The following is a 55,632-nucleotide window of genomic DNA, read 5'->3' as shown; positions in this document are numbered from 1 at the left end:
CTGCACCCGCAGCACCCGAACGTGGACTACGCCTACTACATGAAGGGCCTGACCTCGTTCGACCAGGACGTGGGCCTGCTGGCGCGCTTCCTGCCGCTGGACATGACCAAGCGTGACCCCGGCGCTGCCCGCGACTCGTACAACGAGTTTGCCCAGCTGACCAGCCGCTACCCAAACAGCCGCTACGCGCCGGATGCCAAGCAGCGCATGATCTACCTGCGCAACCTGCTGGCGTCCTACGAGATTCACGTGGCTGACTACTACCTGACCCGTCAGGCATACGTGGCTGCCGCCAACCGCGGTCGCTATGTAGTAGAAAACTTCCAGGAAACCCCTTCCGTGGGTGATGGCCTGGCGGTGATGACCGAGGCTTACCAGGCATTGCACCTGGATGCATTGGCAGCCACCAGCCTGGAAACCCTGAAGCTCAACTACCCAGACTCGCCAAGCTTGAAAGACGGCCAGTTTGTGCCGCGGGTTGCCGAAACGGACAACCGCTCGTGGCTGAGCAAGTACACCCTGGGCCTGATCAGCTCCCGTCCACCCTTGCCGCCGGGCGAAACCCGCGCCAACCAGGACGTGATCAAGCAGTTCCAGGACGCCAAGGAAGCGATTCCTTCGGAGCTCAAGCCGCATGACGAGAATGGCGATGTGATCGAAGAGCAAGAGCCGCAGGCCCTTGGCAACAACGAAGATCGTTCGTGGTTCAGCTACATGACGTTCGGCGTATTCGACTGATTACACTCAGCGTCATCAAGAAGGAGCCTTTCGAGGCTCCTTTTTTATTACCCGGCGTTATTGCGCTGTGCGCCTGCCACGACCTTGGCTAAACTGGCGCATTCCTTGTCGAGAAACTGCCCATCATGCTTCGTCTACTGTTCTGGATTGCCGTCATTGCTGCCGCGGTATGGTTCTGGCGCAAATTCAAAAGCCCGGCCGCCAGGCAGCAACGTGCCAGCGAGCCGGACGCAGCCCTGATGGTGCGCTGCGCCCACTGCGGCGTGCACTTGCCGCAGGATCGCGCGCTGAGTTCACGCCAGGAGTGGTATTGCAGTCAGCCACACCTGGAACAAGGGCCGAAGTCTATCCAGCGTTGATTCGACCTGCGGGCGCATAAGGGGCCGGGTCAATGATCGGCGTACGCCCCAGCAACAAGTCGGCAAACAACTGGCAGGATGCCGGGGCAAGCACCAAGCCATTGCGGTAGTGCCCGCAATTGAGCCACAACCCTTTGAAGCCAGGGACTTCACCGATATAAGGGATACCTTCCGGTGAGCCGGGCCGCAAACCGGCCCAATGCCCCACGACCTCGGCGTCCGCCAGGGCTGGAATCAACTCCACCGCCGAAGCCTTGAGGCTTTCCAGCGCCGAGTCGGTCGGGGTCTTGTCGAATCCTTCGTGTTCAAGCGTGCTCCCGATCAGAATGTGCCCATCACGCCGTGGGATCGCATAACGCCCTTTGGCCAGAACCATGCTCGAGAGGAAATTCGAGGCGCATTTGTACAAAATCATTTGGCCTTTGACCGGTTCTACCGGCAGCGCCAAGCCCAATTTGCCGAGCAACTCGCCGCTCCAGGCACCCGCAGCCAACACTATCTGGTCGCCAAGGATCGGTCCCGCAGCGGTATTCACGCCCACTACGGCTTCGCCTTCAAGTACAAAACCCTGTACTTCGCACTGCTCATGAAGGGTCACACCGGGTAGCGCCAACAGCGCCGCCTTGAGGGATTTGACCAGGCGCGGGTTGCGAACATTGGCCACGTCCGCCATATAGATTGCCTGGGAATACCCGCCGCCCAGTACCGGCACCGCATCGTGCGCAGCCGACACATCCACTTTGCTCAGCGGCCGCCCCTCGCGGGCAGCCCAGGCCAACGCCTGGGCCTCGTCTTCCAGGTCCAGCCAGTACAGGCCCGTGGTGTGAACCTCTGGATCAACACCCGTGGCCGCAAACAGACGTTCGGCCAATTGCGGATAAAAATCCTGGGACCAATGCGCCAGTGCAGTGACCGCAGGGCTATAGCGCCACGGGTACAACGGCGACACGATCCCGCCGCCCGCCCAGGAGGACTCCTGGCCAAGCCCGGAGCGCTCCAGCAGTATGACGGACTGCCCTTGGGTGGCCAGGTTGAACGCCGTCAACAACCCGATTACTCCGCCACCGACAATCACCACTTGCTGTTGCTTAGCCATCATTTGATCCAGCCGATAAAAAGGGAAAAGCGCACCCGGCGCCCACTCATCCAGCACTCTCATCATTGCCCCCAGCATGCCTTGCGCGACATTCCAGGTGCCGCGCCCGGGTTGCTGCGCACGCCGGAGCTGGTCAGGCTGAATTCAGCACAAGGGTCACCTGCCATGACTGAGCCAACGGCAGGCGTGGCCACCAGGGTGAAGTCCTGAGGGTTCAATGCAGCGCCGATTCTATAGCGATCATTGCCCGCACTGACGCCGTTTGCATCAATAAAAGTACCGTTGCGCGTGTAAAAGCGTTCCAGGTAATGGACTTGCTCGGATAACAACGCAACGATTTCTGCGCGATAGGCTTTTTTTACATGGCCGGTATACGCCGGATAAGCGATCCCGGCCAGAGATGCGATGATCGCTACAGCGATCAACAACTCGATCAGGGTAAAACCGTGGCAATCCTTGCCCATTGATACGCTCCTTATTGAAGTTGCCGCCATAAAATCCGACGAAATCTCGACCCTGCTTCTTCGTTGACCTGCGCATATACCGTCTCCAGAACGGTGCGCGATTGGCCACTGACGCCCACCGCCGTCACCCGGTATAACCTGGCAGATGTGTACGGAGGTAAACCCGCCAGCCCTGTGCCCTGCCCCAACGCTTGAATGCCATACACGCCGCCCTTCAAGGCAACCCAAGTGACCGCTGAAACAGAACGCTGCCCGGCGCCAACCACAGCAAAAGACGCCTGTGGCGGTGCGCAGGCGCTGATCGACTGACATAACGGCAACGCCGAACCCGCACGCCGGACCATGGATTCCCCCAACCTCAGACCGCTTTCGGCACTTTGAAAGGATTGATTGCGATGCCAGACGCCGGCGGCAATCCTTTGCTGGGACACAGCCCCTTGCATCGAGGCCAAGCCAATCAGTGACAACACCAGCAAAAACACCAGACTGATCAAGAGGACCATGCCCGTCTGCCGTGGATGGAAGCCGTGACAACTGCGCATGATCGCTCTACTCCAACCTGTTGCGCAGCGCTGCCACGACGCTGTAGGCCTGATCCTGAACGCGCCCCGACGGGTCTCTCAGCGTCATCCGGATACGCACGCTGCGTATCAGCGATTCGTCGGCCGGGGTGGGGTCATAGCGCACAACGCGAGCCGAGCCGGGCTTGGCTGCCACACCGAAACTGAGGTCGAACGCCTCTACGTTATCCACCAGAACCGCCTTGGCCGGCGCAGCCGGTGTACTGACCTTCAGTTGGCCCGCTTCAAAGGTGTAGGTGAGCTGGCGTATCGCAAACCGGGTCTGGCCTGGCGCGGGCGTCGGCGAGTTGCCCGCATAAGCCTGGGCCGTGGTCATGCAGTCGGAAAGTACCGTCCAGTCTGGCCTGCCACCCTCTCCACTTGCATCCGCGGTGACTAACGTCAGTGACTTCGCGCTGCCCGAGGTGCTCCAGCCGATCGGTCGATCAAAGGCCGCCGGCGCATTATCGATAGCGGCCGTCGCCAGGCAGCCAAACACACCCGCCTGGCGAATATCCTGAGTCATCTTGCCCAGCACAAACCGCGCATCATCCTGCAGCAACATGGCTGCCTGCTGGCTGGCGTGGGTGGTTCGAACACTGATGACGACTTGGCTGACCCCGAGTATCAGCACCAACCCGACGGACAGCGCCAGCAACAACTCCACCAGGCTGAATCCTCGTGCAAAGCGATTCATTGCGCGACCCCAGACTCGCCGGCAATGCGACTGGTAAGGGTAAAGGTTTCCCGAGCGCCGCTGCGGTTCGCGCCCCTGGCGTCGTCCCAACTGATACTGACGGTCACCTCGCTGCCACTGACCACGACGGAGCCTTTTGCACTCGCTCCGGCAAACCCGACGATATTCGCTTCGAAGTCATGCAGGTCCAGGTCACGCACGCTGGCGCTGGCCGTACCGAGCGGTGCGCCTTCGGTTCGGCTCCATGAATAGTCGGCGCCCGAGTTGGCGCGAACCCGGTCCAGCATGTCGTAGGCAATGAAACTGGCCTGGCTGATCATCCTTGAGCTGTCGGTGTATTTAAGTGCGTTGAGCTGGATGACCGCCGCGCCCAGCAACCCGACCGCAAGAATCAGCACGGCCACCAGCACCTCGATCAGCGTCATACCGGATTGGTGGCGAGGTAAGACGCAGGCAAATTTAATGTGCGGACAAACAAGCATCACCGTCGTCATCCCTGTCGAAGGCCGGAGAAAAGCAGGAAAAACCTGCTGTGCGGCCCAAGACTAGCGTCGGTTTTCGGCTGGCGCTGCCGCCGGAACAAAGGGAAATACTTTGGACATAAAGGCCACCACTCCACGCCAGGAACGGGCGGCTATACCTATGCCTGTCACCTGAAACAGTGAACCCGTCCATGGAGGGACAACACATGACGCAACGCGGATTCACCCTGGTCGAGCTTCTGCTGAGCCTGTTGCTGAGCGGTATCCTGGCAAATCTCGCAGTACCCGGTTTCAAAGGCTTGCTTGAGTCGCAGCAACGACAAACAGCTGCGCAGGCCTTGGCCAGCGGCATGCGTTATGCGCGCACCGAGGCCATTACACGCAATCGTGCGGTGATCATTCACGCGCGGGATGAAAACTGGAGCCAGGGATGGCGAGTAATACTGGACGCAAGCGGACGCGGCCACCTGGACGAGAACAATCCGGTGCTGCTGGAACGACAGGACAGCGGGCACGTAGCGATTGTTGGCAATGGGCCCGTGAAAAGCGAGGTCCGCTTCAGCGGATTGGGCGAGCCGATTTTTTCAGCAGGAGGGTTCCGTGCAGGCACGGTGCACGTGTGCGACGCGGATCAGGCGCAAAGCCTGTTTCAGGTGGTCCTTGCCCCCAGCGGGCGCATCAGCCTGCGCAGTGACACCACTGAGCAGGCGTTATGCCGGAAAGACTCCGGCACCTTGGCACTCACAGCAGCGAGCGAACCCGCAGCTCCTTGGGCATGGAGAACGTGATGTTCTCTTCACGACCAGCCAATTCATCGGCACCGGTGGCACCCCATGCCTGCAATTGCTGGATCACACCGCGCACCAGTACTTCCGGAGCCGACGCGCCCGCGGTAATGCCGATACGCTCGACACCGTCGAACCAGCTGCGCTGCATGTCTTCAGCGCCGTCGATCAGGTAGGCCGGCGTGGCCATGCGCTCGGCCAGTTCGCGCAAGCGGTTGGAGTTGGAACTGTTGGGGCTGCCGACCACCAGCACGACGTCGCACTCATCGGCCAGTTGCTTGACCGCATCTTGACGGTTTTGTGTGGCATAGCAGATATCGTCTTTGCGCGGACCACCGATGGCCGGGAATCGCGTGCGCAAGGCATCGATTACACGGCTGGTATCGTCCATCGACAAGGTGGTCTGCGTGACAAAGGCCAGCCGTTCAGGGTTTTGCACCTGCAAGTTGGCAACGTCCTTTTCGTCTTCGACCAGGTAAATGGCGCCGCCATTGCTGGCGTCGTACTGGCCCATGGTGCCTTCGACTTCCGGGTGGCCGGCATGGCCGATCAGGATGCATTCACGGCCGTCACGGCTGTAGCGCGCGACTTCGATGTGCACCTTGGTCACCAGGGGGCAGGTGGCGTCGAATACCTTAAGGCCGCGGCCGGCAGCCTCAGTACGCACGGCCTGGGAAACACCGTGCGCGCTGAAGATGACGATAACGTCGTCCGGCACCTGCTCGAGCTCTTCGACAAAGATGGCACCGCGTGCGCGCAGGTCTTCAACCACAAATTTGTTGTGGACGACTTCATGACGCACGTAAATCGGCGGCCCGAAGACTTCCAGAGCGCGATTGACGATTTCGATCGCGCGGTCCACACCGGCGCAAAAGCCACGGGGGTTGGCGAGTTTGATTTGCATGCTGTGCCTCGTGTCTTGCAGGGCAAGAAATAGGATCAACTCAACTCTACGAGAGTGAGCCCCTGTGGCAGCCGGGCTTGCCCGCGATGCAGACGACCGGGTGTATCACGTACACCGAGGTGATGCTATCGCAGGCAAGCCAGCTCCCACATAAGCCAGCCCCCGAGGAGCCAGCGTCGTTGATCAGAGCGCTTTAACGTCGATGATTTCAACGTCAAACGTCAAGGTTTTACCGGCCAACGGGTGGTTAAAGTCGATGGTCACTTGCGCGTCATCGAAGGTTTTCACCACTCCAGGCAGCTCGGTATTGGCCGCATCATTGAAGATCACCAACAGGCCTTCCGACAGGTCCATGTCCTGGAACTGCGAACGCGGGATGATCTGCACGTTTTGCGGGTTGGGCTGGCCAAAGGCGTTTTCCGGCAGGATCTGCAGGGTACGCTTGTCGCCGGCCTTGAAACCGAACAGCGCCGCTTCAAAGCCCGGCAGCAGGTTGCCGTCGCCGACCTTGAAGGTCGCCGGGGCTTTGTCGAACGTGCTGTCGACCGTGTCGCCATTCTCCAGGCGCAGTGCAAAGTGCAAAGTGACTTCCGTGTTCTGGCCGATGCGTTGCTCAGCCAATACCTGATCAGTCATTGACGGTCTCTCCGGTTTTCTTGCTTTTGAACATGTCCAACGCCAGCATGATCGCACCGACGGTGATGGCGCTGTCGGCAAAGTTGAACGCCGGGAAATACCAGCGGTTCTGCCAATGCACCAGGATAAAGTCGATCACATGGCCCAGGGCAATGCGGTCGTACAGGTTGCCCAGCGCGCCGCCCAGCACCAGGGCCAGGGCGATGGCGAGCCAGGTGTCATCGCGACCCAGGCGCTTAAGCCAGACCACCAAGACTGCACTGACCACTACTGCGATCAACGCGAACAGCCAGCGCTGCCAGCCGGAGCTGTCAGCGAGGAAGCTGAAGGCAGCGCCGGTGTTGTAGGCCAGGGTCCAGCTGAAGTAGTCAGGGATGACCACGATTTGCTGGTACATCTGCAAGGCGCCTTCGAAGTGAGCCTTGCTGAGCTGGTCAATGACCAGCACCAGCACGCTCAGTACGAGCCAGCCCAGACGTCCGAAACGGCTGGTGTTAGGCATAGTGGCGAACCTCGCCAGCACCGCTGATGTTGTCGACGCAACGACCGCAGATTTCCGGATGCTCAGGGTTCACGCCAACGTCTTCACGGCAGTGCCAGCAACGGGCGCACTTAGGGAAGGCCGACTTGACCACTTTGAGCTTGAGGCCCGGTACTTCGGTGGCCACAGCGTCTGCAGGTGCCTGAGCAAACGGTGCCAGGCTGGCAGTCGAGGTGATCAGCACAAAGCGCAGTTCGTTGCTCAGCTTGGCCAGGTCGGCGCTCAGGCCTTCCTCGGCAAACAGGGTGACTTCGGCTTGCAGGTTGCCACCGACGGCCTTGGCCGCACGCTGAACTTCCAGCTCCTTGTTCACTGCCACTTTGACGGCCATCACGCCTTCCCAGTACTCGCGGCCGAGTTCGAAGTCGGCCGGCAGTTCGGTCAAGCCTTCGTACCAGGTGTTGAGCATTACCGATTCGTTACGCTCACCCGGCAGGTATTCCCACAGCTCGTCGGCGGTGAAGGCCAGGATCGGCGCGATCCAGCGCACCAGCGCTTCAGAGATGTGGTACAGCGCGGTCTGCGCCGAACGGCGTGCCTTGCTGTTGGCGCCGGTGGTGTACTGGCGGTCCTTGATGATGTCGAGGTAGAAACCACCCAGCTCCTGCACGCAGAAGTTGTGGATCTTGGAGTACACGTTCCAGAAGCGGTATTCGCCGTAGTTTTCCTGCAGCTCACGCTGCAGCAACAGGGTACGGTCCACGGCCCAACGGTCCAGGGCGAGCATGTCCTCGGCCGGCAGGATGTCGGTAGCCGGGTTGAAACCGGTCAGGTTCGACAGCAGGAAGCGTGCGGTATTACGGATACGGCGGTAGGCATCGGCGCTACGGGCCAGGATCTGATCCGACACGGCGATTTCGCCCGAATAATCGGTCGACGCTACCCACAGACGCATGATGTCGGCGCCCAAGGTTTCATTGATCTTTTTCGGCTCGATCACGTTTTTCAGCGACTTGGACATCTTGCGGCCCGTCTCGTCGACGGTGAAGCCGTGGGTCAACAGTTCGCGGTATGGCGCGTGGTTGTCGATGGCGCAGCCGGTCAACAAGGAGGAGTGAAACCAGCCGCGGTGTTGGTCCGAACCTTCCAGGTACAGGTCGGCACGCGGGCCGGTCTCGTGGCCCATCGGGTGCGAGCCGCGCAGTACGTGCCAGTGGGTGGTGCCGGAGTCAAACCACACGTCGAGGGTGTCGCTGATCTTGTCGTACTGTGGCGCTTCATCGCCCAGCAGCTCGGCGGCGTCCAGCTTGAACCAGGCCTCGATGCCTTCCTGCTCAACACGCAGGGCGACTTCTTCCATCAGTTCGACGGTACGTGGGTGCAGCTCGCCGCTTTCCTTGTTGAGGAAGAACGGAATCGGCACGCCCCAGTTACGCTGGCGGGAGATGCACCAGTCCGGGCGGTTGGCGATCATCGAGTGCAGGCGCGCCTGGCCCCAGGCCGGGACGAACTTGGTGTCTTCGATGGCTTTGAGCGAGCGCACACGCAGGGTGTCGCCGCTGACCGGCTCTTTGTCCATGCCGATGAACCACTGCGCGGTGGCGCGGTAGATCAGCGGGCTCTTGTGACGCCAGCAATGCATGTAGCTGTGCTTGATGGTCTCGGTTTGCATCAGCGCACCGACTTCACGCAGCTTGTCGATGATCGGCTGGTCGGCCTTGAAGATGAACTGGCCGCCGAAGAACTCCAGCGACGACGCGTACACGCCATTGCTCTGCACCGGGTTGATGATGTCATCGTTGACCATGCCGTACTTCTTGCAGATAACGAAGTCGTCCACGCCATAAGCGGGCGAGCAGTGAACCACGCCCGTACCCGAACCCAGCTCAACGTAGTCAGCCAGGTACACCGGCGACAGGCGGTCGTAGAACGGGTGACGGAAGTTGATCAATTCCAGCGATGTGCCAGTGGTGGTGGCGATCACCGCACCTTGCAGCTCGTAACGCGCCAGGCAGGCTTCGACCATTTCTTCAGCGAGCACCAGCAGGCGATCACCGACGTCCACCAGGGCGTAGGTGAATTCCGGGTGCACGTTGAGCGCCTGGTTGGCCGGGATGGTCCACGGGGTGGTGGTCCAGATTACGATGGCAGCCGGCTTGCTCAGACTCGCCAGGCCAAAGGCCTCGGCCAGCTTGGCGTCGTCGGCAATCGGGAAGGCCACGTCGATGGTCGACGACTTCTTCTCTTCGTACTCGACTTCCGCTTCGGCCAGGGCCGAACCGCAGTCGAAGCACCAGTTCACGGGCTTAAGGCCCTTGAACACGAAACCGCCCTTGACGATTTCGGCCAAGGCGCGGATTTCCCCGGCCTCGTTCTTGAAGTTCATGGTTTTGTAGGGGTTGTCCCACTCGCCCAATACGCCCAGGCGGATGAATTCGGACTTCTGCCCTTCGATCTGCTCGGTGGCGTAGGCACGGCACAGTTCGCGGGTTTTATCCGCGCCCAGGTTCTTGCCGTAGGTCACTTCGACTTTGTGCTCGATCGGCAGGCCGTGGCAGTCCCAGCCCGGAACATAAGGTGCGTCGAAACCCGACAGGGTTTTGGAGCGCAGGATCATGTCCTTGAGAATTTTGTTCAGCGCATGACCGATATGAATCGTGCCGTTGGCATAAGGAGGGCCGTCGTGCAGGACGAATTTCGGACGATCCTTGCCAATTTCGCGCAACTTTCCGTACAGGCCAATACTGTCCCAGCGCTGCAGGATCTGCGGTTCGCGCTGTGGCAGGCCGGCCTTCATTGGGAAGGCGGTGTCCGGAAGGTTTAGCGTGGCTTTATAGTCGGTCATTTAAGGCTCTTCGGTTAGCGATGGGCGCTAGGTGCGGCTAGTGCACGGGCGGCGGCGACATCCGCATTGATCGCCGTTTTCAACGCCTCAAGCGAGGCGAAACGCTGCTCTTCACGCAGCTTCTGGTGGAAAACCACCGTCAAACGCCGGTCATACAAATCACCGGCAAAATCCAAAAGGTGAACTTCCAGGTGGGCCTTGCCATCACCTGCAACCGTGGGCCTGACGCCTATGTTGGCGACTCCCGGCCACGATTGGCCGTCGATGTCGACGCTCACCAGGTAAACCCCGGTCAGTGGCACACGACGGCGCTTGAGTTGCACGTTGGCGGTTGGCGTACCGAGTTGGCGCGCCAGCTTCTGACCGTGCAATACCCGCCCGGCAATGCGGAACGGGCGGCCGAGCAAACGCTCGGCCAAGGCGAAGTCGGCAGCGGCCAGCGCATTACGCACCTGGGTACTGCTCACGCGCAGGCCGTCCAGTTCGACGGTTTGCGCGGCTTCGACGGTAAAACCTTGATTCACACCGGCGTGCTGCAGGAAGTCGAAATCCCCGACGCGGTCGCAACCGAAACGGAAGTCATCGCCGACCTCCAGATGCTGTACGCCCAGGCCATCCACCAGGATACGGTCGACGAACTCGGCGGCGCTGAGGCTTTGCAGACGCTGGTTGAAGGCCAGACAAAGGACGCGGTCCACGCCCTCTTCGGCCAGCAGCTGCAGCTTGTCGCGCAAACGCGCCAGGCGTGCCGGTGCCGTTTCCGGGGTAAAGAATTCCCGTGGCTGCGGCTCAAAAATCACCACGCAGCTGGGCACGCCCAACTCGACAGCGCGTTCACGCAGCCGGCCCAGGATAGCCTGGTGGCCACGGTGAACACCGTCAAAGTTGCCAATAGTGGCGACGCAGCCCCGATGCTCGGGGCGCAGGTTGTGGAGACCTCGAACCAGCTGCATAACGCGCTTCTTGCTCATAAAGTGGTCGATTATAACCACACCCGGCCCCGGACGACAGGCAACAGCGCAGGCCAAATGGATCGAATCGATAAAACAATCGTTTTATCGCGGCAAAGTCTCTATCCCAGGGACTTGCGATTGAAATCACGCAGACGAAAGCCTTGCAGCAGCAACATCCCGAAGTACACCACCACGCCGGCAACCACCAAAATGCCCAGGCGCATGAAGCGCTCCAGCATATGGCCTTGGTCCCAGGCGGGCATAAAGTGCATCAGGCCCAGCAACACGGCCGACATGGTCGCCACCGCCACGAGCAGCTTGAGGGCGAACATCCCCCAGCCTGGTTGAGGCTGATACATCTGTTGTTTGCGCAGTTGGTAAAACAACAGGCCGGCATTGATGCAAGCACCAGCGCTGATGGCCAGGGCCAGGCCGGCGTGAGCCAGCGGGCCGATGAATACCAGGTTAAGCAGTTGAGTGACGATCAGGGTGAAGATTGCGATCTTGACCGGTGTGCGGATGTTTTGCTGGGCGTAGAACCCCGGCGCCAGCACCTTGATCACAATAATGCCGAGCAACCCAACGGAGTAGGCGACCAGCGCACGCTGGGTCATCGAGGCATCAAACGCGCTGAATTGGCCGTATTGAAACAGCGACACGGTCAGCGGTTCGGCCAGGATGCCCAAGGCCAGAGAGCACGGCAGTACCAGCATAAAACACAGGCGCAGGCCCCAATCGAGGATCCGCGAATACTCCTGGCGGTCCTTGCTCGCATAGGTGCGCGACAAGGTTGGCAGCAAAATGGTGCCCAGGGCCACGCCGAGCACGCCGGACGGCAGCTCCATCAGACGGTCGGCGTAGTACATCCAGGACACTGAGCCTGAAACCAGCAGCGAGGCAAACGCGGTATTGATGATCAGCGAAATCTGGCTGACAGAGACCCCGAGGATCGCCGGCAACATATTGCGCATCACGCGCCAGACGCCAGTGTCCTTGAGGTTCAGGCGCGGCAGCACGAGCATGCCGATCTTTTTCAGGTGCGGCAGCTGGTACAGCAATTGCGCCAGGCCACCCGCCAGCACGGCCCAGCCCAGGGCCATCACCGGCGGGTCGAAGTACGGCGTCAGGAACAGCGCGAAAATAATCATGCTGACGTTCAGCAGCGTTGGCACGAAGGCTGGCACCGAGAAACGGTTCCAAGTGTTGAGGATCGCCCCGGCCAGGGACGACAGGGAAATCAGCAATATATAAGGAAAGGTCACTCGCAGCAGATCAGTGGTCAGCGCGAATTTTTCCGGGGTATTGGCAAAACCCGGCGCCGTGGCCCAGATCACCCAGGGCGCGGCAAGCATGCCGGCGATGGTGACCAGCATCAGCACCAGGGTCAGCAGGCCCGAAACGTACGCGATAAAGGTGCGGGTGGCTTCTCCGCCCTGCTGGGTTTTGTACTCGGCCAGGATTGGCACGAACGCCTGGGAAAATGCTCCCTCGGCGAAGATCCGTCGCAGCAGGTTGGGCAATTTAAAGGCAATAAAGAACGCATCCGTGGCCATGCTGGCGCCAAAAATGCGCGCCAGCAGGGTGTCACGCACGAACCCCAAAACCCGGGAGATCATCGTGATAGAGCTGACGGCAGCCAACGATTTGAGCAGATTCATTGAAAGAGTTTGCGCCTATAGATAAAGAGCAGGCGAACAAAGCGCCCACTTATGCGATACTGCGCGCCTGCAACAGCACAGAGCCAAAGCTCGCGAGTTTACAGGTCAAGCGCCGGAAATAAATCACCCGCCTCTTCAGATCGACCACTCAGCAGTTCGCATCAGCCGCCCTTGACAACCCATCAAGTCATCGGCATGATTCGCGGCCTATTTTGTTTGCTATTTCCTAAAAAGTCTTTCGAGGAGCTCGACGGTGGCCAACACACCTTCCGCCAAAAAACGTGCAAAACAGGCTGAGAAGCGTCGCAGCCACAACGCCAGCCTGCGTTCCATGGTTCGTACCTACATCAAGAATGTAGTTAAAGCCATCGACACCAAAGACGCTGAAAAAGCCCAAGCTGCTTACGTTCTGGCCGTGCCAGTTATCGACCGTATGGCCGATAAAGGCATCATCCACAAGAACAAGGCCGCTCGTCATAAGAGCCGCCTGAATGGCCACATCAAGGCTCTGAACGTCGCTGCAGCAGCCTAAGTGGTAAAAACTGCCACGTAGCCCAGGTTGCGTAACAGTTAAGAAATGCCCCGTACCGAAAGGTGCGGGGCATTTTTGTTTGCTTGCAGAATCACCACAGTTCTCCTTGTGGGAGCGGGCAAGCCCGCTCCCACATTTGGACTGGGGTACATTTTCAAGGCAAAAAAAACGCCCCGAACCAGTCGGGGCGTTTTTGCTACCTATTGATCAAACCGCAATCAATGGTGATGACCGCCTTCACCGTGAACGTGGCCGTGGGCCACTTCTTCTTGGGAAGCGTCGCGGATGGCAACGATCTTCACTTGGAAGTTCAGGCGCTGGCCAGCCAGAGGGTGGTTACCGTCAACAGTCACGTCATCGCCGTCCAGATCGCGGATGGTGACGATCTGCATTTGGCCGTCCGGTGCGGAAGCGTGGAACTGCATGCCCACTTCCAGCTCGTCAACGCCTTCGAACATGCTGCGGCTCAAAGTGCTGACCAGTTCGGCGGAGTATTCGCCGTAGGCATCTTCAGGTTCTACGGCGACGGTCAGTTCGTCACCGACGTTCTTGCCTTCCAGAGCCTTTTCCAGGCCCGGGATGATGTTACCTGCGCCTTGCAGGTAGACCAGCGGCGCGCCGCCGGCGGAGCTGTCGATGACCTCACCAGCGTCGTTGGTCAGGGTATAGTCGATGGAGACAGCCTTGTTAGCGGCGATCGTCATGGGGCGAGACCTTTTGCATAAGAATGAAGAACGGACAAGTCTAAACAAGGATTTGCCCGAAAGCGAACACAACCCGGACAGACGGGGCCGATCAACGGCATCCTTCATCCTCGGATTCCACCAGGATGACGACCGGCACTGGGTCGCCGAGCTGTCCTGCGGCCACACCCAGCACCTGCGCCACCAACCGCCATGGCAGTCGCGCGCCTGGGTCCTGGATCCTGCGCAACGCCTTGAAAAAATAGGCCAACCCTTTGCGTGTGGCTGGTGTGCGCAAGCGCTCGAATAACGATAACCTTGGCGTCTGATTCCCGGTAGGTGCTCAACCATAGAGCGCCACCGAAGCCATGCACCTCCAGAGAATTCGCATGCAGACTTTTTTTATCGCGCCCACCGATTTTGGTGTGGGTCTGACCTCCATCAGCCTTGGGCTGGTGCGTACCCTTGAACGGGCCGGGCTGAAAGTCGGCTTCTTCAAACCCATTGCCCAACCTCACCCGGGCGACACCGGCCCCGAGCGCTCCACCGAGCTGGTGGCCCGCACCCACGGCCTGAAACCGCCACAACCGCTGGGCCTGGCCCACGTAGAACGGATGCTCGGCGACGGCCAGCTGGACGAGCTGCTGGAAGAAATCATCACCCTTTACCAGCAAGCCGCCGTGGGCAAGGACGTGTTGATCGTCGAAGGCATGGTGCCAACCCGCAGCGCCAGCTATGCGGCGCGGGTCAATCTGCACCTGGCCAAGAGCCTGGATGCGGAAGTAATCCTGGTCTCGGCGCCGGAAAACGAAGTACTCACCGAACTCTCTGGCCGGGTGGAGCTGCAGGCGCAACTGTTCGGCGGCCCAAAAGACCCGAAAGTGCTGGGCGTGATTCTCAACAAAGTACGCACCGACGAAAGCATGGAAGCGTTCTCGGCGCGCCTCAAAGAGCATTCGCCACTGTTGCGCAGCGGCGATTTCCGCCTGCTCGGCTGCATCCCGTACCAGCCCGAACTCAACGCGCCGCGCACCCGCGACGTGGCCGACCTGATGGGCGCCCAAATCCTCAACGCCGGCGACTACGAAACCCGGCGCATGACCAAAATCATCATCTGCGCGCGCACCATGCGTAACACCGTGGAGCTGCTCAAGCCCGGCGTGCTGGTGGTGACCCCAGGCGACCGCGACGACATCATCCTCGCCGTCAGCCTGGCCGCGATCAACGGCGTGCCGCTGGCCGGCCTGCTGCTGACCAGCGACACCCTGCCCGACCCTCGCATCATGGACCTGTGCCGGGGCGCGTTCCAGGCCGGGCTGCCGGTGTTGTCGGTGAGCACCGGTTCCTATGACACCGCCAACCAACTCAACAGCCTCAACAAAGAAATCCCGATTGATGACCGCGAGCGCGCAGAAATCATCACCGATTTCGTCGCCAGCCACCTCGATGCACGCTGGCTGCACCAGCGTTGCGGCACGCCACGGGAGATGCGCCTGTCGCCGGCCGTGTTCCGCTATCAGCTGATCCAGCGCGCCCAGGCCGCTAACAAACGCATCGTGTTGCCCGAAGGCAGCGAGCCGTTGACCGTGCAAGCTGCCGCCATCTGCCAGGCCCGCGGCATTGCCCGTTGCGTGCTGCTGGCCAAACCGGCGGATGTGGAAGCGGTGGCCCGCGCCCACGGCATCGAGCTGCCCGAAGGCCTGGAGATTCTCGACCCGGACCTGATTCGCCAGCGTTATGTCGAACCGATGGTCGCGCTGCGCAAGAGCAAGAGCCTCAACGCGCCGATGGCCGAGCAGCAACTGGAAGACACAGTGGTGATTGCCACCATGATGCTCGCGCTGGACGAAGTGGATGGCCTGGTCTCCGGCGTCATCCACTCCACCGCCAACACCATCCGCCCTGCCCTGCAGCTGATTAAAACGGCGCCTGGCTGCACCCTGGTGTCGTCGGTGTTCTTCATGCTGTTCCCCGAGCAGGTGCTGGTCTACGGCGACTGTGTGATGAACCCACACCCGAGCGCGGAGGAATTGGCGGAAATCGCCTTGCAAAGCGCCGACTCGGCCGCCGCGTTCGGCATTACGCCGCGCGTGGCGATGATCAGCTATTCCAGCGGCGATTCGGCCAGTGGCGAAGAAGTGGAGAAAGTCCGCGAAGCCACCCTGCTCGCCCACGAACAACAAAGCTCGCTGCTGATCGACGGGCCGTTGCAGTACGACGCCGCCGCCAACGAAACTGTGGCCCGGCAGTTGGCGCCCAACAGCCTGGTCGCTGGCAAGGCCACGGTGTTTGTGTTCCCGGACCTGAACACCGGCAACACCACGCACAAGGCCGTGCAACGCAGCGCCGATTGCGTAAGCCTGGGGCCGATGCTGCAAGGCCTGCGCAAACCGGTGAACGACCTGCCGCGCGGCGCTCAGGTCGACGACATCGTGTACACCATCGCCCTGACTGCGATTCAAGCCGCCAACCGACCTATGGATATTTAAATGCTGGATTTTCTACCTGCCGCCGTGCGCGGGGTGATCGCGTCCTTGTTGTTGGCGCTGAACACGATCTTGCTGTGCTCGTTTCTGTTTATCGTCGCGCTGTTCAAGGCGCTGCCATTTGCCAAGCGCTTCAGCGAATGGCTGATGAACCACACCCACGAAGCCTGGGTCACCAATAACAAAGGCTGGATGAACCTGGTACGGCGCACGCGCTGGCACCTGACCGGCCTTGAGGGGCTGGACTACGAGCACTCGTACCTGGTGACCAGTAACCACCAGAGCTGGGTGGACATCATGGTGTTGCAGTACGTGCTCAATCGGCGGATTCGCCCGCTGAAGTTCTTCCTCAAGCAGGAACTGATCTGGGTGCCGGTGATAGGCCTGGCGTGGTGGGCGCTGGGCTTTCCGTTCATGAAGCGCTACACCAAGGCTTACCTCGAGAAACACCCGGAAAAGAAAGGCAAAGACCTGGAAACCACGCGCAAAACCTGTGCGAAATTTCGCGACAACCCGGTGGGCATTTTCAACTTTGCCGAAGGCACACGTTTTACGCCGGGCAAGCATGCCCAGCAGAAATCTCCATTTCGCTACCTGCTCAAGCCTAAAGCCGGCGGGATTGCGTTTGTGCTGGACGCCATGGGCGAGCAATTGAAGTCACTGGTGAACGTGACTATTCACTACCCTGCCGGGCGCCCAGGCTATTGGGATTTGCTCTGCGGGAATGTGAAGGACGTGGTGGTGCACTTTGAAGAAGTGCAGATTCCGGCCGGGTTTATCGGCAAGAATTATGAGCAGGATGGGGAGTACCGGTTGGCATTTCAGGGCTGGATCAACCAGCTGTGGGAAGACAAGGATGCGCTGCTGGACAAACTGCACACAGACTTCCCAGAGCGCCACTGATCAAAATGAGGGAGCGGGCTTGCTCGCGAATACGGTGGGTCAGCCCCACATGTATTGACTGACACTGCGCGTTCGCGAGCAAGCCCGCTCCCACAGTTGACCGAGTTGTTTTCAAGACTCCATGAAAAAGCCCGCCACCGAGTCATCGGTGGCGGGCTTTTTTGTGGCGGCGAGGGTTTAGATCGCGCCGCGTTGACGCAACAGTTCCAGCACTTGCTTGACGCTGTCTTCCAACGACAAAGCCTGAGTGTCGATGACCAGGTCGGCATTCAATGGCACATCGTACGGGAAGGACTCGCCAGGGATGTTATCCCCACCCGCTGCGTACAGGCCTTGTGGATCACGCTCGGCGCACACCAGCGGCGACGCTTGCACGTACACGGTGAGCAGGCGGTCGGCACCGATCAGCGCCTTGGCCTGTTCGCGGCCCTCGGCATCCGGGGCAACGAACGCGGCCAGGGTCAGCAGACCGGCTTCGTTGAACTGGCGCGCCACGTGAGCGGCGCGACGCCAGTTTTCAGTACGGCCGATTCGATCCTGCGGCAACCCTTTGTTCAGGTCGTGACGCAGGTTCTGGCCATCCAGTACAAACACCGCACGGCCCATGTCGAACAGCTTGCGCTCAACCGCGTAGGCCAAGGTGCTCTTGCCCGCGCCCGACAGGCCGCTGAACAACACGGTGGCCGGCTGCTGGCCGAAACGCAGAGCGCGCTCTTCAGTGGCGACATGAGCAAGGCTGCCGTGTTGCGCCGAACCGCCATGGTTGACCGGCGGCGCGATAATCATGCCTGCGGCCACAGTGCCGTTGGTCAAACGGTCAATGACGATAAACGCACCCGTGGTGCGGTTGCTGTCGTAACCGTCCAGCGCAATGGCGGCGTCGAGGCTGACCTTGACCCGGCCAATTTCGTTCAGTTGCAGCGAACTCGCCGGGCCTTCGGCCAGGGTGTTCACGTCCACACGGTGCACAATGCTGGTGATGGAACCCGGCACGTAGCTGGTCGCGCGTTTGATGTCGTATTTCTTACCCGGCAGCATTGGCTCTTCGGCCATCCACACCAGCATGGCGTCGAAGGCGTCGGTCACTTGCGGCACGTTGTCGGCATGCACCAGCAGGTCGCCACGGGAGATGTCGATCTCGTCTTCCATGGTCAGGGTCACGGCCTGGCCCGGGCCTGCGTGCTCCAGCTCACCCTCGAAGGTGACGATGGATTTGACGCGGCTGCTCTTGCCCGACGGCAGCACCACGACTTCGTCGCCCTTGTGCACAATGCCGCTGGCCAGGGTGCCGGCGAAACCACGGAAGTTCAGGTTCGGACGGTTGACGTACTGCACCGGGAAACGCAGGTCGGTGTAGTTGCGGTCGTTGGCGATCTCGACGGTTTCGAGAATCTCCATCAGCGACTGGCCGGTGTACCAGGGCGAACGCTCGCTCTTGTTCACCACGTTGTCGCCCTTGAGCGCCGACATCGGCACGAAGGCCAGGGTGCTTGGCTTGAACGCGATACCGTCGGCAAACTTCAGGTAATCGGCCTTGATCTGCTCGAAGATGCTCTGGTCAAAGCCGTTGATGTCCATCTTGTTGATGGCCACTACGATATGTTTGATGCCCAGCAACGAGGCGATGAAGCTGTGGCGACGGGTCTGAGTCTGCACGCCATAACGCGCGTCGATCAGAATGATCGCCAGGTCACAGGTGGAGGCGCCGGTGGCCATGTTGCGGGTGTACTGCTCATGGCCGGGAGTGTCGGCGATGATGAATTTGCGCTTGGCGGTAGAAAAATAGCGGTAGGCCACGTCGATGGTGATGCCCTGCTCGCGCTCGGCCTGCAGGCCGTCGACCAGTAAGGCCAGGTCGATGTCATCGCCGGTGGTACCGGATTTCTTCGAATCGCGGGTGATGGCTTCCAGGTGATCTTCGTAGATCATCTTGGAGTCGTGCAGCAGGCGCCCGATCAGGGTGCTCTTGCCGTCGTCGACGTTGCCACAGGTCAGGAAGCGCAACATTTCCTTGCGCTCGTGCTGGCCCAGGTAGGCGAGGATGTCCTCGCTGATCAAATCAGATTGATGCGACATTGGTGACAGCCCCTTAGAAATAACCCTGACGTTTTTTATCTTCCATCGAGCCTGCGCCATCGTGGTCGATGACACGGCCCTGGCGCTCGGAAGTTCGCGTCAGGAGCATTTCCTGAATGATGTCCGTCAGCGTCTCGGCTTCGGACTCCACCGCGCCCGTCAACGGGTAGCAGCCAAGGGTACGGAAACGTACTTTCTTTTTGACGATTCGGGCTTTGTCTTCGTCGGACAGGTGCTCGAGGATGCGGTCGTCGTCGATCATGATCAACGTGCCGTTCTTTTCGATCACGTCGCGCTCGGCGGCGAAGTACAGCGGCACAATCGGAATGCCTTCCAGGTAGATGTACTGCCAGATGTCCAGCTCGGTCCAGTTGGACAGCGGGAACACACGGATCGACTCCCCCTTGTTGACGTTGCCGTTGTAGACGTTCCACAGCTCCGGGCGCTGGTTTTTCGGGTCCCAGCGGTGCTTGCTGTCGCGGAACGAGTACACGCGCTCTTTGGCGCGGGATTTCTCTTCATCGCGACGGGCACCGCCGAAGGCTGCGTCGAAACCATGCTTGTCCAGGGCCTGCTTGAGGCCTTCGGTTTTCATGATGTCGGTGTGCTTGGCGCTGCCGTGGGTGAACGGGTTGATGCCCTGCGCCACGCCGTCCGGGTTGACGTGGGTGATCAGGTCCAGGCCAAGCTCTTCGACCATTTTGTCGCGAAACTTGTACATCTCCTGGAATTTCCAGCGGGTGTCGACGTGCATCACCGGGAACGGCAGCTTGCCCGGAAAGAAGGCCTTGCGCGCCAGGTGCAGCATCACGGCGGAGTCTTTACCGATCGAGTAGAGCATCACCGGGTTGTCGAACTCGGCGGCGACCTCGCGGATGATGTGGATGCTTTCCGCCTCCAGCTGTTTCAGATGCGTCAGTTTGTCGACCATGGCTACTCACGGAAAAACGATCTTATGGACGGCCAGCGGGCCGTGTTCGAGCGGGGCATGCTAGCACAGCACCTTCTTCTATTCAGGGAGCCGGCTAGATCGAAACGGTATATGAATATGCCGCTGGGTTTGGCCCAACTCGGTCGAATGTGGGAGCGGACTTTTTGTGGGAGCTGGCTTGCCTGCGATACAGGCACCTCGGTCAGTCAGGCAAATGGCGGTGATGCTATCGCAGGCAAGCCAGCTCCCACAGGGGCCTGCTGTGAGGCTCAGATCGGGTTGGGGCAATCGATGAACAGATGCTCCAAGGCAAAACGCCGCGCCAGGTAATCGCCCAACGCCTGCACGCCATAACGCTCAGTGGCGTGGTGGCCGGCAGCGATAAAGCTGATGTCGTTTTCCCGCGCGCTGTGAAAGGTTTGCTCGGACGCCTCGCCGCTCAGGTACAAGTCGACGCCAGCGGCAATCGCGTCGTCGATGTAACCCTGACCGCCGCCCGTGCACCAACCGACGCGGCGGATCATTTCGCTGCCTTCGATCAGCAGCGGCTCACGGCCCATCACATCCTGCACACGGCGAGCAAAGTCGCGAGGCGACAGGGGCTCGGCGAGGGAACCGACCAAGCCGACGATTTTGGGGTTGCTCGGGTCCAGCGGGCCTTCGACGGTAATGTCCAGCTGGCGGGCGAGTTGCACGTTATTGCCCACGTCCGCGTGCAGGTCCAACGGCAGGTGGTAGGCGAGCAGGCTGATGTCGTGCTTGAGCAGGGTTTTCAGGCGGCGCTGTTTCATGCCGGTGATGCACGGGTTTTCGCCCTTCCAGAAATAACCGTGGTGCACCAGCACCAGGTCGGCCTGGGCTTCGACCGCGGCATCCAGCAGCGCCTGGCTTGCGGTCACGCCGCTGACGATGCGCATCACCTGCGGACGGCCCTCGACCTGCAGGCCATTGGGGCAATAATCGGCAATTTTTGCGCTGCCAAGGTAGCGGTCCGCTTCCTCGACGAGGGTGGTAAGGGGGACGGCCATAAAAGACTCCTAAATATCCCGTTCCGAGGCGCTCGCAGCCTCGTATAATGCGCGACATTATGGGCGCTCTCCCGCCCCCTGCAACCTGTCAGGACTTACTTGATGCTCAAGGCACTGCGTTTTTTTGGATGGCCATTGTTGGCTGGCGTGCTGATCGCGATGCTGATTATTCAGCGTTATCCCCAGTGGGTGGGCCTACCCAGCCTTGATGTGAACCTGCAACAGGCTCCGCAAACCAGTTCGGTGGTGCAAGGTCCGGTGACTTATGCGGACGCTGTGGTCATCGCCGCGCCCGCCGTGGTCAACCTGTACACCACCAAGGTCATCAACAAACCGGCACATCCGCTGTTTGAAGACCCGCAATTTCGCCGCTATTTCGGCGACAACGGCCCCAAGCAGCGCCGCATGGAATCCAGCCTGGGTTCCGGGGTGATCATGAGCCCCGAAGGCTACATCCTCACCAACAACCACGTGACCACGGGTGCCGACCAGATCGTCGTGGCCCTGCGCGACGGGCGCGAAACCCTGGCCCGTGTGGTTGGCAGCGACCCGGAAACCGACCTCGCGGTGCTGAAGATCGATTTGAAAAGCCTGCCCTCGATCACCATCGGCCGCTCTGAAGGGCTGCGCGTCGGTGACGTGGCACTGGCGATCGGCAACCCGTTTGGCGTCGGCCAGACGGTGACCATGGGCATCATCAGCGCCACCGGGCGTAATCAGTTGGGGCTCAACAGCTACGAAGACTTTATCCAGACCGACGCGGCGATCAACCCGGGCAACTCCGGCGGCGCCTTGGTGGATGCCAATGGCAACCTGACCGGCATCAATACGGCGATTTTCTCCAAATCCGGCGGCTCCCAGGGCATCGGTTTTGCGATCCCGGTGAAGCTGGCCATGGAAGTGATGAAGTCGATCATCGAGCACGGCCAGGTGATTCGTGGCTGGCTGGGCATCGAAGTACAGCCGCTGACCAAGGAATTGGCTGAGTCGTTCGGTTTGACCGGACGCCCTGGCATCGTGGTCGCCGGGATCTTCCGCGACGGCCCGGCCCAGAAAGCCGGCCTGCAACTGGGCGATGTGATCCTCAGCATCGATGGCGAACCGGCCGGTGATGGCCGCAAGTCGATGAACCAGGTCGCGCGGATCAAGCCGACCGACAAGGTGGCAATCCAGGTAATGCGCAACGGCAAAGAGATCAAACTGCTTGCAGAAATCGGCCTGCGTCCACCGCCGGCGCCGGTGAAAGAAGAGGAATAACGGGATTGGGAGCCCGTTCGCGGGCTCCTGTAACCTAATATTTCAAAAGAAATCCATTCTCATTAGGCATGTTATATTGTTTCAATATAGACATTGGAACGCTCTATCATGCCGCCTCGTAGATTTACCCCACTGGCTGGTCTGGCCTTGGGATTGCTGCTCGACCCCGCCTACGCCGAAGACAACTACATCCAAGACAACACCGTCGAACTGGACACCATCAGCGTCACCGGCGACGCCTATGAATCTGCCACGGGCCCCGTCAAAGGCTATCGCGCCACCCGCTCTGCCAGCGCGACCAAAACTGACACGGCCCTGCGTGACATCCCACAATCGATCAGCGTGATTCCCGCCACGGTGCTCAACGACTTGGGCAGCACCAGCGTGGAACGCGCCCTGGAATTTGCCGGCGGCGTGTCCAAGCAAAACAACTTCGGCGGCCTGACGCTTTACGAGTACAGCGTGCGCGGCTTCACTACTTCGCAGTTCTACCAGGATGGTTTCAGCGCCAACCGTGGCTACCCGAGCACGCCAGACGCGGCCAATATCGAGCGCATTGAAGTGCTCAAAGGCCCTGCCGCCAGCCTCTACGGGCGTGGCGATCCCGGCGGCACCGTCAACATCGTCAGCAAAAAACCCCAACCGCAAGCCTTCACCACCGTGCAAACCAGTGCCGGCAGCTGGGACCGCTACCGCACAGCCCTTGATGTGAACACGCCACTGGACAGCGACGGCCGCATGCTGTCGCGCGTGAACCTGGCGGTGGAAGACAATCACAGCTTTCGCGATCACGTTGACGCCAAGCGCGTATTCGTCGCGCCATCTTTCAGCTGGCAATTGGACCCGGACACCCGCCTGCTTGTGGAAAGCGAGCTCGTGCGCCACAGCTCAACCTTCGACCGTGGCATCGTTGCGCCCCATGGCATGTCCCGCTCGACCTTCCTCGGCGAGCCCAACGACGGCAACATCCGCAACCACAACAACCGCCTCCAGGCCGCCGTGGAACACCACCTCAACGACGCCTGGCAAATGCGCCTCGCCAGCCACTATAAACAGGGCAGCCTGTGGGGCGACGCCTCGGAAAGCCGCGCGCTGAATGCCGACGGCCACACCGTCAACCGCCGCTATCGCGAACGCTCCACCGGTTGGCATGACAGCATTACCCAGCTCGAACTGCGCGGCCTGTTCGACATCGGCAGTTGGCAGCATGAACTGCTGATCGGCAGCGAATACGAGGATTACCGCAAAAAAGAACGCGTGACGGCGATTGCCGGCAGCCTCTACCCCATCGACATCTATAAACCGATCTATGGCCAGGCCAAACCCAACGGCGCGCGCTCCGGCACCGACGTCTTCGAACAGGTGAAGAGCCAGGCACTGAACCTGCAGGACCAGATCGTCTTCACCGACCGCCTGCGCGGCATGCTCGGTGCACGCTTCGAACACGTCGAACAAAGCACCGATGACTTCACCCGCCACCACGCCAAGAGCCGGCAAACCCATGATGCCCTGACCCAGCGCGCCGGCTTGCTCTACCAGCTCACGCCGCAAGTCGGCGTGTTCGCCAACGCGTCAACATCGTTCAAACCGAACAACGGCCTGGATGCCGGTGGTAAATCCTTCGAGCCAGAAGAAGGCGTCGGTTATGAAATAGGGCTCAAGAGCGAGCTGTTCGACGATCGCCTGAGCACCACCCTCGCCGCCTTCCACATCGAAAAGAAAAATGTCCTCGCCCTCGACCCCGCCACCGATACCCAGCGCGCCATGGGCAAGGCGCGCAGCCAGGGTGTTGAGCTGCAACTGAGTGGGCAAGTGACCGACGCCGTACGCGTCATCGGCGCCTTCGCCTACATCGACGCCGAAGTGACCAAGGGTGACAAAGCCATCCCTACCGGCAGCCGAATTCTCGGCGTGGCCAAGCGCAGCGCCAGCCTGCTGGGCGTGTATGAATTCCAGAATGGCGTGTTGCGCGGCTCGGACCTGGGCGCAGCGTTCACCTACGTCGGTGACCGCTCCGGCGAGGCTGGCAGCCGTTTCGAACTGCCTGCTTACCACACCGTCGACCTGCTGGCGCATTACAAAGCCAGCGACAGCGTCACCGTGGGCCTGAACCTCAACAACCTATTCGACGAAAAGTACTACGAGCGCTCCTACAGCAATTACTGGGTCACGCCCGGTGAGCCGCGCAACGTCACCGTCAGCCTGACCCTCAACCTGTAAAAGGACGCTCCCATGCAAGCCTTAAAATCCCTGGCCGTGCTCGGCCTGCTGTGTGCCAGCCAAGTTTCTGCCCACGGCCTGTGGACCGAACAGCGGCGCGGCAATATCGAAGTGATCTACGGCCACGGCGCCGAGGACAACGCCTTCAAGGCCGAGAAAATCAGCGGCGCCTGGGCGTATGACGCCAGCGCCAAGATGATTCCGGTCACCGTAGAACGCCTTGCCGACCACGCGCGCCTCAAGCCGCTCAAATCGCCCGCCGTTTTAGCCGTGGCGTTGGATAACGGCATGTGGTCGCAGACGCCGGACAAGAAGTGGATCAACCAGGGCCGCAGCCATGTGCCGGGAGCGATTGCATCGACCCAGACCTTCAAATACAGCCTGGCGATTTATCAGCCGGGGGCAAAGTTGCCGAAGCTGGATCAGATCAAGCTGCTGATCCTGCCTGAAGTGGACCCGCTGACTGTAGGACCTGGCCGGTCACTGCCGGTACGGGTGCTATTGGATGGCAAACCTGCGGCGGGGATCAAGCTGGTGGGCGACTATCGCAATGCGCCGAACACCTTGAGCACCGAGACCGACAAAGACGGTCGCGCCCAGGTGCTGGTGCGTAACGAAGGGTTGAATGTGATCGCGGCGCAGGTGGAGATCCCGCTCAAGGACAATGCCGATGTGGCGACGCGCGGGCTGTTCAGTTCGCTGACGTTCCTGGGTGAGCCGCATCACGAATAAGCCCTACAAAAAAGACTGTGGGAGCGGGCTCGCTCGCGAAGGCGCCGCATCAGTCAATACAGTCGTTGACTGACAATGCGCATTCGCGGGCAAGCCCGCTCCCACAGTTGATCTCCATCGTTTCGACAAACGGGTTAGAGTGCCAGCGGCGCTCTTTCACACAACGTGTTCAGCGCCGCAGCCCACTGCGGGTCATCATTGAGGCACGGCACCAACACCAACTCCTCGCCGCCTGCTTCGCGGAACTGCTCCAACCCACGATCCCCAATCTCTTCCAGCGTCTCAATGCAATCGGCAACAAACGCCGGGCACATCACCAGCAGCTTTTTCACGCCTTGCTGGGCCAGGGCTTCCAGGCGGGCTTCGGTGTAGGGTTCGATCCATTTGGCCCGGCCCAGGCGCGACTGGAATGCCACCGACCACTTGCCATCCGGCAGGCCCATGCGCGCGGCAAATTCCCGTGCAACGCTGAAGCATTGCGCGCGATAGCAGGTGGCAAGCACCTCGGGCGACGCGTTCTGGCAGCAGTTTGCATCCTTGAAACAATGCTCGCCGGTGGGGTCGAGCTTCTTGAGATGACGCTCGGGCAGGCCGTGAAAACTCAGGAGCAAATGATCGTAATCCTGCTCGACGTACGGCCGGGCGCTCGCAACCAGTGCCTCGAGGTATTCCGGCTGATCGTAAAAGGGCTGCAGGATCGAAAACTGCACGTTGAGCTTTTTGTCGCGCACCACACGCTTGGCTTCTTCAATCACGGTGGTCACGGTGCTGTCGGCAAACTGCGGGTACAACGGCGCCAGGGTGACTTTCTTGATCCCCTGGGCGGCCAGGCGCGTCAGCGTCGTTTCAAGCGACGGTTCGCCATAACGCATCGCCAGCTCCACCGGGCCCTGCGTCCACTGCGCGGTCATTTGCTGCTGCAAACGCCGACTCAGGACTACCAGCGGTGAACCCTCGTCCCACCAGATCGACGCGTAGGCATGCGCCGACTGCTCGGGGCGCTTGATCAGGATCAGCGACACCAGCAACCGCCGCACCGGCCACGGCAGGTCGATCACGTAAGGGTCCATCAGGAACTGATTGAGGTAGCTGCGCACATCGGCCACCGAAGTGGAGGCCGGTGAACCCAGGTTGACCAGTAACAACGCGTGATCCGTCATGCAACATCCTATCTCTAGAGGCGGCTGGACAAGTCTTCCAGGGCCGCGTGCAACTCAGTGAACTGAAAAGTGAAACCGGCCGCCAACAGCCGTTCGGGCACAGCTTTTTGCCCGCCGAGCAACAACCCGGACAACTCACCCAGCCCGACCTTCAATGCAAACGCCGGCATCGGCATGAACGCGGGACGGTGCAGCACCTGGCCCAGGGTCTTGGCGAATTCGCGGTTGCGCACCGGGTGTGGCGCGCAGGCATTATAAGGACCGCTGGCGTCCGCCTTGTGCAGAAGAAAATCAATCAGGGCGATTTGATCTTTGATATGAACCCACGGCATCCACTGCCGACCATCGCCGATCGGCCCGCCCAGCGCCAGCTTGAACGGCAACAACAGCCGCGACAAAAAGCCGCCCTTCGCCGCCAGCACAAGGCCGGTGCGCACCAGCACCACGCGGATGCCCATGGCTTCGGCGCGCAGGGCCGTTTCTTCCCAGGCGATACACAGCTGGCTCGGGAAGTCGTCCTGCACCGGGCCGCTGGCCTCGGTCAATTCGCGCTCGCCGCCGTCGCCGTACCAACCGACCGCCGAACCGGAAATCAGCACCTGCGGTTTTTGCGCCTGGCCTTCCATCCACGCCAACAGCGTTTCGGTGAGACCGATGCGGCTGCTCCACAACAAGGCCTTGCGCTTTTTGGTCCAGGGCCGATCAGCAATGGGCGCGCCGGCCAGATTGACCACCGCATCCACGCTGCCGATCACGTCTTGCAAGCGGCCAACGCCCAACACTTGCGCACCGCACCACTTGGCAACGGTGTCCGGTTCACGGCTCCAAACGGTCAAGCGATGCCCTTGGGCAAGCCAGCGTTGGCACAGCTGGCGACCGATCAAGCCGGTACCGCCGGTCAGCAAAATATGCATGGGACACTCCTCATGTAACGTTCGCCGCCGATCACTGGTCTATTTTATAAGCAGGGATCAATTGCAATCGGGCGTGGCTCTTGGTTGAGCCTTAGCTTTAACCATAGGCCACGCCGTAAGAACAGGTACGCCAAAACTTATACCAAAAAACAATATTGTACAGCTATTGGTGTCGGCGTAGTCTGTACCCAACGGTAAAACGAGGCCTCCCATGACTGTTCCCATCGCGATCATCGGCACCGGCATCGCCGGTCTCTCCGCCGCCCGAGCGTTACGAGACGCGGGGCACGCTGTACAACTCTTCGATAAAAGCCGCGGCAGCGGCGGCCGCATGTCCAGCAAGCGCAGCGATGCCGGCGCGTTGGACATGGGTGCGCAATACTTCACCGCCCGCGACCGGCGCTTCGTCAACGAAGTGCAACGCTGGCAAAGCCATGGCTGGGCCGAGCAGTGGAAACCCCAGCTGTACAACTTCAAGTCCGGTCAGCTCACCCCCTCTCCCGACGAGCAAATCCGCTGGGTGGGTACGCCGCGCATGAGTGCTATCACCCGTGCGCTGCTGGATGATTTGCCGGTGGAATTCGGTTGCCGCATCACCGAAGTGTTCCAGGGCAAACAGCACTGGAACCTGCTGGACGCCGACGGCGGCAATCACGGCCCGTTCAGTCACGTCGTGATTGCCACGCCGGCACCCCAGGCCACCGCGCTGCTCGCCGCCGCGCCGAAGCTGGCGGGTGCCGCTGCGGGTGTGAAAATGGACCCAACCTGGGCCATCGCGCTGGCTTTCGACAAACCTCTGGATACACCAATGGAAGGCTGTTTCGTCCAGGACAGCCCGCTTGACTGGCTCGCGCGCAACCGCAGCAAACCGGGACGCGATACCACCCTCGACACGTGGGTGCTGCACGCCACCAGCGCGTGGAGCAAGGCGCACCTGGACTTGCCCAAAGAAGCCGTGATCGAACACCTGCACGGCGCCTTCGCAGAGCTGCTGCACAGTGCCATGCCCGCGCCTTCTTTCAGCCTGGCGCATCGCTGGCTGTACGCGCGCCCCTCCAGCGCGCATGAATTCGGGGTACTGGCCGATGCTGACCTGGGCTTGTATGTGTGCGGCGACTGGTGCCTGTCCGGTCGGGTCGAAGGCGCTTGGCTCAGCGGCCAGGAAGCGGCGCGACGTTTGATCGAGCACCTGCAATGAACCGCATCAATCCCGCCAAACTGCTGCTGTCGAAGTGGACGGCAGCTCGTCCTCGCAACAAGGAGAAACACTTCTTGGTCACAGAATTGTTCCGTGACGAGGAAGGCACTGTGCTGGAAATCGAGCTGCAAGCCGTCATGACTCGCCGTGCTGAACGCTTGGCCTGGCAAACGTTGCAAAATGCCGAAGACTGGCGAATTGGCTGGAAGTAGTTCGCCTGAAAATACTTGTACAAAATATTTGACTTGTACAGCATCAAACCTATGATGAGATTTAGTTGTACAGACTCAAGAGTTTGTACAGGAATCTCGGAGAGGTTTGAACATGTCCAGCACTGGAAAACCGAAGATCGCCATCAGCGCGTGCCTGTTAGGCGAGAACGTGCGCTTCAATGGCGGACACAAACAATCCCTGCTGTGCAGCCAGACGCTCGCTGACTACTTCGACTTTGTGCCGCTGTGCCCTGAAGTTGCAATCGGCCTGGGCATCCCCCGCGAACCGATCCGCCTGGTGGGCGACCCTGCCCAGCCGCAGGCCGTCGGCACGGTGCGCCGTGAACTCAACGTTACGCAGCCACTGGACGAATACGGCCAGCAGATGGCGCTGGAACACACCGACCTGTGTGGCTACATCTTCATGCAGAAGTCGCCGTCGTGTGGCCTGGAACGGGTCAAGGTCTACCGTGAAAACGGCACACCTGTCGACGGCGGCGGGCGCGGCATCTACGCGCAGGCGTTCTGCGCACGCCACCCCAACCTGCCGGTGGAAGAAGACGGTCGGCTGAATGACCCAGTGTTGCGGGAGAACTTCCTGACCCGCGTCTTTGTGTACGCCAGCTGGCAACAACTGCTGGCCGAGGGCCTGACCCGCCACCGCCTGCTGGCATTTCACTCGCGCTACAAATACCTGCTGATGGCCCACAGCCCGGTGCATTACAAAAGCCTCGGCCACCTGCTGGGCAGCATGGGCAAGGACACCCGTCTCGACGAACTGGCCGCCGGCTATTTCAGCGAGCTGATGACCGGCCTGAAAAAATGCGCCACCCGCGGCACTCACACCAATGTGCTGCAACACATCAGCGGCTACCTCAAACAGGCCATCAGCGCCGACGACAAGCAGGAAATGCAAACCGTCATCGGCCAGTACCGTACCGGCATCGTACCGCTGGTGGTGCCATTGACCCTGCTCAAACACCACTTCCGCCAACACCCGGACCGTTACATCGCGCAGCAGGCCTACCTGCAACCGCACCCTGAAAACCTCAGCCTGCGTAATGCGATCTGACCCATGAAAAGTACATTATGAAAGCTGACCTGCAAGACGAACCCGGCGAAGACATCGCCCAAGCCCTCCAGGACGGTTGGCTGCCCATTCGCGAAGTGGCGCGCCAGACCGGCGTCAACGCCGTGACCCTGCGCGCCTGGGAACGCCGCTACGGCCTGATCGTGCCCCAGCGCACGCCCAAGGGCCACCGGCTGTTCAGCGCCGAACACGTGCAACGCATCCACACCATCCTGACCTGGCTCAACCGCGGCGTGCCCGTCAGCCAGGTCAAAGGCTTGATCGACTCGGCCCAAGCCAGCCCCGACACCGTCGAAAACGAATGGCACGCCCTGCGTCAGAACCTGGTGAACGCCATCAGCGCGTTGGCCGAGCGCCGGGTCGACGATGCGTTCAACCAAGCCATGGCGTTGTACCCGCCACGTACCCTGTGCGAGCAGCTGCTGCTGCCGCTGCTCCAGGAACTCGAACAACGCTGGCAAGGCCAGTTCGGCGCGCAAATGGAGCGGGTATTTTTCCTGTCCTGGCTGCGCAGCAAGTTCGGTGCGCGCATCTATCACAACAATCGCCAGCTGCAAGGCGCCCCGCTGCTGCTGGTCAACCACTCGGACTTGCCGCTGGAGCCGCATGTGTGGCTCAGCGCCTGGCTGGCCAGCAGCGCCGATTGCCCAGTGGAAGTCTTCGATTGGCCGTTGCCGGTCGGTGAGTTGGCGTTAGCGGTGGAGCACCTGCAACCGCGGGCCGTGCTGCTGTATTCGAGCAAGGCCCTGCAGGTGTCGACGCTCACCAAACTGCTGGGCGGCGTCGATTGCCCGACGCTGATTGCCGGACCAACGGTATGCATCCACCAGGCCGAGTTGGCCGTATTAACCCGTGAAACCCCTGAATTGTTCGTGGCCGAAGACCCGTTGTCGGCCCACTTGATTCTGATCCAGCGTGGACTTCTTTAAATGCATTTGATCTGGCTGCGCACCGACCTGCGCCTACACGACAACACCGCCCTGGCCGCCGCCTGCCAGCGAGGCCCGGTTGCGGCCGTGTACCTGATCACTCCCGAACAGTGGCTGGCCCACGATGACGCGCCGTGCAAAGTCGACTTCTGGCTGCGCAACCTGCAGCACTTGAGCCAGGCGCTCGGCGAGCTGAACATTCCCCTGCTGATCCGCACCACCGCGACCTGGGACCAGGCGCCCGCCGTACTGGGCACGCTGTGTCGGGAGCTGTCAGTCGAGTCGGTCCACGTCAATGAGGAATACGGCATCCACGAAACCCGCCGCGATGCCGCCGTGGCCCAGGCTCTGGAAACCCAGGGCGTGACGTTCCACAGCTACCTGGACCAATTGTTCTTCCAGCCCGGCAGCGTGCTGACCAAAACCGGCACGTACTTTCAGGTCTTCAGCCAGTTCCGCAAAGTCTGCTACAGCCGCCTGCACAGCGCCCTTCCCCGCGTGGTGGCGACACCCAACGCCCAGGCGCCGATCAAGCTGAAAAGCGATCCGATACCTGCACAGGTCGAAGGGTTCGAGCCGCCCGGCGAAGCTTTGCGCGCGCTCTGGCCGGCCGGTGAAGACGAAGCACGCCGCCGTCTCGACGCTTTCGCTGATCAACAAATCAGCTACTACAAAGATGAGCGCGACTTCCCGGCCAAACCCGGCACCAGCCAACTGTCCGCCTACCTTGCCGCCGGCGTAGTCTCGCCCCGCCAGTGCCTGCATGCCGCCTTGCAAACCAACCAGGGCGAGTTTGAAAGTGGCGATATCGGCGCGATCACGTGGATCAACGAGCTGCTCTGGCGCGAGTTCTACAAACATATTCTGGTCGGCTATCCACGAGTGTCGCGCCACCGCGCTTTCCGTCCCGAGACCGAAGCGGTGGCCTGGCGCGATGCGCCCAAGGACCTCGCCGCCTGGCAGCAAGCGCGCACCGGCTTGCCGATCATCGACGCCGCCATGCGCCAGTTGCTCGAAACCGGCTGGATGCATAATCGCCTGCGCATGGTGGTCGCGATGTTCCTGACCAAGAACCTGCTGATCGACTGGCGCGAAGGCGAGCGCTTCTTCATGCGCCACCTGATCGACGGCGATCTGGCTGCCAACAACGGCGGCTGGCAGTGGAGTTCCTCCACCGGCACCGACTCGGCGCCGTATTTCCGGATTTTCAGCCCGCTGAGCCAGTCGGAAAAATTCGACAGCGAAGGCGTGTTCATCAAGCACTGGCTGCCGGAACTGGCGGCGCTGAACAAGAAGGAAGTGCACAACCCCGAGGCGGTCGGCGGCCTGTTTGGCGTGGCCGACTACCCACGCGCTATCGTCGACCTGAAAAAGTCCCGCGAGCGCGCCCTGGCTGCCTTCCGCAGCCTGCCCTCGCGCCAGGGAGTTGCCGAACATGAGTGACTTCCTGCACCGGTTCGCCCAGGCCTTTGCGACGCTGGACAAGCATAACCTGCACCTGCTCGACAGCCTCTACAGCAAGGACATCGCCTTCACCGACCCACTGCATGAAGTGCACGGGCTGACGGCGCTGCACCGCTACTTCACCGAGCTGTATGGCAATGTGAGCCAGCTGCGTTTTGACTTTCACGGCTTCGACCAAGTGGCCGAAGGCGAAGGCTACCTGCGCTGGAAGATGAGTTTTTGCCACCCGCGCCTGAACAGCGGCAAGGTGATCCGGGTTGAAGGCTGCTCACACCTGATGTGGCGCGACAAGGTGTACCGGCACCGGGATTATTTCGATGCAGGCGCTCTGCTCTACGAACACCTGCCAGTACTCGGCCGCGTCGTCAGTTGGCTGAAAAGGAGAATGGGATGAGCCTTACACCGCCTCGCCGATATTGGCTGACCGGCGCCAGCAGTGGCATCGGCGCGTCGCTGGCCGTGGAGCTGCTCAACAGCGGCGCCCACGTGGCCCTCAGCTCACGCACGAAAGGCCCGCTGGAAGCCCTCGCCCAACGTTATCCAGGCCAAGTGCTGGTGGTGGCTGGGGACCTGACCAACAGCCAGACCGTGCGTGAGATCGGCGAGCACATCGGCGTGGTCTGGGGCTCCGTCGATACGGTGATTCTCAACGCTGGCACCTGTGAATATGTCGATGCCAAGCAATTTGATGCATCGATTGTCGAGTACGTGGTGCGCACCAACTTGCTGGCCAGCAGCTATTGCATCGAAGCTGCGCTGCCGCTGTTGCGCGCCGGGCATTCCCCGCACCTGGTCGGCGTGGCCAGCGCTGTCACCTACCTGCCCATGCCCCGCGCCGAAGCCTATGGTGCGTCCAAGGCCGGGCTGCGCTACCTGTTCGAATCCCTGCGCATCAGCCTGTCGCCGGAGAACATTGACGTCACGGTGATCAGCCCGGGCTTTGTCGACACCCCGCTGACCGAACGCAACGACTTCCCGATGCCCCTGAGCTGGTCCGCCGACAAGGCCGCGCGGCATATCTTCGCCAAGCTGGCAAAACGTCCGCTGGAAATTGCCTTTCCCGCCATGTTTATCGCCACTTTGTGGCCGCTGTCGAAGCTGCCCAACCGTGCGCAACTGATCATCGGCAAACGCATGTTGCGCAGCCCGCCACCGAAGAAGGACGACCTGTGAAGATCGCCATTATCGGCAGCGGCATCGCCGGGCTGACCAGCGCTTACCTGCTCAGCCGTCGCCACGACATCACGGTGTTCGAAGCGGGCGAGCGCATCGGCGGGCATACCCACACGGTCGACGTCACGGTTGAGGGTAAACGCTACGCGGTGGACACCGGGTTTATCGTGTTCAACGACTGGACCTACCCCAACTTCATTCGCTTGCTGGGGCAGATTGGCGTCACCTTCAAACCCACCGAAATGAGTTTTTCGGTGTGCGACCAAAGCGCCGGATTCGAGTACAACGGCAACAACCTCAACAGCCTGTTTGCCCAACGCCGCAATATCCTGTCGCCAGGGTTCTGGGGCATGTTGCGCGACATTCTGCGCTTCAATCGCCAGGCACCGCTGGACCTGCAGGAACAGCGCATCAGCGCCGAGATGACCCTGGGCGATTACCTCGAAGCCGGCGGCTACGGCCCACGCTTTATCCGCCATTACATCGTGCCGATGGGCGCGGCGATCTGGTCGATGTCCCTGGCTGACATGCTCGGCTTTCCGTTGCAGTTCTTTGTGCGCTTTTTCAAGAACCACGGTTTGCTCTCGGTGAACAACCGGCCGCAGTGGTGCGTAATCGAGGGCGGGTCGAGCAGCTACATCGAACCGCTGACGCGCAGCTTTAGCGAACAGGTGCGCCTTAATTGCCCGGTGCATAACGTCGAGCGTACCGACGACGGCGTTGTGATCCACAGCGCCGCCGGCAGCGAGACCTTTGACCGGGTCGTGCTGGCCTGCCACAGCGACCAGGCCCTGGCCTTGCTGGCCGACCCCAGCACGGCTGAACAGGAAATCCTCGGCGCGCTGCCTTACGCCGACAACGATGTGGTGCTGCACACCGACACGCGCCTGCTGCCGGACCGCAAGCTCGCCTGGGCCAGCTGGAATTATCGGCTGACCGGCGATACCCAAACCCAGGCCGCCGTCACTTACGACATGAACATTCTGCAAGGCATCGACAGCGCCACCACCTTTTGCGTCAGCCTTAACCAGACGCCAATGATCAACCCGCTGAAGATCCTCGCGCGCTTCACCTACGCGCACCCGCAATACAGCCTCGCGGCGGTCGCTGCCCAAGCGCGCTGGGAAGAATTGGCGGGCACGCGCAACACCTTTTTTTGCGGCGCCTACTGGGCCAATGGTTTCCACGAAGACGGCGTGGTCAGCGCATTGCGCGTGGCTCAAGCCTTTGGAGAAACCCTGTGAACAGCGCCCTGTACAGCGGCTGGATCGCCCATCGCCGGTTTGCGCCCAAGGCTCACGCCTTTCGCTACCGCATCGGCCTGCTGTACCTGGATTTAAGCGAACAGGACGAAGTGCTCGGGCTGTCGCCCCTGGCCGGCGCCGGCCGCCTGGCGCCCTTCGGCTTTCGCCAGCAGGATTACCTGCGTGAATTCACGCGCCACGGCATGAGCTTGAGCGATGCCGTGCGCCAGGAAGTTGGCAAGGCACTGGGGCGCGAGCCCCAGGGCGTTATCTGCCTACTGACCCAGGCTCGCAGTTGGGGCCTGGCTTTTAACCCGGTGAGTTTCTTCTACTGCTTCGAGGCCGATGGGCAACTGGCCGCGATCCTGTGTGAAGTGACCAACACCCCATGGCGCGAGCGTTATCACTACGTGCTGCCGGCTCAGGCGCTCGGCGCCGATGAGCATCAGCACTTCGCCGTGGCCAAGGCCTTCCATGTGTCGCCGTTTTTGCCGCGCGACCTGGAATACCGCATGAGTTTCAGCCCGCCCGCCGCCAAGCTCGGCGTGCACATGGCCGACTGGCAAGGTGAGCTGAAGGTTTTCGACGCCACGCTGAGCCTGCACAAGGAGGCGTTGAACCGCGCCAGCCTGCATCGCTACCTGTGGCGCTTCCCGTGGATGACCGCCAAGACGTGCCTGGCCATTTACTGGCAGGCCATGCGCCTGTTGCTCAAACGCACACCGATTTTTTCCCATCAGGCCGCCGATGGCGCCTCTCGCACCGCAGTCGGGTATACCAAGGATCGCCGCCATGAAATCCCCTAGCTTATCGGTCAAGACCAATCGCCTGAACGTCAACGGCATGACCAGCGCATTGCTGCGCAAGGCCGTGCTGCGCCAACTCAGCCAACTGCGCCACGGCCAACTGGTGGTGATCGAGGACGGCGAACGCCAAGTGTTCGGCGCCCGCGAAGCGCACCTGCTGGGGGAAATCCAGATCCTCGACTCGGCAGTGTGGGGTCTGGTGGCGGCCAACGGCTCGATCGGCGCCGGCGAGGCGTTTATCCACGGTTACTGGACCAGCCCGGACTTGACCGCCGTGGTGCGCGTGATGGTCAGCAACCTTGAGGTGCTCGACGCCATGGAAGGTGGCCTGGCGCGCCTGGCACGCCCCTTCACTCAAGGCCTGCACTGGCTCAACCGCAATACGCGCAAGGGCTCGCAGAAAAACATCGCCGCCCACTATGACCTGGGCAACGACCTGTTCGAAGAATTCCTCGACCCGACCATGATGTACTCGGCGGCGCAATTTCTGACGCCCGATGACACCCTGGAACAGGCGCAATTGAACAAGCTGGAGCGCATCTGCCAAAAGCTTGCACTCAAGCCCACCGACCATCTGCTCGAAATCGGCACCGGCTGGGGCAGCATGGCGCTGTACGCAGCGCAGCACTATGGCTGCAAAGTCACCACCACCACCTTGTCCAAAGAGCAGTTTGCCTACACCCAAAAGCGCATCGAGGCCCTGGGACTGCAGGACCAGGTGACCCTGTTGTTGCAGGACTACCGCGACCTGACCGGTCAATACGACAAGTTGGTGTCCATCGAGATGATCGAAGCGGTGGGCCATCGCTTCCTGCCGACCTACTTCAAGCAGTGCGCGCATTTGCTCAAGAGCGACGGCCTGATGCTGCTGCAAGCCATCACCATTCGCGAGCAGCGTTTTGAGCAGGCCAAGAACAGCGTCGATTTCATCCAGCGCTATATTTTCCCCGGCGGCGCCCTGCCCTGCGTGCAGAACATGCTGCACATCGTCAGCCGCGACACCGACATGAACCTGCTGCACATGGAAGACTTCGGCCTGCACTACGCAAAAACCCTGCGCCTGTGGCATGAGAACTTCCGCCGCGCCCATGGCCGACTCGCCGAGTTGGGCTACGATGAATACTTCCTGCGCTTGTGGGAATTCTATTTGTGCTACTGCGAAGGTGGGTTCATGGAACGTACGATAGGCACCGCGCAGTTGCTGCTGGCAAAACCTGCGGCAATCAACCCACCCTTGCTCGGGCGCTTCAGTGCTTAAATCGCTGGCGAACGCCGTACTGTTCCAGTGCGGCTGGTTTGCCTGTGTGCTGGGGGGCGACAGCGGATGGTTGCTGGTGGTCGGTGCAGTGCTGGCCATCCACCTGCTGTGGATAGGTTCGTGGTCGCGGGAAGGCCGGGTGATCCTCGCCGTCACGCTGCTGGGCACTGTGGTGGATACCGCATTGCGCACCTTTGGCGTCTTTCATTTCAGTTTTCCGGGGCCGCTGATTCCGTTTTGGCTGGTGCTGCTGTGGGCGTTGCTCGCCACCACGCTACGCCATTGCCTGGCCTGGAGTGCCCAGCCCTGGTGGCGCGCCAGCGTGTTGGGCGCAGTCGGCGGGCCGTTGTCTTATTACGCGGGCAGCCAATTGGCCGGCGTGAGTTTCGGTTACGGCACGGCGCCAACCCTGGTCGGCCTGGCGCTGCTTTGGGCGCTGGTGTTCCCGGTGCTGCACTGGATCGCCCGACAACTGGGGCACTGACGTCCGTCAGAGCTTTTACACCTACCTGACACGCTTGCCTTACACTGCGCGCCTATGACCAACATCCCCCACACACAAATCACCGAACCCGCCGTCACTTGCTCGACGTGCGCGGCCTGCTGCTGCCAATTGGAAGTGATGCTTATCACCGACACCGGCGTGCCGGAGCGCTATATCGATACCGACGATTGGGGCGGCGAAGTGATGCTGCGTCTGGATGATGGCTGGTGTGCGGCGCTGGACCGGGACACCATGATGTGCACGATTTACGAGCGACGGCCGCTGATCTGCCGGGAGTTCGAGATGGGTGCGCCGGAATGCCTGACCGAGCGTGAAGGAATTGCGACGGCGTATCGCTAGCGCTGAACGTTACGAGGATTAAATGTGGGAGCGGGCTTGCTCGCGAAGGCTGGGTGTCAGTCACCGAATAATTGACTGATACACCGCCTTCGCGAACAAGCCCGCTCCCACATTTGGTTTTGCAGGGTTCTGGAAAACTGCGCTGAGGTTTACAGCGGCATGGTGTAGTGCAACGCGTAGCTTTCTACGCCGTCGTTATTGCTGCTGATGCCCGCGTTGGAATAGTGCGTGGCACGAATGCCCACCTCATGCCCACCGGTAAAACGCAAACCAAAGCCCAGGCGGTCCTCAAACTGGAAGGACTGGCCGATGTTGTTGTCTTCAAGGCGCGTGCGCGAGAATGCCGCCACCCCGATGCCGGCCTCGATGTAAGGTTTTACCGATGCCCCGGCAAACTCATACACAAACACTGGCGAGAACGACAGGCTGCTGGCGCCCGCACGTTTGTCGCCCTCCCAATAGGTGTAAGCGCCGCTCCAGTAGCCGGTCAGCCGGCCGGTATCGCTCTGCCACCAGCTTTTATCCCAATCCGATGTCAGCCCCAACCGATAGGTCATGGTCGAATCGCTGGTGCTCCCCACACCAAATTCCAGGCCAGCGGCCTGGGCCGAAACAGAGTGTCCTACCACGGCGGCCGCAATCGCAGCCAAACAGAACAAGCGCTTCATAAGAAACAGTCCTTGAGAACGAAGTTGTATGGTTTTGTACAAGCTAACTCGCTATAGAAGCGCGCGCATAGCCAGAAGTTCAGCGTCTAACCCCGGTATTTCACGAATTTTTCACGCGTCGAAGCTTCGCACAACTCCGGGATGCTTCCATAGTGTGGGTAGGATATTTCTTAAATGATCGACATTACCGCTCGTCCAGAACCGGGCCGGCTCAGGGTTGCCGCTGGCCAACAGGTCACGCTCGCCCAGCAAACGCTTGAGCTGGCGTGCCACGGCAGCGCCGGTATCGATCAGGATGATGCTTTGGGGAAGCATCTGCGCCAGAAGCGGCTTGAGGAAGGGATAGTGGGTGCAGCCCAGGATAATCGTGTCACAACCGGCGCTGAGCAGCGGTTCGACATAGCCGCGCAACATCTGGCGCAGCTCGGGGCTGTCGAGGTCGCCGCTTTCAATCAACTCCACCAGGCCCGGGCACGGCTGGGTGATCACACGCACGTCGGTGGCGAAGCGATCAAGCAAAGCGGCGAACTTGGCACTTTGCAGGGTGCCGGTGGTGGCGAGTACACCGACCACGCCGCTGCGAGTGGCGGCGGCGGCGGGTTTGACGGCGGGCTCCATGCCTACCAGGGGCCAGTCCGGATAGTCCTCGCGCAAATCGGCGACGGCGGCGACGGTCGCCGTGTTGCAGGCAATCACAAACGCCTTGGCGCCTTGCTCGCGGAAAAATTCGGCGACACGCCGGGAGCGTTCAAGAATGAATGCCGGGGTTTTCTCGCCGTAGGGGATATGCCCGCAATCAGCCACGTACAGCAGCGTTTCATGGGGCAATAACTGCTGAATTTCGTCCAGCACGGTCAAGCCGCCGATGCCGGAATCGAACACACCGATGGGCGCGCTCTTAACCATGCTGCGTCCCGCAGACACTGCAACCGGGGTCGCGCTTGACGCGCAATTCGCGAAACCGCGTGGTCAACGCATCAATCAGCAACAAGCGGCCCACCAACGGCTCACCGAAACCGGCCAGCAATTTCAAGGCTTCCAGGGCTTGCAGGCTGCCGACCACGCCAACCAACGGACCGACGACGCCGGCTTCGCTGCAGGTCAGTTCAGTGTCGCTGCCGTGCCCGTACAAACAGTGGTAGCAGGGGCTGTCGGCGCGACGCGGGTCGAACACCGACAACTGCCCTTCGAGGCGAATCGCTGCGCCGCTGATCAATGGCTTGGCGGCAGCAACACAGGCAGCGTTCACCGCTTCACGGGTGGAAAAGTTGTCGCTGCAATCGAGTACCACGTCCACCGCCGCTACTGCCGCGGCCAGTGAATCGGCATCCAGCGCTGCGCGGTGAGCACGCAGTTTGACTTCAGGGTTGATCGCCGCAAGACGACGCAGGGCCGAATCGACCTTGGTCTGCCCGACGCTGTCGGTGTCGTGGATGATCTGGCGTTGCAGGTTGGTCAGGTCGACGGTGTCGAAGTCGGCCAGGTGCAGCTCGCCCACACCGGCAGCGGCGAGGTACAGCGCGACAGGCGCGCCCAAACCGCCCAGGCCGACAACCAGGGCGCGGGCGTTTTTGAGGCGCAATTGGCCTTCGATGTCGACATGTTGCAACAGAATCTGTCGGCTATAGCGCAATAGCTCCTGATCGGTCAGCACGGCCGGCGTCCCAGGGTGATGCGCTCGTGGCCGCCGAGGTCAAGGCGGCTGTGTACCTCTTCAAAGCCTGCGCCAAGCAACAGATCACGTACGGCCGCCGCCTGATCGTAGCCATGTTCGAGTAACAGCCAGCCAGCCGCATTCAAGTGGGCTGGAGATTGGGCAATGATCAACCGCAAGTCATCCAGGCCATCATGCCCCGCCACCAGCGCGCTGGCCGGTTCAAACCGCACGTCGCCGGCCACCAGATGGGGATCGTTATCGGCAATGTACGGCGGGTTACTGATGATCAGGTCGAAGGTTTGGCCTTGCAGGGCGCTGAACCAATGGCTGCTCAACACCGTGGCGTTTTTCAGGTGCAGGCGCTGGCGATTGCGTTCAGCCAGGGCCACGGCTTCGAGCACGCGGTCGACCGCCGTAACCTGCCAGGCCGGACGTTCGCTGGCCAGGGCCAGGGCGATGGCGCCGCTGCCGGTGCCCAGGTCCAGAACCCTGGCAGGCGTGGCGGGCAACAGTTCCAGCGCGGCCTCCACCAGCAGCTCGGTTTCCGGACGCGGGATCAGCGTGTGAGGCGCGACCTCCAGGTCCAGCTTCCAGAAGCCTTGCTGGCCGAGGATATACGCCACCGGCTCACCGCCCCGACGACGTTGCAAATAGTCAGCAAAGGTCAGCGCATGTTCGCTGCTGACGATTTTTTCCGGCCAGGTGTGCAGGTAGCTGCGCGATTTACCCAAGGCTGCGGCCAACAACAACTCCACATCCAACCGCGCAGTGGGCGAGTCGGGCAGGTCGGCGGCGCGCAGCAGGCTGGCAATGATGGTCATTTATTCACCTATCGCCGCCAATTGGTCGGCCTGGTATTCGGCGAGCAACGGTTCGATTACCGCATCCACACCGCCGGCGAGAATCTCGTCGAGGGAGTAAAGCGTGAGGTTGACCCGGTGGTCGGTGACCCGGCCCTGGGCAAAGTTGTAGGTACGGATGCGCTCGGAGCGGTCGCCCGAACCCACCAGCAATTTGCGCTCGCTGGCAATCGCGTTGGCGGCGGCGCTGGTCTGCTGGTCATTGAGCTTGGCCGACAGCCAGGACATGGCACGCGCACGGTTCTTGTGCTGGGAACGCTCTTCCTGGCACTCCACCACAATGCCCGACGGCAAGTGCGTGATGCGGATCGCCGAGTCGGTCTTGTTGACGTGCTGCCCACCAGCGCCCGATGAGCGGTAGGTGTCGACACGCAAATCCGCCGGATTGATCTCGATGGCTTCCTGCTCGTCCGGCTCGGGCAACACGGCCACGGTGCACGCCGAGGTGTGGATACGGCCCTGGGACTCCGTCGCCGGAACCCGCTGCACGCGGTGCGCGCCGGATTCAAATTTCAGTTTGCCGTAGACGTTGTCGCCTTCAACCCGGGCGATGACTTCTTTATAGCCGCCGTGTTCGCCTTCGTTTTCGGACAGAATCTCGACGCGCCAGCCACGGCGCTCGGCGTAGCGCGAGTACATGCGGAACAGGTCGCCAGAGAAGATCGCCGCCTCGTCGCCACCGGTGCCGGCACGGATTTCGAGGAACACGTTGCGCCCGTCGTTGGGGTCCTTGGGCAGCAGCATGCGCTGCAGGTCGCCTTCCAGCTCGGCCAGCTTTTCCTTGGCCTCACGGACTTCTTCAACGGCCATTTCGCGCATGTCCGGGTCGCTGTCCTTGAGCAGCGCCTGGGCGCCTTCGAGGTCGGCCTGCACTTTCATCAGGTGTTTGTAGGTGGCCACAATGGGCTCAACTTCGGCGTATTCCTTGGAATAGGCGCGGAACTTGGCCTGATCGGAGATGACCTCGCCATCGCCGAGCAAGGCGGTCAGTTCTTCGAAACGGTCCTGGAGCACGTCCAGTTTATTGAGCAGTGACGCTTTCATTGCGGTTTTTTATCCGAAGAGCTATCTGACGCGCCCTCACCGAGGGCAAAGAGTTCCTGGGCCATGGCCAGCGCATCGAGGCGGCCTTCGGCGGTAAGCTTTTTCAACTGAACGCTGGGAGCGTGAAGCAACTTGTTGGTCAAGCCACGCGCCAGTTGCATCAGCACCTCTTCGGCGCTGCTGCCGTTGGCCAGCAGACGCTGGGCCTTGACCAATTCCTCGTCACGCAGGCGTTCGCCCTGCTGACGATACGCTTTGAGCACGTCGACCGCTGCCAGTTCGCGCAGGCGTACCATGAAGTCTTCAGCGCCGGTGCTGACCATTTCCTCGGCGGCCTGGGCGGCGCCCTGGCGACTCTTGAGGTTTTCGGCAACCACTTCGTGCAGATCGTCGACGCTGTAGAGGTAAACGTCGTCCAACTCGCCGACTTCCGGCTCGATATCGCGGGGAACGGCGATATCCACCATGAAAATCGGTTTGTGCTTGCGCAGCTTCAGCGCGCTCTCGACCGCGCCTTTGCCAAGAATCGGCAACTGACTGGCGGTGGAGCTGATGACGATATCGCTGCGCACCAGTTCAGCCGGGATATCCGACAGCAGCACCGCATGGGCGCCAAACTGCTCGGCAAGAATGCTCGCGCGTTCCAGGGTTCGGTTGGCGACCACAATGCGCTTTACACCCAGGTCGTGCAGATGACGCGCCACCAGGGTAATGGTTTCGCCGGCGCCGATCAGCAGGGCCTGGCTGCGCTGCAAGTCGCTGAAAATCTGTTTGGCCAGGCTGACGGCGGCAAACGCCACGGACACCGGGTTTTCACCAATGGCGGTGTCGGTGCGCACCTGCTTGGCCGAGTTGAAGGTGGCCTGGAACAGCCGCCCCAACAGTGGCCCCACGGTGCCGGCCTCGCGGGCCACGGCATAGGCAGATTTCATCTGGCCAAGGATCTGCGGTTCGCCCAACACCAGCGAGTCGAGCCCTGAGGCGACGCGCATCATGTGACGAACTGCCGCATCCTCTTCGTGCACATACGCACTGGCGCGCAGGTCATCGAGGCTCAAATGGTGATAATCGGCCAGCCAGCGCAGCACCCCATCCGCTGAAAGATGTTCCTGCTCTATATAAAGCTCACTGCGATTGCAGGTCGAAAGGATCGCAGCTTCGCGGCTGTCGGTGAGCCGGCAGAGCTGCTGCAAGGCCTCAACCAACTGCTCTGGCGTAAACGCCACGCGCTCGCGCACGTCTACGGAAGCAGTCTTGTGGTTAATACCGAGTGCGAGGAAGGCCATTCAATATCGCTGATGATGTCGGGAAGCCGACAATTGTCCTACTTCGCATGATTCAGAACAACCACCGCAGGCTATTGTCCTAATGCCTTGTGTCTATAAAGGCGCCAACTGAGACTCGGTTATGTTTGGCCGAAGGCTTGTGTCATGATGATCCGACCGCAGGTTAGTCGTCCTCTTCCTATATGAATAGATCTTCCGCGTTGCTCCTTGCTTTTGTCTTCCTCAGCGGCTGCCAGGCCTTGGCACCCGTGTCGCCGGACGGTACGCCGCCGGTTGAAGACAGCACCCCCGCCCCTGAAAAGCCCAAGGTTTATTCCTCGTTCAATGAAGAAACGATCTACAGCCTGCTGACCGCCGAACTCGCCGGCCAGCGCAATCGTTTCGATATTGCCCTGGATAACTACGTGACCCAGGCCATCAACACTCAGGATCCGGGTATTTCGGAGCGTGCGTTTCGCATCGCCGAATACCTGGGCGCTGACCAGGCTGCGCTGGACACCTCGCTGATCTGGGCGAGAAACGCACCAGACGACCTGGAAGCGCAGCGGGCCGCGGCCATTCAACTGGCGCGCGCGGGGCGCTATGACGACTCCATGGTCTATATGGAGAAAGTCCTGCTGGGCAAGGGCGACACGCATTTCGACTTCCTCGCGCTGTCGGCTGCCGACACCGACCAGGACACGCGCAATGGCCTGATGAAGAGTTTCGACCGCCTGCTGCAAAAGCACCCGAAAAACAGCCAGCTGATTTTCGGCAAGGCGTTGCTGCTGCAACAGGATGATGAAGCCGACGCCGCACTCAAGCTGTTGGAGCAGAACCCGCCGGAAGACGGCGAGATCGCACCGATTTTGCTGCGTGCGCGCTTGCTGCAGAACCTCAATCGCGGCAAGGAAGCGATTCCTCTGCTGGAAAAGAGCATCAAGAAGTATCCGGACGACAAGCGCCTGCGCCTGACTTATGCGCGCACGCTGGTTGAGCAGGACCGTATGGAAGACGCCAAAGTGCAGTTCGCCAATCTGGTCCAGCAGTACCCGGACGACGATGAATTGCGCTACTCCCTGGCACTGGTGTGCCTGGAGGCCAAAGCCTGGGACGAGGCCAAGGGTTATCTGGAGGAGCTGATCCAACGCGAAAGCCATGTGGACTCGGCGCACCTGAACCTCGGCCGTATCGCTGAAGAGCGCAACGACCCGCAGGCGGCCCTGCTTGAGTACGCTCAGGTCGGCCCTGGCAACGACTACCTGCCGGCGCAATTGCGCCAAGCTGACATCCTGATGAGCAACGGCCGCACCGACGAGGCGGAAAAACGCCTGGCCGCAGCGCGCGATGCCGAACCGGACTACGCGATCCAGCTGTACCTGATCCAGGCCGAAACCTTGTCGGCCAACAAGCAGGGCGAACGCGCCTGGAAACTGCTGCAACAGGCCTTGTTGCAATACCCCGACGATTTGAATCTGCTGTACACCCGCGCCATGCAGGCGGAAAAACGCAATGACTTGGCGCAGATGGAAAAAGACCTGCGCCTGATCATCAAGCGTGACCCGGACAACGCCATGGCGTTGAACGCCCTCGGTTACACCTTGTCCGACCGTACGACGCGCTACGCCGAAGCCAAGGTGCTGATCGAGCAAGCCCACAAGCTCAACCCGGAAGACCCGGCCGTACTCGACAGCCTGGGCTGGGTCAATTACCGCCTGGGCAACCTGGACGAAGCCGAACGCTTGCTGCGCCAGGCACTGGAACGCTTCCCCGACCAGGAAGTGGCCGCCCACCTTGGCGAAGTGCTGTGGGCCAATGGCAAGCAGCGCGAAGCGCGACAAATCTGGGAAAAATTCCTCAAGGAACAACCCGAAAGCCCCATCCTGCGCGGCACCATCAAGCGCCTGACCGGATCCGAGACCCTTTAAGCTTATGTTCTTGCGCCACGTAATTGTTTTCAGCTTCATCGCCCTGCTCGCCGGTTGCGCGGGTTTCGGCGCTCGCGAATCCGTTGAAGGCCAGGGCAACCCGGCGCAATGGAAACAACACAAGGATCAGCTCAGCAGCATTGATGGCTGGCAGATCGAAGGCAAGGTCGGGGTTCGCGCGCCAAAAGATTCCGGCAGCGGCACGTTGTTCTGGCTGCAGCGCCAGGACTATTACGATATTCGCCTGTCCGGCCCACTGGGCCGCGGCGCGGCTCGCCTGACGGGACGCCCGGGGCAAGTCAGCCTGGAAGTGGCCAACCAGGGACGCTATGAAGCGGCGTCGCCGGAAGAATTGCTGGAGCAGCAAATAGGCTGGAAGCTGCCCGTTTCGCACCTGGTGTGGTGGGTTCGCGGTTTGCCCGCGCCGGACAGCAAAAGCCGCCTGAGCCTCAATGGCGACAGTCGGCTGGCCACGCTGGAGCAAGACGGCTGGCAGGTGGAGTACCTCAGCTACGTGCAACAGAGGGGTTATTGGCTGCCCGAGCGCATCAAGCTGCATGGCACCGACCTTGACGTCACACTGGTGATCAAGGACTGGCAACCGCGCAAGCTGGGGCAATAAACGTGACTGTTACAACGCTAACGCTGCCCTCCCCCGCCAAACTCAACTTGATGCTGCACATTCTGGGTCGCCGTGAAGACGGCTACCACGAGCTGCAGACGCTGTTTCAATTTCTGGACTACTGCGACGAACTGACCTTCGCCGTACGCGATGATGGCGTGATTCAGCTGCACACCGAATTCGCAGGCGTGCCCCACGACAGCAACCTGATTGTGAAGGCCGCAAAAAAACTTCAGGAACAATCCGGTTGCCCCCTGGGCATCGACATCTGGATCGATAAAATTTTGCCCATGGGCGGTGGCATCGGCGGTGGCAGCTCAAATGCCGCGACGACGCTGCTCGGCCTCAATCATTTGTGGCAACTGGGTTGGGACCACGATCGCTTGGCTACGCTGGGCCTGACGCTGGGCGCTGACGTCCCGGTTTTCGTGCGTGGACACGCCGCTTTTGCCGAGGGCGTGGGGGAGAAACTCACCCCGGAATACCCCGAAGAGCCGTGGTATGTCGTGCTTGTTCCGCAAGTATCTGTAAGTACAGCAGAAATTTTTTCAGATCCACTGTTGACACGTAACTCTCCTCCCATTAAAGTGCGCCCCGTTCCCAAGGGAAACAGTCGAAATGACTGCTTACCGGTTGTAGCAAGGCGTTATCCAGAGGTACGTAACGCTTTGAATTTGTTAGGTAAATTTACCGAAGCAAAATTAACCGGAACTGGAAGTTGTGTGTTTGGGGGCTTCCCAAGCAAAGCTGAAGCTGATAAAGTCTCGGCCCTTCTTACAGAGACCCTTACAGGGTTTGTAGCAAAGGGAAGCAACGTTTCGATGTTGCATCGCAAGCTGCAAAGTCTGCTCTAAAGGAACCGAGTACTGGGTACTCGTTGCAACAGATACAGGGGCGTCGCCAAGCGGTAAGGCAGCAGGTTTTGATCCTGCCATGCGTTGGTTCGAATCCAGCCGCCCCTGCCATTTTCTAATACTCATCCAGGTTACCCTCAGCCTCTAGGTACTGCGCGTGTCCAAGATGATGGTCTTTACGGGGAATGCCAACCCCGATCTGGCTCGACGTGTCGTACGTCAGCTGCATATCCCTCTCGGTGACATCTCTGTCGGTAAATTCTCCGACGGTGAAATTACAGCCGAGATCAATGAAAACGTCCGCGGTAAAGATGTTTTCATTATTCAGCCGACCTGCGCTCCGACCAACGATAACCTGATGGAACTCGTCGTGATGGCTGATGCCTTCCGCCGCTCCTCAGCGACTCGAATCACAGCTGTAATCCCTTACTTTGGTTATGCCCGTCAGGATCGCCGTCCGCGTTCCGCACGTGTGGCTATCAGCGCGAAAGTCGTTGCTGACATGCTGACCGTGGTAGGCATCGACCGTGTTCTCACGGTTGACCTGCACGCTGACCAAATTCAAGGGTTCTTCGATATCCCGGTAGATAACATCTACGGCTCCCCAGTACTGGTGGATGACATCGAAGACCAGCGCTTTGAAAACCTGATGATCGTGTCCCCGGACATTGGTGGCGTCGTGCGTGCACGGGCTGTTGCCAAATCCCTGGGCGTTGACCTCGGGATCATCGACAAACGCCGTGAGAAAGCCAATCACTCTGAAGTGATGCATATCATCGGTGATGTCGAAGGGCGTACCTGTATTCTGGTTGATGACATGGTCGACACCGCCGGCACACTGTGCCACGCGGCGAAAGCCTTGAAAGAGCACGGTGCCGCAAAAGTCTTCGCCTACTGCACACACCCTGTGCTGTCGGGCCGAGCGATCGAGAACATCGAGAACTCCATGCTGGACGAACTGGTGGTGACCAACACCATCCCGTTGTCCGCAGCAGCTCAAGCCTGTTCGCGTATCCGTCAATTGGATATCGCACCGGTAGTTGCCGAGGCGGTTCGCCGCATCAGCAACGAAGAATCGATCAGCGCGATGTTCCGTTAAGGTTCACGCCTTAGCGACATCAACCTGACGAAAAGCGCCCCGCCCCAGCATACTGTTGGGGCGGGGCTTTTTTGCCCATATCGCCTTTAGCGCTGGTCGCAAACGCTGGGGCGAATGTGGTTATTTTGGAGATACAACATGAACGATTTTACTTTGAATGCTGAACTGCGTTCCGACCTGGGGAAAGGTGCGAGCCGCCGCCTGCGTCGTCTCGCAAGCCTGGTTCCAGCTGTAGTTTACGGTGGCGAAAAAGCCCCTGAATCCATCAGCATGCTGGCTAAAGAAATCGCCAAACTGCTCGAAAACGATGCTGCTTACAGCCACGTTATCGAACTGAACGTTGGCGGCACCAAGCAAAACGTGATCATCAAAGCTCTGCAACGTCACCCGGCCAAAGGCCACGTGCTGCACGCTGACTTTGTACGCGTTGTAGCCGGTCAGAAACTGACCGCTATCGTTCCAGTGCACTTCGTTGGCGAAGAAGCTCCGGTCAAGAAAGGCGGCGAGATCTCGCACGTCCTGAACGAAATCGAAGTGACCTGCCTGCCGAAAGACCTGCCTGAGTTCATCGAAGTCGACCTGTCGGCTCTGGAAATCGGCGCAATCGTTCACCTGTCCGACCTCAAGGCCCCTAAAGGCGTTGAATTTGTCGCACTGGCTCACGGTGATGACAAAGCTGTTGCCAACGTTCACGCTCCACGCGTTGCTCCAGAAGCTGAAGAAGAAGGCGCTGCAGAGTAATTCACTCTGTATTGCCGGAGCTTGAGGAAACATCGCGGACCGAAACGTAGCGAGAAAGCGGGCGATAACGCGGCGTTTACTCTTGAGTAAATGATCTCTTGTCGTCCACTTTCGCCGCACGCAGGTTGCGGCGATGTTATCCACAACTCCAAAGGAAGGGCCCCTGTCGTGACTGCCATTAAACTGATCGTTGGCCTGGGAAATCCAGGCGCCGAATACGAACAGACCCGGCATAACGCGGGGGCCCTTTTTGTTGAGCGTATCGCCCACGCCCAAGGCGTAAACCTTGTGGCCGATCGCAAATATTTTGGCCTGACCGGACGCTTTTCGCATCAAGGTCAGGATGTTCGTCTGCTGATTCCCACCACCTACATGAACCGCAGCGGCCAAGCCGTCGCGGCGCTTGCGGGCTTCTTCCGGATCAAACCCGAAGAAATCCTGGTGGCCCATGACGAACTGGACCTGCCACCCGGCGTTGCCAAACTCAAACTAGGCGGCGGGCATGGCGGGCACAATGGCCTGCGCGACATCATCGCGCAGCTGGGCAATCAGAATAATTTTTACCGTCTGCGGCTCGGCATTGGCCACCCAGGCGTTGCCAGTATGGTTTCAAATTTCGTCCTGGGTCGTGCGCCACGCGCCGAACAGGAAAAACTCGATGCCAGCATCGACTTTGCCCTCGGCGTGCTGCCGGATATCTTCGCCGGTGAATGGAACCGTGCGATGAAAAACCTGCACAGCCAGAAGGCCTGACTCTTACCGAGGGGAAACACCATGGGATTCAATTGCGGCATCGTCGGCCTGCCCAACGTCGGCAAATCCACCCTGTTCAACGCCTTGACCAAGTCCGGTATTGCGGCGGAGAACTTCCCCTTCTGCACCATCGAACCCAACAGCGGTATCGTGGCCATGCCGGACCCGCGCCTGCAGGAGTTGGCGGCTATCGTCAATCCAAAGCGCATCCTGCCGACCACCATGGAATTCGTCGACATCGCAGGCCTGGTGGCCGGCGCGTCGAAAGGTGAAGGCCTGGGCAACAAGTTCCTGGCCAACATCCGTGAAACCGATGCCATCGCCCACGTGGTCCGCTGCTTTGAAGACGAGAACGTGATTCACGTCTCCAACAGCGTCGACCCGAAACGCGACATCGAGATCATCGACCTGGAACTGATCTTCGCCGACCTCGACAGCTGCGAGAAACAACTGCAGAAAGTCGCGCGTAACGCCAAGGGCGGCGACAAGGATGCCGTGGTTCAGAAAGGCCTGCTGGAGCAATTGATCGCTCACTTCACCCTGGGCAAGCCAGCGCGCAGCCTGATGAAGAGCATGAATGCCGATGAAAAAGCGGTGATCAAAGGCTTCCACCTGCTGACCACCAAGCCGGTGATGTACATCGCCAACGTCGCTGAAGACGGCTTTGAGAACAACCCATTGCTCGACGTGGTCAAGGCCATCGCCGAGGAAGAAGGCGCGATCGTGGTGCCGGTGTGCAACAAGATCGAGGCCGAAATTGCCGAGCTGGATGACGGCGAAGAAAAAGACATGTTCCTCGAGGCGCTGGGCCTGGAAGAGCCTGGCTTGAACCGTGTGATCCGCGCCGGCTACGAAATGCTGCACCTGCAAACTTACTTCACCGCCGGCGTCGAAGAAGTCCGCGCCTGGACCGTCAAGGTCGGCGCTACCGCGCCACAGGCTGCCGGCGTGATCCACACCGACTTCGAAAAAGGCTTTATCCGTGCCGAAGTCATCGCCTACAACGACTTCATTCAGTACAAGGGTGAAGCCGGTACCAAGGAGGCCGGTAAGTGGCGCCTTGAAGGCAAGGAATACATCGTCAAAGATGGCGACGTCATGCACTTCCGTTTCAACGTATAAGTAACCTTGCGGTAATTACCGCAAACAAAAAAGCCGATGCATTGCATCGGCTTTTTTGTGGGTAACTACTTATGGACGCTCATCCGAACAACCTGTCGCTTAAGAATTATCCTATTAACCCTCGGCATTTTACCAACTACACACCCCAGCAAAATAATCCCCAAACCTATCTCATTTCTCCTACGTCTTGCGCGTAAGTTCCTACTTCAGAACCACAACAAAATAACTATAATTCGCGACCTGCTGGCCTTTGCCTGTCGACCGTTGCCTGAATGATGCACAGTGATAATGGAGCACTTACTTGATGTCGGATGCCTACCATAGGGAAGTTGAAACGGACATCTCAATCAGTGACAGCTCAGGTATTGAAAACACTCTTAACAGCACAGCATCACTCAATATCGACATTCTGCTACTCGGTGAAACCGGCACCGGGAAAGACACTTTGGCCCAACGGGTCCATCGCTTGTCGGGGCGGCGCGGTAACTTCATTGCCGTGAACTGCGCCGCTATCCCGGAAAGCCTCGCGGAGAGCCAATTGTTCGGGGTCAACAGCGGCGCCTTTACCGGGGCCGTGCAATCGCGGGCCGGCTTTGTCGAAGCGGCTCATTTGGGCACCTTGTACCTCGATGAGGTCGACAGCATGCCATTGAGTCTGCAGGCCAAACTGCTGCGGGTGCTGGAGTCGCGGGGCGTGGAGCGTCTAGGTTCAACCCGCTTCATCCCGGTGGACATGCGCGTTATTGCCTCGGCTCAGCAGTCACTGCACCACATGGTCGAATTGGGCACCTTCAGGCGTGACCTGTACTTTCGCCTGAATGTGGTCAGCCTCGAACTTCCGGCCTTGCGCCACCAGCGGGAGCGCATCATTCCGCTGTTCATGAAGATGGTCCGGGAAGAAGCCGAGCACTTCAAATGCACCGTACCGACTGTTCCCGGCCAGCTATTGCAACAACTGCTGTGCCACGCCTGGCTGGGCAATATTCGCGAATTACGTTCGTCCGCCAAGCGCTTCGTGCTGGGCCTGCCACCGTTCTCTACGCCCATGAGCAACCCGCACGACGGAAAGCTGAGCCTGAAGGAACGCCTGCAACAAATCGAAAAAGCACTGATTGAAGAGTCGTTGCGGCGCAATGATCATTGCGTCGATATCACCGCATTTGAATTAGGCGTCGCCAAACGCACGCTCTACCACCGAATCAAACAACTCGACCTATAACCGAAACAGTGCACTTGACGCATTGCGGCAAAACTTACCCACTCGCACCTCCTCGGGCACTTTAGCGCATACATAGCATCAAGCATTACAACAATGACTTCTCAGCAAACAGCACTGGAAATAATTTTAAACATATAAATACTGGAACGCTTTATTTCCTTGCACCACTTATAAGTGGGTGACGTCACAGCCACTCAACACGCGACGGTAGCTAACACTCGCTATCAGACTTCATTTGAAATCAAGAAGGTGATCTATGTCCTCAATCTCAGGTATTGGTGGTTCCAGCGCGGGTAACCAGGCGCAACTGGACGCAATCAACGCAGATAAAGAAAGGAAAGTCGTCGAAGAGGCCAAGAAGACTGCTGAACAAGAACTGACTACAGCGAAAGCGGGCCGCATTAAGTCTTTGCGATTCGCTTAAGTCAGCGCGACCTCCTCTGCCCAGGTCGAGGAGGTTTTCATCGTCACGACGCACGTAACACTCGATACGTTCGATGGAGATTCACATGTACATCACCACCCCTGGGCAATCGGAAAACAGCAGCACTCTCCCTCAAGCCGAGGCGCCTGGCGCGATCAACCGGGCGTCTGACATCAACTTTTTCAACGCCCAACTCAGCCAGGCCGAGCAGCCCGTTAAAGGCATCGTGCCTGCCGTGGCGTCCCCCGCTCAGACGTGGGACGCGACAGCCTCGGACACTTTATCCAGACGCGTAACCAAAGGCTTTCGTGACGCGAGCCTGAACAAAAAGACCAAGGACGCGAACGAGTTCCCCCAGTCGCTCGCCGAAGCGCACATCGACGTGATGTCACGCGTCAAGGTCATTGGCGCCGTCGCGAAAGGCGTCGATAAAATTTCAAGCATGGGATAGCTGCATGTACCGCCGCCTAACCGCCCCATTCTTGTTTTCATTAGCGTTGATGCTGTCCGGTTGCGGTGACAGCGTAGAGCTTCATCGCAATATTTCTGAGCAGGAAGCCAACGAAGTCATCGCGGAGCTGGCAGACAAGCAAATCCGGGCCCAGAAGGTGCCCGGCAAAGACGGGGTCGCTGTTCGGGTCAAGGCAAGTGACATCAGCCGAGCTGTGCGTACCCTGGATGCGGCGGGGCTGCCTAAAACGGCCCGCTCGACGCTGGGGGATATCTTTCGCAAGGAAGGCGTCATCTCCACCCCGCTGGAAGAGCGCGCGCGCTACATCTACGCGCTGTCCCAGGAACTGGAATCGACCTTATCCAACATAGACGGTGTGATCGTCGCGCGTGTGCATGTGGTACTGCCTGAACGCGTCGCGCCAGGCGAGCCGGTACAGCCGGCGTCCGCCTCGGTTTTCATCAAGCACGACCCGCGACTGGACCCGGACAATATCAATCCGCGCGTGCGCAGACTGGTGGCCAGCAGCATCCCGGGCATGGCCTCGGCCATAGACAACACGACAAAACTGACCGTCATTTTTGTACCGGCCACCGCCTACACCGAGCAGCAACAGCTGACCTACCTCGGCCCTTTTCTGGTGCCCGAGCAAGACCTTGGTTTCTGGCGCGCCAGCCTGATTGCGCCGCTGATCATCGCTCTGTCAGCAGGCATTGCCTGGCTGTTCTGGCGCCGCAGAAAAGTCTTCACACCCACCCCGCAAACCGCGCCGGCACACGCCCATGAGTGACGACCTCAGCTGGGTAACATGGTGGGCTTTCCCCTGGAAAAACGCCCACATCGACTGGCTCACGCAAACGGGTTTTGTGGAAACCGCAGCGCTCTCACGCGCCTATCATCGCCGCGTGAGCAGCCTGTTCGACATCGCGCCCGAGCTTGCCCCTCCCACGTCTCCAGCCCTCCTCCAATGGGTGTTGAGCAGCGCGCAACAACGCGACCTCGCACTGACACTGGTTAATGCGGTGTACAACGCGCCCCACGACAGCCGGTTGAATCAAGAGCAGCTGCTGTGGTGCCAGCGCCTGGCCAAGGCACTGCCCACGGGCTCAACACCGGTGGACGTCGACGACCCATTGCACTACCTGCGCGCGTGGGTCGCGCCCAATGTCTGGCAGCGGCTACGCCTGAATTTTGCTCGCCCAAGGGTGCTCACGCTAGAGCAGCATCCTCGACTGGCAGACACCCACGGCCGGTTGGATACCCTGTGGAAAGCCACGATCTGGCGCGCAACCTCCACCGCTGTCGATGATGCGCCGCCCGCCCCTCGCGAGAACCCCGACCATGTTTTGCGCCCACACGATTGAGCTGAACACCCCCGCCCACGAACTGCCCACGGCCCTGATCCCCAGGGAAATGCTGTCTGAATACACCCAGGCCCGTCAGCTGTTGGAACACGCAGAAACTCAAGCACAAACGCGCATCAGCCAGGCCCAGGCGCAATGCGAAAAAATACTCGAAAGTGCCAGTGATGAGTTCTGGCAACGCGCCAATACCCAGCTGCATCGCTGGGAGTCAGAGCGCCAGGCAATGCTGGCAAGTTTGGAACAGGTCGCCAGCTCAGTCATCAGCGCGGCCATTCGAACCCTGCTGGAGGAGACTGTGCCTGTTCAACGCCTCACAACACTGCTCAACAAACTGCTGGAGGCTCAACTGCCCACCGTTGAGGCGCACCTGGTGTGCAATCCGCTGGACCGTGAACACGTCGAGCTATGGCTCAACCTTCACAGCAGCGTGCCCTGGACGCTTCGAGTCGAAGACGGGATCGCCGCCCAGTCGCTGCTGCTTGAGACGGAAGATGGCGGGTTTCACATCAACTGGGCGCATGCCCTGGACAACCTGGTGGCGATTCCACCCTCGGCCAAATCAAGTGACAACGTTGCTGGGTAGACGCAGTTCTTTTTAACCACACAGGCCTGTTGTTGGAACTGGTGAGCAATCTGCCGCCACACAGGGATACACCCCCACTGGAGATAACGCCATGAATACTGACTCACGCGTACTCAGCAGTCTCTACAGGCAGCAATCGCAAGCCGAAAAAAACCTCGACCAGATCAGCGCCGACATTCCGTACAGCGAAAGAAGCGAAGACAGCGCGCGACTCTTCGAACAACTCATTGAAGAAAAGTCCGCCCTGGTTAACAACTTTGCCGTGAGTTCGACCTACCTCAGTTACAAGCACGAAACGGTTAAATCGGCCATCAATGTCGTTTAGTGGCTGGTGGCAAACGCTGACTGACGGCTTGGGTGGTCGTGAACAGAACAGGCGGCGACTTGAACCGCAAGTCAGCCCTCGCCCGGGTTCGGGCCATACGCCATCTCCGGTGGGTGCAATGCCCGCCACTTGATAGCAAACCCTTGAAGTACCTCTCAACCAACGTGACACCTGGCGCAGCGCAACGGCGCGCCTGACAACGGCTGGGCGCAAATTCGGCCCACTTCATTACGACGCTTTCGCACTGAAACAGAGAACCTGTCATGTATAGCAAGATCAACAAGCACACTGGCTTGCGTTTAAACTCGCCCGCGGCTCTGGCAAAACGCGCCCACTGGCGTTGTTTGCTTGCGCTGCCGTTGTTGTTGGCGCCGCTGCACAGCCCCTTCGCCGCCATCCCATCCGAATGGAAAAACACCGCCTACGCCTATGAAGCCGAGCATAAGCCCCTGCGGGATGTGCTGGAGGACTTCGCCCAGACGTTTGGCACGCAACTGCAAGTCGACGGTCTGCTGGAGGGCATCGTAAATGGCAAGATACGCGCCAATACTCCGCAGTCGTTACTCGACAGGCTGGGCGTTGAACACCGTTTTCAATGGTACTTGTACAACAACACCCTCTATATCAGCACCCTGGACCTGCAAGAGTCCGCGCGCCTGGAGGTTTCTTCCGAGACCGTCGCCGACCTCAAGCGGGCCCTGACCGATATCGGCTTGCTCGACAGTCGTTTCGGCTGGGGTGAACTGCCCGATGACGGGGTGGTGCTGGTCTCTGGCCCCAAGCGCTACATCGAACAGATCAAGCAATTCAGCAGCCAGCGTAAATCACCCGACGAAAAACAAAGCGTGCTCAGCT

General features: G+C 60.2%; 60 protein-coding genes and 1 tRNA gene (2 of these 61 cut by a window edge). 38 read left to right on the top strand and 23 right to left on the bottom strand.

Annotated elements, in window-relative coordinates; translation table 11 throughout:
* Positions 1 to 738: the 3' portion of an outer membrane protein assembly factor BamD gene (locus AACW30_RS04220; RefSeq protein WP_106578596.1), read on the top strand. Its footprint begins 288 nt before the window's first position; the window shows 738 of its 1,026 coding nt (coding positions 289-1,026); the start codon falls outside the window, past its left edge; it ends in the stop codon at positions 736 to 738.
* 125 nt (positions 739 to 863) lie between these two features.
* Complete coding sequence (locus tag AACW30_RS04215; protein ID WP_119736520.1) at positions 864 to 1,097, top strand: PP0621 family protein; 234 nt, start codon at positions 864 to 866, stop codon at positions 1,095 to 1,097.
* Here the strand turns inward: AACW30_RS04215 and thiO are convergent.
* The 5 genes from thiO to pilV form a co-directional block, all read right to left on the bottom strand.
* Positions 1,084 to 2,193 (bottom strand): glycine oxidase ThiO, encoded by a 1,110-nt coding sequence (thiO, locus tag AACW30_RS04210; RefSeq protein WP_200624344.1) that lies wholly within the window; start codon positions 2,191 to 2,193, stop codon positions 1,084 to 1,086. The genes AACW30_RS04215 and thiO overlap by 14 nt on opposite strands.
* Positions 2,194 to 2,255: 62 nt before the next feature.
* On the bottom strand, positions 2,256 to 2,657 hold the full coding sequence (locus AACW30_RS04205; RefSeq protein ID WP_179606295.1) for a type IV pilin protein: 402 nt from the start codon (positions 2,655 to 2,657) through the stop codon (positions 2,256 to 2,258).
* 11 nt (positions 2,658 to 2,668) lie between these two features.
* Positions 2,669 to 3,160: a pilus assembly PilX family protein gene (locus AACW30_RS04200; protein WP_179606293.1), complete on the bottom strand. Its 492-nt coding sequence runs from the start codon at positions 3,158 to 3,160 to the stop codon at positions 2,669 to 2,671.
* Between the two features lie 46 nt (positions 3,161 to 3,206).
* Positions 3,207 to 3,914 (bottom strand): PilW family protein, encoded by a 708-nt coding sequence (locus AACW30_RS04195; RefSeq protein WP_119736514.1) that lies wholly within the window; start codon positions 3,912 to 3,914, stop codon positions 3,207 to 3,209.
* The gene (gene pilV, locus AACW30_RS04190; RefSeq protein WP_106578591.1) at positions 3,911 to 4,396 is read right to left on the bottom strand and encodes a type IV pilus modification protein PilV; all 486 of its coding nucleotides are present in this window, start codon (positions 4,394 to 4,396) and stop codon (positions 3,911 to 3,913) included. Before pilV ends, AACW30_RS04195 begins: the two co-directional genes overlap by 4 nt.
* A 206-nt stretch (positions 4,397 to 4,602) precedes the next feature.
* Here pilV and AACW30_RS04185 point away from each other — a divergent pair, with 206 nt between their 5' ends.
* On the top strand, positions 4,603 to 5,184 hold the full coding sequence (locus AACW30_RS04185) for a GspH/FimT family pseudopilin (RefSeq protein WP_179678213.1): 582 nt from the start codon (positions 4,603 to 4,605) through the stop codon (positions 5,182 to 5,184).
* On the opposite strand, the gene ispH is transcribed toward AACW30_RS04185, so the two are convergent.
* The 6 genes from ispH to murJ form a co-directional block, all read right to left on the bottom strand.
* On the bottom strand, positions 5,138 to 6,085 hold the full coding sequence (ispH, locus tag AACW30_RS04180; RefSeq protein WP_106578589.1) for a 4-hydroxy-3-methylbut-2-enyl diphosphate reductase: 948 nt from the start codon (positions 6,083 to 6,085) through the stop codon (positions 5,138 to 5,140). The genes AACW30_RS04185 and ispH overlap by 47 nt on opposite strands.
* A gap of 183 nt (positions 6,086 to 6,268) precedes the next feature.
* The gene (gene fkpB, locus AACW30_RS04175; protein WP_010213263.1) at positions 6,269 to 6,706 is read right to left on the bottom strand and encodes an FKBP-type peptidyl-prolyl cis-trans isomerase; all 438 of its coding nucleotides are present in this window, start codon (positions 6,704 to 6,706) and stop codon (positions 6,269 to 6,271) included.
* Between the two features lie 7 nt (positions 6,707 to 6,713).
* Entirely contained in the window at positions 6,714 to 7,223 is a 510-nt protein-coding gene (gene lspA / locus AACW30_RS04170) for a signal peptidase II (protein ID WP_106578588.1), read from the bottom strand.
* Entirely contained in the window at positions 7,216 to 10,047 is a 2,832-nt protein-coding gene (gene ileS, locus AACW30_RS04165) for an isoleucine--tRNA ligase (RefSeq protein WP_200624343.1), read from the bottom strand. The genes lspA and ileS overlap by 8 nt, the downstream gene beginning before the upstream one ends.
* Before the next feature lie 14 nt (positions 10,048 to 10,061).
* Complete coding sequence (gene ribF, locus AACW30_RS04160; RefSeq protein ID WP_064450635.1) at positions 10,062 to 11,000, bottom strand: bifunctional riboflavin kinase/FAD synthetase; 939 nt, start codon at positions 10,998 to 11,000, stop codon at positions 10,062 to 10,064.
* A gap of 119 nt (positions 11,001 to 11,119) precedes the next feature.
* Positions 11,120 to 12,658, bottom strand: coding sequence for a murein biosynthesis integral membrane protein MurJ (murJ, locus tag AACW30_RS04155; protein WP_200624342.1), 1,539 nt, complete (start codon positions 12,656 to 12,658; stop codon positions 11,120 to 11,122).
* Between the two features lie 253 nt (positions 12,659 to 12,911).
* On the opposite strand from murJ, the gene rpsT reads away from it, so the two are divergent.
* Positions 12,912 to 13,190 (top strand): 30S ribosomal protein S20, encoded by a 279-nt coding sequence (gene rpsT, locus AACW30_RS04150; protein ID WP_003171647.1) that lies wholly within the window; start codon positions 12,912 to 12,914, stop codon positions 13,188 to 13,190.
* A 218-nt stretch (positions 13,191 to 13,408) separates the two neighbouring features.
* Here the strand turns inward: rpsT and AACW30_RS04145 are convergent, their stop codons facing one another.
* Positions 13,409 to 13,894: an FKBP-type peptidyl-prolyl cis-trans isomerase gene (locus tag AACW30_RS04145; RefSeq protein ID WP_003188398.1), complete on the bottom strand. Its 486-nt coding sequence runs from the start codon at positions 13,892 to 13,894 to the stop codon at positions 13,409 to 13,411.
* Here AACW30_RS04145 and AACW30_RS04140 point away from each other — a divergent pair.
* The 3 genes from AACW30_RS04140 (at position 13,893) to AACW30_RS04130 (ending at position 17,262) form a co-directional block, all read left to right on the top strand.
* Positions 13,893 to 14,183 (top strand): DUF3565 domain-containing protein, encoded by a 291-nt coding sequence (locus tag AACW30_RS04140; protein WP_106578584.1) that lies wholly within the window; start codon positions 13,893 to 13,895, stop codon positions 14,181 to 14,183. The genes AACW30_RS04145 and AACW30_RS04140 overlap by 2 nt on opposite strands.
* A 79-nt stretch (positions 14,184 to 14,262) precedes the next feature.
* On the top strand, positions 14,263 to 16,362 hold the full coding sequence (gene pta / locus AACW30_RS04135) for a phosphate acetyltransferase (RefSeq protein WP_200624341.1): 2,100 nt from the start codon (positions 14,263 to 14,265) through the stop codon (positions 16,360 to 16,362).
* Positions 16,363 to 17,262 carry an acyltransferase gene (locus AACW30_RS04130; protein ID WP_124416398.1) on the top strand — a complete coding sequence of 300 codons (900 nt, stop codon included), beginning with the start codon at positions 16,363 to 16,365 and terminating at the stop codon, positions 17,260 to 17,262. It begins immediately after the preceding gene.
* A gap of 177 nt (positions 17,263 to 17,439) precedes the next feature.
* On the opposite strand, the gene cysN is transcribed toward AACW30_RS04130, so the two are convergent.
* The 3 genes from cysN to AACW30_RS04115 all read right to left on the bottom strand — a co-directional run bounded on the left by cysN (position 17,440) and on the right by AACW30_RS04115 (position 21,297).
* Positions 17,440 to 19,338: a sulfate adenylyltransferase subunit CysN gene (gene cysN, locus AACW30_RS04125; RefSeq protein WP_106578581.1), complete on the bottom strand. Its 1,899-nt coding sequence runs from the start codon at positions 19,336 to 19,338 to the stop codon at positions 17,440 to 17,442.
* A 13-nt stretch (positions 19,339 to 19,351) separates the two neighbouring features.
* Positions 19,352 to 20,269 (bottom strand): sulfate adenylyltransferase subunit CysD, encoded by a 918-nt coding sequence (gene cysD / locus AACW30_RS04120; RefSeq protein WP_017137614.1) that lies wholly within the window; start codon positions 20,267 to 20,269, stop codon positions 19,352 to 19,354.
* 269 nt (positions 20,270 to 20,538) lie between these two features.
* The gene (locus AACW30_RS04115) at positions 20,539 to 21,297 is read right to left on the bottom strand and encodes a Nif3-like dinuclear metal center hexameric protein (protein WP_119736499.1); all 759 of its coding nucleotides are present in this window, start codon (positions 21,295 to 21,297) and stop codon (positions 20,539 to 20,541) included.
* Positions 21,298 to 21,399: 102 nt separating this feature from the next.
* Between AACW30_RS04115 and algW the strand changes: the two genes are divergently transcribed.
* From algW to AACW30_RS04100, 3 genes are all read left to right on the top strand, one after another.
* Entirely contained in the window at positions 21,400 to 22,554 is a 1,155-nt protein-coding gene (gene algW, locus AACW30_RS04110; protein WP_106578579.1) for a Do family serine endopeptidase AlgW, read from the top strand.
* Positions 22,555 to 22,662: 108 nt separating this feature from the next.
* Positions 22,663 to 24,774, top strand: coding sequence for a TonB-dependent siderophore receptor (locus AACW30_RS04105; protein WP_200624340.1), 2,112 nt, complete (start codon positions 22,663 to 22,665; stop codon positions 24,772 to 24,774).
* A gap of 12 nt (positions 24,775 to 24,786) precedes the next feature.
* Positions 24,787 to 25,506: a DUF4198 domain-containing protein gene (locus AACW30_RS04100; protein WP_200624339.1), complete on the top strand. Its 720-nt coding sequence runs from the start codon at positions 24,787 to 24,789 to the stop codon at positions 25,504 to 25,506.
* Between the two features lie 134 nt (positions 25,507 to 25,640).
* Here the strand turns inward: AACW30_RS04100 and hemH are convergent, their stop codons facing one another.
* Both hemH and AACW30_RS04090 read right to left on the bottom strand, forming a co-directional pair.
* Positions 25,641 to 26,666 (bottom strand): ferrochelatase, encoded by a 1,026-nt coding sequence (hemH, locus tag AACW30_RS04095; RefSeq protein WP_200624338.1) that lies wholly within the window; start codon positions 26,664 to 26,666, stop codon positions 25,641 to 25,643.
* A 14-nt stretch (positions 26,667 to 26,680) separates the two neighbouring features.
* A complete protein-coding gene (locus AACW30_RS04090) occupies positions 26,681 to 27,580 on the bottom strand; it encodes a TIGR01777 family oxidoreductase (RefSeq protein ID WP_200624337.1) in 900 nt (299 codons plus the stop codon).
* Positions 27,581 to 27,791: 211 nt separating this feature from the next.
* On the opposite strand from AACW30_RS04090, the gene AACW30_RS04085 reads away from it, so the two are divergent.
* The 12 genes from AACW30_RS04085 to AACW30_RS04030 all read left to right on the top strand — a co-directional run bounded on the left by AACW30_RS04085 (position 27,792) and on the right by AACW30_RS04030 (position 37,798).
* Entirely contained in the window at positions 27,792 to 28,778 is a 987-nt protein-coding gene (locus AACW30_RS04085; protein ID WP_200624336.1) for an NAD(P)/FAD-dependent oxidoreductase, read from the top strand.
* Positions 28,775 to 28,990, top strand: coding sequence for a TIGR02450 family Trp-rich protein (locus AACW30_RS04080; protein ID WP_106578573.1), 216 nt, complete (start codon positions 28,775 to 28,777; stop codon positions 28,988 to 28,990). The genes AACW30_RS04085 and AACW30_RS04080 overlap by 4 nt, the downstream gene beginning before the upstream one ends.
* A gap of 112 nt (positions 28,991 to 29,102) precedes the next feature.
* Positions 29,103 to 30,062: a YbgA family protein gene (locus AACW30_RS04075; RefSeq protein ID WP_119736486.1), complete on the top strand. Its 960-nt coding sequence runs from the start codon at positions 29,103 to 29,105 to the stop codon at positions 30,060 to 30,062.
* A 17-nt stretch (positions 30,063 to 30,079) separates the two neighbouring features.
* Entirely contained in the window at positions 30,080 to 31,009 is a 930-nt protein-coding gene (locus tag AACW30_RS04070; RefSeq protein WP_119736484.1) for a MerR family transcriptional regulator, read from the top strand.
* Positions 31,010 to 32,452 carry a deoxyribodipyrimidine photo-lyase gene (phrB, locus tag AACW30_RS04065; RefSeq protein ID WP_200624335.1) on the top strand — a complete coding sequence of 481 codons (1,443 nt, stop codon included), beginning with the start codon at positions 31,010 to 31,012 and terminating at the stop codon, positions 32,450 to 32,452.
* Positions 32,445 to 32,867 carry a nuclear transport factor 2 family protein gene (locus AACW30_RS04060; protein WP_119736480.1) on the top strand — a complete coding sequence of 141 codons (423 nt, stop codon included), beginning with the start codon at positions 32,445 to 32,447 and terminating at the stop codon, positions 32,865 to 32,867. The genes phrB and AACW30_RS04060 overlap by 8 nt, the downstream gene beginning before the upstream one ends.
* Entirely contained in the window at positions 32,864 to 33,646 is a 783-nt protein-coding gene (locus AACW30_RS04055) for an SDR family NAD(P)-dependent oxidoreductase (RefSeq protein WP_106578568.1), read from the top strand. The genes AACW30_RS04060 and AACW30_RS04055 overlap by 4 nt, the downstream gene beginning before the upstream one ends.
* Positions 33,643 to 34,890, top strand: coding sequence for an NAD(P)/FAD-dependent oxidoreductase (locus AACW30_RS04050; protein ID WP_200624334.1), 1,248 nt, complete (start codon positions 33,643 to 33,645; stop codon positions 34,888 to 34,890). The genes AACW30_RS04055 and AACW30_RS04050 overlap by 4 nt, the downstream gene beginning before the upstream one ends.
* Positions 34,887 to 35,696 carry a DUF1365 domain-containing protein gene (locus AACW30_RS04045; protein ID WP_124416390.1) on the top strand — a complete coding sequence of 270 codons (810 nt, stop codon included), beginning with the start codon at positions 34,887 to 34,889 and terminating at the stop codon, positions 35,694 to 35,696. Before AACW30_RS04050 ends, AACW30_RS04045 begins: the two co-directional genes overlap by 4 nt.
* The gene (locus AACW30_RS04040) at positions 35,683 to 36,954 is read left to right on the top strand and encodes an SAM-dependent methyltransferase (RefSeq protein ID WP_106578565.1); all 1,272 of its coding nucleotides are present in this window, start codon (positions 35,683 to 35,685) and stop codon (positions 36,952 to 36,954) included. Before AACW30_RS04045 ends, AACW30_RS04040 begins: the two co-directional genes overlap by 14 nt.
* On the top strand, positions 36,947 to 37,438 hold the full coding sequence (locus tag AACW30_RS04035; protein WP_200624333.1) for a DUF2878 domain-containing protein: 492 nt from the start codon (positions 36,947 to 36,949) through the stop codon (positions 37,436 to 37,438). The genes AACW30_RS04040 and AACW30_RS04035 overlap by 8 nt, the downstream gene beginning before the upstream one ends.
* Before the next feature lie 54 nt (positions 37,439 to 37,492).
* Positions 37,493 to 37,798 (top strand): YkgJ family cysteine cluster protein, encoded by a 306-nt coding sequence (locus AACW30_RS04030; protein WP_016977069.1) that lies wholly within the window; start codon positions 37,493 to 37,495, stop codon positions 37,796 to 37,798.
* A gap of 149 nt (positions 37,799 to 37,947) precedes the next feature.
* Here the strand turns inward: AACW30_RS04030 and AACW30_RS04025 are convergent, their stop codons facing one another.
* The 6 genes from AACW30_RS04025 to hemA all read right to left on the bottom strand — a co-directional run bounded on the left by AACW30_RS04025 (position 37,948) and on the right by hemA (position 43,313).
* On the bottom strand, positions 37,948 to 38,466 hold the full coding sequence (locus AACW30_RS04025; RefSeq protein WP_106578563.1) for an acyloxyacyl hydrolase: 519 nt from the start codon (positions 38,464 to 38,466) through the stop codon (positions 37,948 to 37,950).
* A gap of 111 nt (positions 38,467 to 38,577) precedes the next feature.
* Complete coding sequence (gene murI / locus AACW30_RS04020) at positions 38,578 to 39,372, bottom strand: glutamate racemase (protein ID WP_200624332.1); 795 nt, start codon at positions 39,370 to 39,372, stop codon at positions 38,578 to 38,580.
* Entirely contained in the window at positions 39,365 to 40,120 is a 756-nt protein-coding gene (gene moeB, locus AACW30_RS04015; protein WP_200624331.1) for a molybdopterin-synthase adenylyltransferase MoeB, read from the bottom strand. Before moeB ends, murI begins: the two co-directional genes overlap by 8 nt.
* Entirely contained in the window at positions 40,114 to 40,944 is an 831-nt protein-coding gene (prmC, locus tag AACW30_RS04010) for a peptide chain release factor N(5)-glutamine methyltransferase (protein ID WP_200624330.1), read from the bottom strand. Before prmC ends, moeB begins: the two co-directional genes overlap by 7 nt.
* Positions 40,945 to 42,027, bottom strand: a complete 1,083-nt coding sequence (gene prfA / locus AACW30_RS04005) for a peptide chain release factor 1 (protein WP_169368178.1) — start codon at positions 42,025 to 42,027, stop codon at positions 40,945 to 40,947.
* Entirely contained in the window at positions 42,024 to 43,313 is a 1,290-nt protein-coding gene (hemA, locus tag AACW30_RS04000; RefSeq protein WP_169368177.1) for a glutamyl-tRNA reductase, read from the bottom strand. Before hemA ends, prfA begins: the two co-directional genes overlap by 4 nt.
* A gap of 182 nt (positions 43,314 to 43,495) precedes the next feature.
* Between hemA and AACW30_RS03995 the strand changes: the two genes are divergently transcribed.
* The 16 genes from AACW30_RS03995 to sctC form a co-directional block, all read left to right on the top strand.
* Positions 43,496 to 45,220 (top strand): tetratricopeptide repeat protein, encoded by a 1,725-nt coding sequence (locus AACW30_RS03995; protein ID WP_106578557.1) that lies wholly within the window; start codon positions 43,496 to 43,498, stop codon positions 45,218 to 45,220.
* Between the two features lie 4 nt (positions 45,221 to 45,224).
* A complete protein-coding gene (lolB, locus tag AACW30_RS03990) occupies positions 45,225 to 45,842 on the top strand; it encodes a lipoprotein insertase outer membrane protein LolB (RefSeq protein ID WP_200624329.1) in 618 nt (205 codons plus the stop codon).
* Positions 45,843 to 45,844: 2 nt separating this feature from the next.
* The gene (gene ispE, locus AACW30_RS03985) at positions 45,845 to 46,696 is read left to right on the top strand and encodes a 4-(cytidine 5'-diphospho)-2-C-methyl-D-erythritol kinase (RefSeq protein ID WP_200624328.1); all 852 of its coding nucleotides are present in this window, start codon (positions 45,845 to 45,847) and stop codon (positions 46,694 to 46,696) included.
* Positions 46,697 to 46,732: 36 nt separating this feature from the next.
* Positions 46,733 to 46,807, top strand: a tRNA-Gln gene (locus AACW30_RS03980).
* A 46-nt stretch (positions 46,808 to 46,853) separates the two neighbouring features.
* On the top strand, positions 46,854 to 47,795 hold the full coding sequence (locus AACW30_RS03975) for a ribose-phosphate pyrophosphokinase (RefSeq protein WP_003208392.1): 942 nt from the start codon (positions 46,854 to 46,856) through the stop codon (positions 47,793 to 47,795).
* Between the two features lie 138 nt (positions 47,796 to 47,933).
* Positions 47,934 to 48,536, top strand: coding sequence for a 50S ribosomal protein L25/general stress protein Ctc (locus AACW30_RS03970; RefSeq protein ID WP_106578554.1), 603 nt, complete (start codon positions 47,934 to 47,936; stop codon positions 48,534 to 48,536).
* A gap of 168 nt (positions 48,537 to 48,704) precedes the next feature.
* The gene (gene pth, locus AACW30_RS03965; protein WP_010213318.1) at positions 48,705 to 49,289 is read left to right on the top strand and encodes an aminoacyl-tRNA hydrolase; all 585 of its coding nucleotides are present in this window, start codon (positions 48,705 to 48,707) and stop codon (positions 49,287 to 49,289) included.
* Positions 49,290 to 49,310: 21 nt separating this feature from the next.
* Positions 49,311 to 50,411, top strand: coding sequence for a redox-regulated ATPase YchF (gene ychF / locus AACW30_RS03960; protein ID WP_101266309.1), 1,101 nt, complete (start codon positions 49,311 to 49,313; stop codon positions 50,409 to 50,411).
* A 304-nt stretch (positions 50,412 to 50,715) separates the two neighbouring features.
* On the top strand, positions 50,716 to 51,630 hold the full coding sequence (locus AACW30_RS03955; RefSeq protein ID WP_200624327.1) for a sigma 54-interacting transcriptional regulator: 915 nt from the start codon (positions 50,716 to 50,718) through the stop codon (positions 51,628 to 51,630).
* 256 nt (positions 51,631 to 51,886) lie between these two features.
* Positions 51,887 to 52,054, top strand: a complete 168-nt coding sequence (locus AACW30_RS03950) for a hypothetical protein (protein ID WP_157986803.1) — start codon at positions 51,887 to 51,889, stop codon at positions 52,052 to 52,054.
* A gap of 85 nt (positions 52,055 to 52,139) precedes the next feature.
* Positions 52,140 to 52,505 carry a hypothetical protein gene (locus AACW30_RS03945; RefSeq protein ID WP_200624326.1) on the top strand — a complete coding sequence of 122 codons (366 nt, stop codon included), beginning with the start codon at positions 52,140 to 52,142 and terminating at the stop codon, positions 52,503 to 52,505.
* 4 nt (positions 52,506 to 52,509) lie between these two features.
* Positions 52,510 to 53,295 (top strand): type III secretion system inner membrane ring lipoprotein SctJ, encoded by a 786-nt coding sequence (gene sctJ / locus AACW30_RS03940; protein WP_124416385.1) that lies wholly within the window; start codon positions 52,510 to 52,512, stop codon positions 53,293 to 53,295.
* Positions 53,288 to 53,869: a type III secretion protein gene (locus AACW30_RS03935; protein ID WP_106578550.1), complete on the top strand. Its 582-nt coding sequence runs from the start codon at positions 53,288 to 53,290 to the stop codon at positions 53,867 to 53,869. Before sctJ ends, AACW30_RS03935 begins: the two co-directional genes overlap by 8 nt.
* Positions 53,847 to 54,452 carry a type III secretion system stator protein SctL gene (sctL, locus tag AACW30_RS03930; RefSeq protein ID WP_200624325.1) on the top strand — a complete coding sequence of 202 codons (606 nt, stop codon included), beginning with the start codon at positions 53,847 to 53,849 and terminating at the stop codon, positions 54,450 to 54,452. The genes AACW30_RS03935 and sctL overlap by 23 nt, the downstream gene beginning before the upstream one ends.
* A gap of 91 nt (positions 54,453 to 54,543) precedes the next feature.
* A complete protein-coding gene (locus tag AACW30_RS03925; protein WP_200624324.1) occupies positions 54,544 to 54,777 on the top strand; it encodes a hypothetical protein in 234 nt (77 codons plus the stop codon).
* A 263-nt stretch (positions 54,778 to 55,040) separates the two neighbouring features.
* Positions 55,041 to 55,632: the 5' end (the start) of a type III secretion system outer membrane ring subunit SctC gene (gene sctC, locus AACW30_RS03920; RefSeq protein WP_200624323.1), read on the top strand. Its footprint extends 1,544 nt past the window's final position; only the first 592 of its 2,136 coding nucleotides appear in the window; its start codon is at positions 55,041 to 55,043; its stop codon lies off the right edge, out of view.

This window comes from Pseudomonas sp. MF6747, assembly GCF_963890955.1.
Taxonomy (GTDB): Bacteria; Pseudomonadota; Gammaproteobacteria; order Pseudomonadales; family Pseudomonadaceae; genus Aquipseudomonas.
This window is presented reverse-complemented; position numbering and strand designations above follow the sequence as displayed.

Coding starts and splice junctions, on each gene's coding strand:
- AACW30_RS03925 (WP_200624324.1), top strand. CDS start 54,544: ATGAATACTGACTCACGCGTACTCAGCAGTCTCTACAGGCAGCAATCG.
- AACW30_RS04115 (WP_119736499.1), bottom strand. CDS start 21,297: ATGGCCGTCCCCCTTACCACCCTCGTCGAGGAAGCGGACCGCTACCTT.
- AACW30_RS03945 (WP_200624326.1), top strand. CDS start 52,140: ATGTACATCACCACCCCTGGGCAATCGGAAAACAGCAGCACTCTCCCT.
- algW (WP_106578579.1), top strand. CDS start 21,400: ATGCTCAAGGCACTGCGTTTTTTTGGATGGCCATTGTTGGCTGGCGTG.
- AACW30_RS04030 (WP_016977069.1), top strand. CDS start 37,493: ATGACCAACATCCCCCACACACAAATCACCGAACCCGCCGTCACTTGC.
- AACW30_RS03935 (WP_106578550.1), top strand. CDS start 53,288: ATGAGTGACGACCTCAGCTGGGTAACATGGTGGGCTTTCCCCTGGAAA.
- AACW30_RS04130 (WP_124416398.1), top strand. CDS start 16,363: ATGCTGGATTTTCTACCTGCCGCCGTGCGCGGGGTGATCGCGTCCTTG.
- AACW30_RS04200 (WP_179606293.1), bottom strand. CDS start 3,160: ATGGTCCTCTTGATCAGTCTGGTGTTTTTGCTGGTGTTGTCACTGATT.
- AACW30_RS04145 (WP_003188398.1), bottom strand. CDS start 13,894: ATGACGATCGCCGCTAACAAGGCTGTCTCCATCGACTATACCCTGACC.
- phrB (WP_200624335.1), top strand. CDS start 31,010: ATGCATTTGATCTGGCTGCGCACCGACCTGCGCCTACACGACAACACC.
- AACW30_RS04025 (WP_106578563.1), bottom strand. CDS start 38,466: ATGAAGCGCTTGTTCTGTTTGGCTGCGATTGCGGCCGCCGTGGTAGGA.
- AACW30_RS04105 (WP_200624340.1), top strand. CDS start 22,663: ATGCCGCCTCGTAGATTTACCCCACTGGCTGGTCTGGCCTTGGGATTG.
- lspA (WP_106578588.1), bottom strand. CDS start 7,223: ATGCCTAACACCAGCCGTTTCGGACGTCTGGGCTGGCTCGTACTGAGC.
- AACW30_RS04205 (WP_179606295.1), bottom strand. CDS start 2,657: ATGGGCAAGGATTGCCACGGTTTTACCCTGATCGAGTTGTTGATCGCT.
- prmC (WP_200624330.1), bottom strand. CDS start 40,944: ATGACCATCATTGCCAGCCTGCTGCGCGCCGCCGACCTGCCCGACTCG.
- murI (WP_200624332.1), bottom strand. CDS start 39,372: ATGGTTAAGAGCGCGCCCATCGGTGTGTTCGATTCCGGCATCGGCGGC.
- ispH (WP_106578589.1), bottom strand. CDS start 6,085: ATGCAAATCAAACTCGCCAACCCCCGTGGCTTTTGCGCCGGTGTGGAC.
- sctL (WP_200624325.1), top strand. CDS start 53,847: ATGTTTTGCGCCCACACGATTGAGCTGAACACCCCCGCCCACGAACTG.
- AACW30_RS04185 (WP_179678213.1), top strand. CDS start 4,603: ATGACGCAACGCGGATTCACCCTGGTCGAGCTTCTGCTGAGCCTGTTG.
- AACW30_RS03950 (WP_157986803.1), top strand. CDS start 51,887: ATGTCCTCAATCTCAGGTATTGGTGGTTCCAGCGCGGGTAACCAGGCG.
- AACW30_RS04055 (WP_106578568.1), top strand. CDS start 32,864: ATGAGCCTTACACCGCCTCGCCGATATTGGCTGACCGGCGCCAGCAGT.
- AACW30_RS03955 (WP_200624327.1), top strand. CDS start 50,716: ATGTCGGATGCCTACCATAGGGAAGTTGAAACGGACATCTCAATCAGT.
- AACW30_RS04075 (WP_119736486.1), top strand. CDS start 29,103: ATGTCCAGCACTGGAAAACCGAAGATCGCCATCAGCGCGTGCCTGTTA.
- AACW30_RS04140 (WP_106578584.1), top strand. CDS start 13,893: ATGGGGCGAGACCTTTTGCATAAGAATGAAGAACGGACAAGTCTAAAC.
- murJ (WP_200624342.1), bottom strand. CDS start 12,658: ATGAATCTGCTCAAATCGTTGGCTGCCGTCAGCTCTATCACGATGATC.
- AACW30_RS04040 (WP_106578565.1), top strand. CDS start 35,683: ATGAAATCCCCTAGCTTATCGGTCAAGACCAATCGCCTGAACGTCAAC.
- AACW30_RS04215 (WP_119736520.1), top strand. CDS start 864: ATGCTTCGTCTACTGTTCTGGATTGCCGTCATTGCTGCCGCGGTATGG.
- ribF (WP_064450635.1), bottom strand. CDS start 11,000: ATGCAGCTGGTTCGAGGTCTCCACAACCTGCGCCCCGAGCATCGGGGC.
- AACW30_RS04195 (WP_119736514.1), bottom strand. CDS start 3,914: ATGAATCGCTTTGCACGAGGATTCAGCCTGGTGGAGTTGTTGCTGGCG.
- sctJ (WP_124416385.1), top strand. CDS start 52,510: ATGTACCGCCGCCTAACCGCCCCATTCTTGTTTTCATTAGCGTTGATG.
- AACW30_RS03970 (WP_106578554.1), top strand. CDS start 47,934: ATGAACGATTTTACTTTGAATGCTGAACTGCGTTCCGACCTGGGGAAA.
- cysN (WP_106578581.1), bottom strand. CDS start 19,338: ATGTCGCATCAATCTGATTTGATCAGCGAGGACATCCTCGCCTACCTG.
- AACW30_RS04080 (WP_106578573.1), top strand. CDS start 28,775: ATGAACCGCATCAATCCCGCCAAACTGCTGCTGTCGAAGTGGACGGCA.
- AACW30_RS04085 (WP_200624336.1), top strand. CDS start 27,792: ATGACTGTTCCCATCGCGATCATCGGCACCGGCATCGCCGGTCTCTCC.
- AACW30_RS03995 (WP_106578557.1), top strand. CDS start 43,496: ATGAATAGATCTTCCGCGTTGCTCCTTGCTTTTGTCTTCCTCAGCGGC.
- AACW30_RS04100 (WP_200624339.1), top strand. CDS start 24,787: ATGCAAGCCTTAAAATCCCTGGCCGTGCTCGGCCTGCTGTGTGCCAGC.
- cysD (WP_017137614.1), bottom strand. CDS start 20,269: ATGGTCGACAAACTGACGCATCTGAAACAGCTGGAGGCGGAAAGCATC.
- AACW30_RS04070 (WP_119736484.1), top strand. CDS start 30,080: ATGAAAGCTGACCTGCAAGACGAACCCGGCGAAGACATCGCCCAAGCC.
- lolB (WP_200624329.1), top strand. CDS start 45,225: ATGTTCTTGCGCCACGTAATTGTTTTCAGCTTCATCGCCCTGCTCGCC.
- hemH (WP_200624338.1), bottom strand. CDS start 26,666: ATGACGGATCACGCGTTGTTACTGGTCAACCTGGGTTCACCGGCCTCC.
- prfA (WP_169368178.1), bottom strand. CDS start 42,027: ATGAAAGCGTCACTGCTCAATAAACTGGACGTGCTCCAGGACCGTTTC.
- thiO (WP_200624344.1), bottom strand. CDS start 2,193: ATGGCTAAGCAACAGCAAGTGGTGATTGTCGGTGGCGGAGTAATCGGG.
- hemA (WP_169368177.1), bottom strand. CDS start 43,313: ATGGCCTTCCTCGCACTCGGTATTAACCACAAGACTGCTTCCGTAGAC.
- ileS (WP_200624343.1), bottom strand. CDS start 10,047: ATGACCGACTATAAAGCCACGCTAAACCTTCCGGACACCGCCTTCCCA.
- AACW30_RS04060 (WP_119736480.1), top strand. CDS start 32,445: ATGAGTGACTTCCTGCACCGGTTCGCCCAGGCCTTTGCGACGCTGGAC.
- pilV (WP_106578591.1), bottom strand. CDS start 4,396: ATGCTTGTTTGTCCGCACATTAAATTTGCCTGCGTCTTACCTCGCCAC.
- ychF (WP_101266309.1), top strand. CDS start 49,311: ATGGGATTCAATTGCGGCATCGTCGGCCTGCCCAACGTCGGCAAATCC.
- pta (WP_200624341.1), top strand. CDS start 14,263: ATGCAGACTTTTTTTATCGCGCCCACCGATTTTGGTGTGGGTCTGACC.
- AACW30_RS04090 (WP_200624337.1), bottom strand. CDS start 27,580: ATGCATATTTTGCTGACCGGCGGTACCGGCTTGATCGGTCGCCAGCTG.